The sequence below is a fragment of the Micropruina sonneratiae genome, assembly GCF_025972045.1.
GTDB lineage: Bacteria > Actinomycetota > Actinomycetes > Propionibacteriales > Propionibacteriaceae > Micropruina > Micropruina sonneratiae.
Genome location: NZ_JAPDHX010000004.1, coordinates 346,028 through 401,634 on the forward strand (window position 1 = coordinate 346,028; position 55,607 = coordinate 401,634).

Consider the following 55,607-nt stretch of genomic DNA (forward strand, 5'->3'; position numbering starts at 1 on the left):
GGACGCCGCCCCCGCGCCGGACGACGACCGCTCGGCCTCCCCCGCCGGCCTGCACTGACGCCCGGCGCTCAAGCGGTCAGCGTGCCGCCGTTGCTGGCGATCAGGTCGCGGTACCAGCCAAACGACTTCTTGCGGTAACGCCGCAAGGTGCCGCTGCCGTCATCGTTGCGGTCGACGTAGATGAAGCCGTACCGTTTCGACAGCTGCGCGGTCGACGCGCTGACCACATCGATCGGCCCCCACCACGTGTAGCCGAGCACCTCCACCCCGTCCGCGATCGCCTCGCCGACCTGGACCAGGTGGTCGTTGAGGTAGGCGATCCGGTAGTCGTCCTCGACGGTGGGCACACCGTCCACCTCGACCAGTTCGTCGTTGGCGCCCAGCCCGTTCTCGACGATGAAAAGCGGCTTGCCCCAGCGGTCCCAGAACTGGTTGAGGGTGATCCGCAGCCCGACCGGATCGATCTGCCAGCCCCACTCGGACGCCGGCAGCGTCGGGTTGGTGATGCCGCCGAACAGGTTGCCCTCGCCCGCCTCGCCCCCGTCGGCCGCCTCGCACACGCTCATGTAGTAGCTGAACGACACGAAGTCGACGGTGTGGGTAAGGGTTTCGCGGTCGTCGTCGGTGATGTCGAGCTCGATGCCTTTCTCGCGCAGCGTGCGCAGCAGGTAGCCCGGGTAGCGCCCGCGCACGTGCACGTCGGTGAACGCCAGGTTGGCGTGATCGGCGTGCAGCACGGCCAACACGTCGGCGGGGCTGGGGGTGAGCGGATAGGTCGGCATGGCCAGCACCATGCAGCCCACCTTCAGCCCGGGGTCGATCTCGTGCGCGATCCGGGTGGCGGACGCCGAGGCGACCAGTTCGTGATGGATCGCCTGGTACAGGTCACCTTCGGCGAGCTGCTCCTTCGGCGTCCAGATGCCACCCGACATCAGCGGCGCGTGCAGCACCGAGTTGATCTCGTTGAACGTCAACCAGTACCTGACCCGGTGCCCGAACCGTTCGAAAAGGGTGCGGGCGTAGCGCTCGTAGAAGCCGATCAACCGGCGGTCGACCCAGCCGTCGTAGGTCCGGGAAAGGTGCAGCGGGGTTTCGTAGTGGCTGATCGTGACCAGCGGTTCGATGCCGTGACGCTCCAACTCGTCGAGCAGCCGGTCGTAGAACGCAAGGCCCTCCTCGTTGGGTGTCTCCTCGTCGCCGTTGGGGAAGATCCGGCTCCAGCCGATCGAGAACCGGTAGACCGAGAACCCCAGCTCGGCGAACAGCGCGATGTCCTCGGCGTAGCGGTGGTAGTGGTCGATGCCCTCGTGCTTGAGGTTGTCGGGGGTCGGTTCGTCGGTCGGCGGGCCGACGATGCCGCGCGGCATCACGTCCTGGATGGACAGGCCCTTGCCGTCGGTCAGGTAGGCGCCCTCGAGCTGGTTCGCGGCCGTGGCCCCGCCCCACAGGAAGCCGTCGGGGAAAGCAGTCATGACGCCGATTGTCCCGTGTCCGGCGGGCCGGGCGGCAGGGCCCGGTTCAGTTCAGGGCGTTCCTGAGCGGTTCGCCGGCCAGGTAGCGGGCGATGTCGGCGGCGCCCAGTTCGGCGGCGAGCTGGGCGGACTCCTGGCTCGCCCCGGCCAGATGCGGGGTGACGATGAGCCGTTCGGTGCGCAGCAGCCGGTGCCCCTGCGGCAGCGGCTCGGCGGGCAGGACGTCTGCCGCCGCGGCCCACAGGCGTCCGGAATCGAGGGCGTCGGCCAGCGCGTCGTAGTCGAGCACCGGGGGGCGCGAGCAGTTCACCACCACCGCGCGCTCGGGCAGCAGGGCCAGCTGCTCGGCGCCGATCATGCCGCGCGTCTCATCGTTCAGCCTGGGGTGCAGGGTGAGAATGGTCGAGCGCCGCAGCAGCTCGGCGAGATCGTCGACCTTCTCGGCGTGCGGCATGTCTGCCACGTAGGGGTCGTAGCCGAGCACGTGGGCGCCCATCGCGTCCAGGGTGGACGCCACCCGCGAGCCGACCGCGCCGTAGCCGACCAGTCCGACGGTGGCGCCGCGCACCTCCATCGGCGTGTTCTCGTAGGCGTAGTAGTCGCCGCCCCAGGCACCGGCGACCAGTTCGTTGTGCCGGTCGACCAACTGCCGCACCGCCGCGAGGATCATCGCCACGCTGTGTTCGGCGGTGGAGGTCGCGTTGCGTCCGGGGGCGTTCGACACTGTGACCCCGTGCGCGGTGGCGGCGGGCACGTTGATGTTGACCGGACCCCCGCGTCCGACCGTGATCAGCTTGAGCGTGGGCGCGGCGGCGGCGATCACCTTCTCGGTGAACGGCGAGGCGTGCACGAAGGCGATCTCGCAACCCTCCAGCGCGGCGATCAGGGCGTCCTCGTCGCCCTCGGCCTCGTCGACCTCGCCGATGGAGACGAACGGCGATACCGGCCACTGCCCCTTGATGACCGTCGTGTCGGCGTCCGGCACATGCCGCTCCAGCGCTTCCAGCAGCACCTCGGGCAGGATGAACCGGTCCCCCGCCACCAGAATCTTCACCACGTCGTCTTCACTCCTCGTGACTCGCGTGCGCCTGCCGCAGCATCCTCGCCGCCGCACGTGTCCAGTCTGGCGGTTGCCGTGGTGTCACGCATCCAGACGCAGGAGCGGGTGAGATCCAGGGGCGAGCCCGGGATGACGGTGCGTCTCTCGACAGGCTCGACCGACGGGCCGGCGATCACTCCAGCCAGTCGCCTGAATCCCAACCGCCACGGAACCGTGCGGTCAGGTACTCACCCACCACCGCCGAGCCCAGATCGCCCAGGTCGGGGGCGACCACCCGTCCCCCGGCGCGCTTGGCCAGCTGGGCCAGGAACCGTTCCAGGCCGGGGTCGTCGCCCAGCCGGAAGAAGATCGGCGACGCACCGAGCCGGGACGCCTTGTCGAGTTCGACCACCGTCGCCGCAACCGTCTCCGGTGAGGTCGGCCAGTCGAACCAGGCCTCGCCTCCGCCGGTCAGGTGCGCGGTCGGTTCACCGTCGGTCACCACCAGCAGCACCGGCTGCATCGACGGGTGCTGCCGGAAGAACCTGTTGGCCAGCAGCAGCCCGTGGTGCAGGTTGGTGCCCTGCTCGCGCATCGGCGGCAGGGCGGTCAACTCGGCGATCTCGCGGGACTGCGCCCAGCGTCCGAACCCGATCAGCTGCAGCCGGTCACCCCGGAACCGGGTGCTGACCAGGTGATGCAGCGCCAGCGCCGTCCGCTTCATCGGCACCCAGCGACCCTCGATCGCCATCGAGTACGACGTGTCGACCAGCAGCGCCACCGCCGACGAGGTGCGCGCCTCGGTCTCGGTCACCTCGACGTCGCGGATGTCCAGCCGGACGCCCTGTGAGGGGTCGCCGCCCTCGGACGCGGTGCGCATGATCGCGTTGGTCAGGCTGCGGGTCACGTCCCACGGCTCGGCGTCGCCGAACGCCCACTGCCGCGACGCGCCGGTCGGCTCGCCGGCCGCCCCGGCGAGCCGGGTGTCGCGGTTGCCCTGGCGTGGTGCGAGCTGCTTGGCGGCGTCGGCGAGCAGCGCCTTGCCGAGCCGGCGCATCGCCTGCGGCGACAGCCGCAGGTCGCCGGAGCCGTCGCGCTGCAGCAGTCCACCCTCGCGCAGCGCCTTCTCCAGCTCGGCCAGCGTGCGGGCGTTCACCGCCGCGTCGTTGCCGAGCTGCCGGGCCAGGGCGTCCAGGTCGAGGTCGTCGAGCCGGGCACCGCCGTAGTTCTGGCCCAGCTGGTCGGCGAGCTGGTCGAGTTCGGCGAGGTCCTGCAGGACGCCGGTGCCCTCACCCAGCCCCATGCCCTCCTCGCCGGTGAACTGTTCGCCGCCGCCCCAGTTCTCGCCGGGTCGCAGCGCCTGCAGGTTGCCGTCGAGCCGGTCGAGTTGCGCCATCAAGCCGGGTGACCCGAACGCCTGCGCCGACAGCTGCATGAGTTCGGCCCGTTGCTCGGCCGTCATCGAGCGCATCATCCGCTGCGCGGCGGCGGCGCGTTGCGCCAGGGCGTCGATGAGTTCGTCGACGTTGCGCGGATTCTCGGGGAAGTACTGGCCGTGTTCGGCCATGAAGTCGTCGAAGTCCTCGGGGGTGTCCTCGCCACGACGGTGCTTGTCGAGCAACTCGTTGAGGTCCTCCAGCATCGCGTTGATCGCGGCGCGGTCGTCGTCGGTCGCGTTCTGCAGGGCCTGCTTCATGCCCGCGAAGCGCTGGTCGAGCAGCTCGCGCCCGAGCAGGTCCTTGATCTTCTCGTAGTCCCGCCTGGCTTCGGTGGACGCCCAGTCGTAGTCGGCCAGGTCGGTCACCGCGGCGGCTGTCGAGGAGGGCAGGTTGTCCAGTCGCAGTTCGCGGAAGGCGCGGTCGTCGTCGTCCATCATGGCGTCGCGCAGCAGCTGCTTGCGTTCCTCGGTGACGGCCCGGTCGAGCAGTTCCTTCACCTCGGCCAGGGTGCCGTCCATCCGGTAGCGCGAGAGCAGGTCGCGCCGCCTCGCGTTGACCCGGCGGGCCAGGTCGTCCAGCCCCTCGCGGTCACTCATGCCTCGGCGCAGGTACTCGCGAAGCGCCCGCTCGGGGCTGTAGCCGGCCATCACGTCGTTGCCGATCTGCTCCAGCGCCTCGCTCAGGTCGACCGGCGGCGCAAGCGGATCCGGGCCGCCGGCGTAGCGGCCGTAACGCGATGCGCGCCTGCGTGGCATGGGTCGTCCTAGCCGTAGATGGTTTCGCTGCCGTCGGAGTCCTTGGCGATCCGGCGGGCCAGGTAGAGCCCCTCCAGCGCCAGTTCGATCGCGCTCGCCCGGCGCCCGTCTGTGTCGGCGTCGAACCGCTCGGCGATCTCGTCGTAGACGTCGCCGGCGTCGGGCAGCCCGTCGAGGAACTCTGCCGCGGTCACCTGCTCGCCGGTGATGACGGTGGCCCGGCCGTCGAGCGAGTCCACCAGCGGCCCCAGGTCGATGCCGCGGAAGTGGACGCGGGCGGTGTCGGCGACGGCGGTGCGCAGCAGGTGGGTGAGGATGGCGTCCTCGCGACCCTCCTCGCCCGCCTCGAACTCGATCTTGCCGCCGAGCACCTCGACCGCCGTCTCAAGGTCGACCAGCCGGGCCACCGCGGCGTCCTCACCGCGGACGACTGCCCGATGCAGTGCGGCGGCCGCCACGGTCTCCGCGCCGGCGATGGCGAAGCGCGCCGAAACCCCCGAGCGCTGGTTGATCGCCGGCGACTCGCGCAGCGCACGGGTGTAGCGGGCCAGGATCTCGAGCAGCACCGGCGGAATCTCGGCGACCAGGTTCGCCTCCTGGGCGATCACGGCGACCTCGGCGTCCAGTTCGAGCGGGTAGTGGGTGCGGATCTCGGCGCCGAAGCGGTCCTTGAGCGGGGTGATGATGCGGCCGCGGTTGGTGTAGTCCTCGGGGTTGGCCGACGCCATGACCAGCACGTCGAGCGGCAGCCGCAGCACGTAGCCGCGGATCTGGATGTCGCGCTCCTCCATCACGTTGAGCATCGCCACCTGGATGCGCTCGGCCAGGTCGGGCAGCTCGTTGATCGCGACGATGCCACGATGGCTACGCGGAATGAGACCGAAGTGAATGGTCTCCGGGTCGCCGAGCCGGCGGCCCTCGGCAACCCGGATCGGGTCGACGTCGCCGATCAGGTCGGCCACCGAGGTGTCGGGGGTGGCCAGCTTCTCGGCGTAGCGCTCGGAGCGGTGCCGCCAGGCGACCGGCAGCTCGTCGCCCAATTCGAGGGCTCGGCGCTTCGACTCGGCAGTGATCGGCTCGTAGGGGTGCTCGGCCAGTTCCGACCCGGCGATCACCGGCGTCCACTCGTCGAGCAGGCCCTCCAGGGTGCGCAGCAGCCGGGTCTTGCCCTGCCCGCGTTCGCCCAGCAGCACCACGTCGTGGCCTGCGATCAGGGCGCGTTCGAGCTGCGGAAGCACGGTGCGGTCGAAGCCGTGCAGCCCGGGCCACGGGTTCTCGCCGGCGGAGAGCTTCGCCAGCAGGTTGTCCCGCAGCTCGTCGCGCAGCGACTTCTGCTCGTGCCCGCTGGCGCGCAGTTCGGCGAGGGTGGCGATGGTCGGACGCTGTGTCACGCCCTCACGCTAACCCTCGGCACAAGTGCGGAAACACGTCTCAGCGGGTGACCCCCGGGCGGCCGCCGTCGCATCCCCAACCCGCACGTACCGTTTTCACCAAGCGCGGATATACCGATTTTCGACGTCGATGCCGATGAAAAGGTTTACATCGGCAGAATCGGCCGTCGACGTCGAAAATCGGTATATCGGCACGGGGTGAGTTCTTGCTCGACCTCAGGAGCACACCCGTGGGCCCGGCCGCGCTCGCGCGGGCCGCCCGATTGGAGGCCTTCGGGCGCGGGTACGCTCAACGGCGTGCCGTCGCCCAAGACACTGCGGGTGCTGCTGGTCCGCCACGGACAGACCCCGACCACCGGCAAGCTGCTGCCGGGGCGTGCCCCCGGCCTGCACCTGTCGGATGCCGGCCGCGCCCAGGCCGAGACGGTGGCCGAGCGGCTCGAGCCGGTCGGGCTCGCCGCGGTTTACACCTCGCCACTTGAGCGGGCCCGCGAGACGGCCGAACCCACCGAGCGCCGCACCGGCCTGCCCGCCGTGGTTGAACCGGCCCTGCTCGAGTGCGACTTCGGCGACTGGACGGGCCAGGAGCTCACCGCCCTGTCAAGGCTCAAGCAGTGGCGCACCGTGCAGACCGCACCCTCCACCTTCCGCTTCCCCGGCGGGGAGAGCTTCGTCGAACTGCAGGTGCGGATGATCGCGCTGATGGAGCGCCTGCGTCGCGAGCACGCCGGCCACACGGTGGCCTGCTTCTCGCACGCCGACCCGATCAAAGCACTGCTCACCCACGCCGTCGGCACCCACCTCGACCACTTTCAACGCATCGATGTCGCAACCGGCTCGATCTCGGCGATCGACTGGCCCGCCCGCGGCGCCCCGGTGGTGCGCACGGTCAACTCCGTCCAGGGTCCACCCGCGTGACCTCGGCGGACGACCGCGAAGCCCTACTCAGCGAGGGCGAGATCGCGCTCGTCGGCAGGGTCGCCGACAGCAGCAACGCGACCTTCGTGGCCGAGGTGACCCGCGGCGACGACTACGCGTGGGCGATCTACAAGCCACTCTCCGGCGAACGCCCGCTGTGGGACTTCGAAGCCGGTCTCTACAAGCGCGAACGTGCCGCCTACCTCCTCGACACCGCCCTGCAATGGGACCTGGTGCCCGCCACGGTGATCCGCCGCGACGCCCCGCTGGGGGTGGGGTCGCTGCAGTGGTTCATCGAGCACGACCCGGCCGAGCACTACTTCACGCTGCTGCGCGAACACCCGGCCACCCACGACCGGCTGCGCCGGCTCGCGGTGTTCGACGTGATCGGCAACAACACCGACCGCAAGGGCGGCCACGTACTGCACGACGAGGACGGCGCGATCTGGGCGATCGACCACGGCCTGTGCTTCGCCGCCGAGTTCAAGCTGCGTACGGTCATCTGGGATTTCGCCGGCGACGCCATCGATCCCGACGTGCTGGACGCCATCGCCCCCCTCGCCGACGAGGTGCCGGACGCCGTCGCAGACCTGCTCACCCAGCGCGAGGTGCGGGCCATCAGGCGCCGCACCCAACGGCTGCTCGACTCCGGCCTCCTTCCCGCCGACGCGACCGGACGGGCTTGGCCCTGGCCGCTGGTGTGACCTGAATGGCTCCTTCCCAGGGATCTGGCACGCCTTGTATTGCGATGTAATGTTGTAATCACTGCAAGGAGGTAGTGATGGTTCCCAAGGGTTTCGGACGGCCAGGGGGTTGGCAGCAGGCCGACCTGCCGGCCGCGGACGACGCGCACGCCTGGTTCGCCGGCAGGCTGCCGGACGACTGGTTCCTCGAACTCGAGGTGTCGGTCGATCGCGAGGAGATCACGGTGATCGGCTCGATCCCCGACGAGGGTGTCGAGCCGGCCATGGCCGAGGGCCGCATCGCCCGGTTCCGGGAGGACACCCGCGAGCGCCGCATCGCCATCGCGCTGGAGGCCGAGAACCGGTACGCCCGCAAGGTGTCGTGGGGCGTCCGGCTGGGGGAGAAGTCGGCGATGTTCACCCACCTCGCGGTGCCGGTGATGACGAGGCTGCGGCAGCCTGAGCGTCAGGTACTCGACACCCTGGTGGACGCCGGCGTCGCCCGCTCGCGCTCCGAGGCGCTGGCCTGGGCGGTCAAGCTGGTCGGCCGGCACACCGAGAGTTGGTTGGCCGAGCTGCGCACCGCGATGGAAAAGGTGGACAAGCTGCGGGCCGAGGGGCCGACCGTCCAGCCCGACTGAACGCACCGGCCGGCAGGCTAGCCACGTGAACCCCTGCGACGGGGCGGCCGCGCTCCGCCGAGACAACCGAACCGGATCGCTCCGCTCCGGGATGCCCAGCGCCAAACCCGGCTGCCCCGCCCGGGGGGTATGTGCCCGCGCTGTACCGCGGTGGACCCTCCAGCCTGCCAGGCCGCTCCAAACGACTCCTGTCACCAGGAGCCGGCACCCGCCGACCCGATACGCCGGCGCGCACTGAGGTCGGTCAGCCGCCGGCGAAGGGCGGCAGCACATCCACCTGGGCGCTCGGCGCGACGAGTTCGCTCCGCTCCCGGACGGCGACACCGTCGACCAGCAGCGAGGACACCTTGAGCACCGCGGCCAGGCGCTCCCGGTCGGCGCCCAGCTGCTCGACCAGGTCGGCGGCCGTCACGCTGAAGTCGGCCTCGACGACCTCCTCGGTCACCCCGGCGGCCTCGGCGGCGCCGGCGAAGTAGCGGACCCTCATCTCATCCCCCGATCGCACTCATCGTCCGGGCCGGCTGCTCGAAGCCGGGTTCGCCGATACCGTGCGACGGCGCCTTCCGGCTCTGCGCGCCAGCCCACACCTGGGCCAGTTCCTCCTCGGACGCGCCGGCCCGCAACGGCGTCCGCAGATCGGTTTCGGTGCGCGAGAACAGGCAGGTGCGGATCTGCCCGTCGGCGGTGATCCGGGTGCGATCGCAGGCGCCGCAGAACGGTGCGGTGACGCTGGGGATGACCCCGATCAGCCCGCCGGGCTGGGTGTCGTCGGCGGCGACCCGCCACAGTTCGGCCGGTGCCGACCCGCGCTGTTCGGACGCCGGCGCGAGCCGGTACCGCTGCCCCAGCAGGGCCAGCAACTCGGCCTGGGTGACCATCTTCGACCGGTCCCATTCGTGCCGCGGTCCCAGCGGCATCTGTTCGATGTAGCGCAACTGGTAGCCGCGTTCGAGGCAGAACTGGGCGAGCGGCACCACGTCCGGTTCGTTGACCCCACGCATCACCACGCTGTTGACCTTCACCGGCAGCAGGCCGGCGGCCTCGGCGGCTGCCAGGCCGGCCAGCACGGCGTCCAGCCGGTCGCGGCGGGCCAGGGCGGCGTACCGGTCGCGATCCAGCGAATCGAGCGAGACGTTGACCCTGTCCAACCCCGCCTCGGCCAGGGCGTGAACGCGCTTGTCGAGGCCGATCCCGTTGGTGGTGAGCGACAGTTCGGGCGTCCCGCCGGTGCGGGTGCGCAGTCGCTTGGTGCCGGCCACGATGCGCTCCAGTGACCTGCGCAGCAGCGGCTCACCGCCGGTGAACCGGACCTTGGTGACCCCGAGCTGCTCGACGGCGACCCGCAGCACCCGGAGCACCTCGTCGTCGGTCAGCACCTCCTCGGTCGGGAACCACTCCAGACCGTCCGCGGGCATGCAGTAGGTGCAGCGCAGGTTGCAGCGGTCGGTCAGCGACACCCGTAGGTCGGTCGCGACCCGGCCGTGGGCATCGGCCAGCACCAACGGCGTCCGCACCCCAACAGTCATGACCGACAGGCTACGCGACACCGAGGACGCCCCGGACGGCCGATCTCCGGCCCTGGACCGACCCCACCCCCTCCCACCGCTCGCCTAACTACCGAGCGCTGGGAGGGGGTGGCGGCCTAGATCCCGATGTCCTCGAGCAGGTCGGTGACCAAGGCGGCGATCGGCGAGCGCTCCGAGCGGGTCAGCGTGACGTGGGCGAACAGCGGATGCCCCTTCAGCTTCTCGACCACGGCGACGACGCCGTCGTGGCGGCCGACCCGCAGGTTGTCGCGCTGGGCAACGTCGTGGGTGAGCACGACCCGGGAGTTCTGGCCGATGCGCGAGAGCACGGTGAGCAGCACGTTGCGTTCCAGCGACTGCGCCTCGTCGACGATCACGAACGCGTCGTGCAGCGACCGGCCGCGGATGTGGGTCAGCGGCAGCACCTCAAGCATGTCCCGGGCGATCACCTCGTCGATCACGTTGCGGTTGGTCACCGAGCCGAGGGTGTCGAAGACCGCCTGCGCCCACGGCGACATCTTCTCGCCCTCGGTGCCGGGCAGGTAGCCGAGCTCCTGGCCGCCGACCGCGTACAGCGGTCGGAACACGATCACCTTGGAGTGCTGCTGCCGCTCGAGCACCGATTCGAGCCCGGCGCACAGCGCCAGCGCCGACTTGCCGGTGCCCGCCCTGCCGCCCAGCGACACGATGCCGACGGTCGGGTCGAGCAGCAGGTCGAGCGCCACCCGCTGTTCCGCCGAACGGCCATGGATGCCGAAACAGTCCCGGTCACCGCGGACCAGCTTCACCGAGCCGTCCGGGAGCACACGGCCGAGCGCCGTCGAGTTCGCGCCGTGCAGCACCACACCGCTGTGGCAGGGCAGGTCGACGGCCTCGGGCACCACGGCCGTGCCGGCCGCGTACAGCGCCTCGATGCCGGCCTTCGCGACCTCGACCTCGGCCATCCCGGTCCAGCCGGTGTCCGAGGGCAGTTCGTACCGGTACTCCTCCGCCGCGAGTCCGACCGCGGACGCCTTCACCCGCAGCGGCACGTCCTTGCTGACGAGCACCACGTCGCGGCCCTCGGCGGAGTAGTTCAACGCGACGGCGAGGATGCGGGAGTCGTTGTCGCCCAGCCGGAAACCGTGCGGCAGCACGGTCTGATCGGAGTGGTTGAGTTCCACGTGCAGGGTGCCGCCGGCGTCGTTGACCGCGATCGGCAGGTCGAGGCGTCCGTTCGCGATCCGCAACTCGTCGAGGTACCGCAGCGCCGTGCGCGCGAAGTAGCCGAGCTCGGGATGGTTGCGTTTCGCCTCGAGTTCGGTGACCACGACGATCGGCACGATCACCTCGTGCTCGTCGAAGTTGCGCAGGGCGTGCGGATCGCTGAGCAGCACGGAGGTGTCGATCACGTAGCTGCGCACGGCGGTGGCGGCTGCGGTCTCGGCGACCCGGGGAGAACTGCTGGCTGTACGGGGCACGAGCTGTCCTGTCCTGAGGCCGCACGCTGCACCGACGCCGGCCTCACGCGATGTGATCAGCCGGGAAGTGCTGGCCCTGGTGCAGGCCCGCGGGTTCGACCCGTGAGAGCCAAACGACGCATTCGTTCCTCCTGGACGGCCAGGTCGATGGCCGTGTCTGCACTGTAAGCCTGAGCCCGAGCCGAACCCCGGCCGCGGACCCGCGCGTGTCGCCCTTCGTCACGCAACGTTCACCCGCCGGGGTGGGACGCCCCGGCGGATCGGCGGCGGGGCTGAACCCGTCCTGGGTGACGATGACCGGCATGGCTGCGCATCCCTGAAGATCGCGACCGCGGTGGCCGGCCTGGTCGGCTGCGCCGCCTGCGCGCACGCTGAGCGGTCAGACCGCGACCCTCGCCACCGACGGCAAACAGCGCTGGTTCGGGCCGGGCTGGTACCGGCTCGGCAGGTGCGACATGACCAGGCTGTAGCCGGCGGCGAAGAGCGAGACGGACGCCCCGCGCCGGCCACCTGTCGTCGGCAACCTCCCTAGACTGCGGCGCATGACGCTTCCGGAACGCCTGATCCTGCCCACCACTCCTCTGGCTCCCGAACGGTCCCAGGTGCGCGGCGAGACGTACCGGATCACGGTGCTGACCGACTCGCTGTTCCGGTTGGAGTACTCCTCGACCGGCCAGTTCGAGGACCGTGCCACCCAGACCGTCATCAACCGCGCGTTCGAGCCGGTGCCGTTCACGGTGAACACCACCAAGCACGGCATCGAGATCGTCACCGACACCGTCCAGCTCAGCTACGACGAGGCGCCGTTCAGCCCCGGCGGCCTGTACGCGCATCTGGTCGGCGGCACCGGACACCGGCGCACCTGGCGCTACGGCGAGCGCCAGCAGCTGTGGGGTGGCGGCGACTCGAACTTGGGCGGCACGGCGCGCACCCTCGACGAGGTGGACGGCCCGACCGACCTCGAGGACGGTGTCCTGGGCCTGCTGGGCTCGGCGGTGCTGGACGACAGCACGACGATGGCCCTGGACTCCGACGGCTGGGTGGCGGCGCGGGTGCCGGGCAACACCGACGTCTACCTGTTCGCCCACGGCGAGCGGTACATCGACGCCCTGAACGACTTCCACCGCCTGACCGGGCCGCAGCCGCTGCTGCCCCGGTGGGCGCTGGGCAACTGGTGGAGCCGCTACCACCCCTACACCGCCGCCGAGTACCAGGCGCTGATCGAACGGTTCGAGGCGGAGCGGATCCCGTTCAGCGTTGCCGTGCTCGACATGGACTGGCACCTGGTCGACGTCCCGCCCGAATACGGCACCGGCTGGACCGGCTACACGTGGAACCGCGAGCTGTTCCCCGACCCGGAGGGGTTCACCAGCTGGCTGCACGAGCACGGCCTGAAGGTGTCGCTCAACGTGCACCCGGCCGACGGCGTCCGGGCCTTCGAGGAGCCGTACCGGCGGATGGCGCAGGCGATGGGCATCGACCCGGCCACCGAGCAACCGGTCGACTTCGACATCGCCGACCCGGACTTCCTGGTCAACTACCTCGAGCAGGTGCACCACCCGCTGGAGGACGCCGGGGTCGACTTCTGGTGGCTAGACTGGCAGCAGGGCACCCACACCGCGGTGGCCGGCCTCGACCCGTTGTGGCTGCTGAACCACTTCCACTACCTCGACAGCGCGCGCAAGGGCCGCCGTCCGATCACGTTCTCGCGCTACGCCGGGCCGGGGTCGCACCGCTACCCGGTCGGGTTCTCCGGCGACACGATCAACTCGTGGGCCAGCCTGGACTTCCAGCCGCGGTTCACCAACACCGCCGCCAACATCGGCTTCGGCTGGTGGAGCCACGACATCGGCGGCCACATGTTCGGCCACCGTAACAACGAACTCGTCACCCGCTGGTACCAGTACGGCGCGTTCGCCCCGATCAACCGGCTGCACTCCACGCTGAGCCCGTTCATGGGCAAGGAGCCGTGGAACTTCCCCGCCGAGCACGCCGCGGTGATGGTCGACTACCTGCGGTTGCGGCACCGGCTGCTGCCCTACCTGTACACGATGAACGAGCACACCCACCGGACGAACGAGTCGCTGTGCCGTCCGCTGTACCACGCCGACCCGGCCGGCGACCTGTACTCGCAGCGCGGCTACGGCTACCGCAACACCTACCTGTTCGGGACCGAGCTGTTGGTCGCGCCGATCACCTCGCCCGCCGATCGTGGGACGGGGCTGGCCGCGGTGACCACGTGGCTGCCCGCCGGCGGCTGGACCGACTTCTTCACCGGGTTGCGCTACACCGGCGAAGGGATCGTCCACCTGCACCGGCGGCTGGGCGACTACCCCGTCCTCGCCCGCGACGGGGCGATCGTGCCGCTGAGCGCCGACGGCGAGTTCGGCATCGGCAACCCGACCGCGTTCGAGGTGCACGTGTTCCCGGGTGCCGACGGCGCGTTCACCCTGTACGAGGACGACGACGCGGCCGAGCCGCGCGCCGTGCGGACGCCGTTGAGCTGGGACGACGCCGCGGCCACGTTCACCATCGGCGCGGCACAGGGAGCGGCCGAGGTGGTGCCGGCGCAGCGCAGCTGGACGCTGGTGCTGCACGGCGTGGACGGCGCCGCCGCGGAGGGCGCGACGATCCGGCCGGGCTCCACGGGGGTGCGGGTCGAGCTGGGCGACGTCGCCACGGCGTCCGGTGTGGTGGCGCGGGTGACCGGCCTGACCCGCGGCGGGCCGACGAAGCGGGAACGGGCCTTCGAGCTGCTGCGCGGCGTGCAGGGCGAGTACATGCTCACCGAACGGATCTGGCACTCGATCGAGCGTCCGGGCGACGTGACCGAGGTGATCCGCCGCCTGGAGGGCCTCGACTTCCCCGACCCGCTGCGCGCTGCCCTGTACGAGATCCTGCTCGCTGAGGACTGAGATCCCGCGGCAAACCCGTGACGACGGGGATTCGTCATCCCGGCGGACGCCGGGATCCCGGGGCGAGGGCGTCCGGCTAGCGGCCGAAGCGGCGCTCGCGCTGGGCGTAGGAGCGCAGGGCGCGGAAGAAGTCGACCCGACGGAAGTCGGGCCACAACGCCTCGTGGAAGTAGAACTCGCTGTGCGCCGACTGCCAGATCAGGAAGCCGGAGAGGCGCTGCTCTCCCGAGGTGCGGATGACCAGGTCGGGGTCGGGCTGGCCGGCGGTGTAGAGGTGATCGGCGATCTGGTCGATCTCGAGGGTGCGGGAGAGCTCGTCCAGGCTGGTGCCCTTGGCCGCCTCGGCGGCCAGCAGCGAGCGGAAGGCGTCCCGCAGCTCGTGGCGTCCGCCGTAGGAGACGGCCACATTGACCTGCATGCCCTCGCGGCCCTCGGTCTGGGCGGACGCCTCACGCAGCCGGTCCGCCATCGCGGCCGGCAGCAGGTCGAGGTCACCCAGGATGCGGACCCGCCAGCGCCCGTCCGTGGCTAGGTCGACGACGAGGTCCTCGATCGCCTGCAGCAGCGGCGCGAACTCGTGATCGCCGGAGCGGTCCAGGTTCTCGGTCGACAGCACCCAAAGGGTGACCGTCGGGATGCCCACCTCCTCGCACCAGGTGACGAACTCCTTGAGCTTGCCCGCGCCGGCGTCGTAACCGACGGCGACCGGCTCGGAGGGTGCGTTGCGGCGGGCCCAGCGGCGGTTGCCGTCCGCCATGACCGCGACGTGCCGGGGCAGCCGTTCGGGGGTGAGCTGGGAGCGCAGCCGTCGCTCGTAGGTGCGGTAGAGCAGCCCGGTGGGGTCGAGGGCACCGAGCGCTCTGGCGATGCGGGTGCCCCACTCCATGGGGGTCACAATAGCGGGGCGGAGAGGCTCACCTGGGCGCCAGGTTGCGCAGTTTCTCGCCGGCCAGCAGCCGCTGCAGGTTGTCGGTGATGAACTCCTTGGTGTGCAGCGGGCGGCCACCGGCGTTGTGCGGCGTGAGGATGGTGTGCGGCGCGTCCCACAACCGCGAATCGGCGGGCAGCGGCTCGATCTGCATGACGTCCAGCGCCGCACCGCCGAGGGTGCCGGCCTCGAGCGCGTCGACCAGGGCGTCCTCGTCGATCGCGACGCCGCGGCCGACGTTGACCACCCACGCGTAGTCGGGCAGCAGTGCGAGTCGCTCGGCGTTGACCACGTTGGTGGTCTCCGGGCTCTTGGGCAGCACCAGCACCAGCACGTCGGTCTGCGGCAGCAGCTCGTCCACCTGATCGGTGGCCACCACCGGGAAGCCGCCGCGCTCGCCGGCGCTGCGCGCCACCCCGGTGACGGACGCCCCGAAGGCCGCGAACCGGGTGGCGCAGGTCTGTCCGATCGAACCGAAGCCCCAGATGGTCACCCGCGAGCCGATCAGGGTGGTCAGCGTCACGCCGTCGTGCAGCGGCTTGAAACCGCTCAGTTCGGACGCCCAGCGATGCTCCCGCTGGGCGGCGGCGGCCTCGGGCAGCTGCCGCAGCCCGGCCAGGGTGAGCGCGATGGTGTGCTCGGCGACCGTCTCGTCGTGGAATCCGCGGCCCGTGGTGACCTGGACCGAGGTGGGGAAGCCGGCGGCCAGCACCGGGTCGGGGCCGGCGGTCAGGGTCTGGATCCAGCGCAGGTTCGGGGCGGCGAGCAGTTGCTCGATGATCGGCGACGCGAACCCCCACACCACGGCGGCGTCCGCGGCCAGGTGGGCGTCGGTGAGGTCGGCGTCCGGGTCGTAGGAGAGGACGTCCACCCCCTCTACCGGATCGAGTTCGAAGGGGGCGTCGGTGGGAACGATGAGCAACATGCCCCCCACTGTGGCACTCAGCCGAGGGTGACCAGCGCGATCGCCACGAAATGGCAGATCGCGGCGACGATCGTGCAGGCGTGGAAGATCTCGTGGTAGCCGAAGTAGCGCGGCGACGGGTCGGGCTTCTTGAGCGCGTAGACCACGGCGCCGCCGCTGTAGACGAAGCCGCCCAGCGCGATCAGCACGAACACCGGCAGTGACGCGTTGGCCCAGAACTCGCCGATCCAGCCCAGCGCGGCCCAGCCCATCAGCAGGTACAGCGCGGTGTGCAGCCAGCGCGGTGAGTGGATCCAGACCAGGTTGAAGAAGACGCCGGCCGCGGCGGTCGCCCAGACCAGGACCAGCAGCAGGGTGCGGCTGCCGGGGCTGAGCAGCATCAGCGCCAGCGGGGTGTACGAGGCGGCGATGAACACGAAGATGTTGGCGTGGTCGAGCCGGCGCAGCATCAGCTGGGTGCGTTCGCCCCAGGTGCCGCGGTGGTAGGTGGCGCTGACCCCGAACAGTTCGACCGCGGCGAGCAGCCACACCGCGCCACCGATCCGGCCGGTCACGGTGGGGGCCAGCACGATCAGCACCAGCCCGGCCAGGAAGGCGATCGGGGTCATCGCCAGGTGCAGCCAGCCCCGCATCAGCGGCTTGAGCGGGAGCGGGACGTCGGTGTGCTCCATCGGTCGTCCTAGGGTCGAAGTCACATACCTACGGTAACGTAACTTACGGTTGCGTATCAAACTTCGGGGCTGTCAACCCCCTGTGCATCCCATCCCGTCATGGCCGCCTGCGAGGTGGGTCCAGATCAGGCACCGAACTCGGTGCCCGATGTGGACGGACCTCTCCGGCCCTGAATCAGAGCCGCTGCCACAACGCCTTGCGGAGCGCCTTCACCTCGGTGGCGGGCTCGAAACAGACCGTGCCACGGCACACGTAGGCCGTGGTGGCGCCATCGCGGGCCTCGCGATCGTCGAAGTGGTGGGCGAAGCCGCCGGTGCCGACCGGTCCGGCCAGCAGCGCCGTGCCCGCGGGAGCCATCCTGGCCGCCGCCGAAGCGAGTTCCTCGATGGGGCTCGGGTCGTCGGGGGTGACCAGCACGGCAACGGCCGGTGCCAGCCGGTTCGCGGCCTGGTCGGCGATCAGGATGTCGGCGAACGCCCAGCCGGCGAACCGGGGCGCGGCCTCGACCATGCCGTGCAGGGTCGCGGCGGCGGCGTCCGCCCGTGCGCCGAAGTCGGCCCGGTCGGCCAGCAGCCCGACCAGTCGCAGCGCCGCCACCAGGCACGCCGTGCCCGACGGGGTCGGGTTGTCGGAGGTGTCGCGGGCGCGGGCGAAGGGCTGCGGACCCTGCGCCTCACCGCCGTCGACGGCAGCCGCCGGTTCGTCGGGAGCGTCGAAGAAGCCGCCGTCGGGGGCGGTGAACAGCTCCAGTGCCCGCTCCAACAGCAGCACCGCCCGGTCGAGCCAGCGCGCGTCCCCGGTCGCGCCGGCCAGCCGCGCGAAGCCGAGCGCCAGGGCCCCGTGGTCCTCGGCCATGGCGGGCGAGTCGCCGACGTGCCCGTCCAGGCTCGTGCGGCGCAGCCGGTCAGCGCTCCACTGCCCCCAGGACGCCTCGGCCGCCGCGCGGGCCAGATCGAGCCAGGCCGGCTCGCCGAACACCAGCGCCGCATTGACCAGCGAGTCGATCGCGAAGCCGTTCCAGGCCGCGACCAGCTTGTCGTCGCGGGCCGGCACGAAGCGGGTGGAGCGGGCGGCGCGCAGCCGCTCGATCACGCCGTCCAGCCGGCCCCGATCGGGCGTCCCGCGCAGCTGCAGGGTGGACAGGCCGTGTTCGAAGGTGCCGCGTTCGGTGACGTGGAACACGCCGCAGGCCCAGTCGGCGTCCGCCTCACCGAGCGCGTCGGCGAGCAGGGCCGGCGACCACGCGTAGTAGATGCCCTCGTGCACCGTGCCGGTGATGTCGGCGGAGTCGGCGTCCAGGCTGGCGGCGAACCCGCCGCCGTCGAGCTGCAGGTCGTCGGCCAGGAAGCCGACGATGCCGCGCGCTGCCCGCTCGAACAGTTGCCGCAGGCCCTGGTCGTGGTCGGCGGTGCGGCACCAGCCGCGGGTGTAGCTGCCCAGCAGCAGCGCGTTGTCGTACAGCATCTTCTCGAAGTGCGGCACCACCCAGCCGGCGTCGACGCTGTAGCGGTGAAAGCCGCCGCCGAGCTGGTCGTGGATGCCGCCGCGGGCCATCGCCTCCAGGGTGCGCTGGGCGAGGTCGAGCGAGGCGGGCTCGCCGGTGACGAGCAGGGCGTCCAGCACGCCCGGCGTGGGGAACTTGGGCGCCCGGCCGAATCCGCCGTGCACCGCGTCGAAGTCGGCCGACAGCTTCTCGTGCAGGGCGGCCAGATCGATGCGCTCGGGGGCGGGCAGGGCGCCGAACTCGTTGCTGACGTGGGCGACGATGGCGTCCGCGCTGGTCAGCACCTCGTCGCGGCGCGTCGTCCAGGCCTCGGCCAGGGCGGTGACGACCTGGGTGAACGACGGCATGCCACCGGCCGGCTGCGGCGGGTAGTAGGTGCCGGCGAAGAACGGCCGCCCGTCCGGGGTGAGGAAGACCGTCATCGGCCAGCCGCCCTGGCCGGTGAGCGCCTGGGTTGCCTTCATGTAGACGGCGTCGACGTCGGGACGTTCCTCGCGGTCGACCTTGATCGCGACGAAATGCTCGTTGACCAGGGCCGCGGCCGCGGCGTCCTCAAAGGACTCGTGGGCCATCACGTGACACCAGTGGCAGGCGGCGTAGCCGACGCTCAACAGCACCGGGACGTCGCGGCGCCGGGCCTCGTCGAACGCCTCGGCGCTCCACGGCCACCAGTCGACCGGGTTGTCGGCATGCTGCCGCAGATAGGGGCTGGACGCCCCGTCGAGTCGGTTCGTCACCGGTCGGCGGACTCGTCGGCGCCCGGGCGGGCATCGCGCGGCGGTACCGAGATCTTGCGGATCTCGCGGCGCATGCTCAGGTACAGGCAGAACATCACCACACCGATCCCGAACACCATCACCAGGGGGAACCAGCTCGCTTCGGCCAGGTCGAACAGCACCATGCTCGGAGCCTACCCGCAGCGCCCGGGACGCCGGTGTCAGATCGAGTACGCCCAGGCGTCCGCCACGACGGGCTCGCGGGTGTCGATGCCGGCGAACAGGTCGTCCTCGGGCAGGGTCACCGGCACCATCGACTTGGCGAGTTGGTAGTCCTCGGTGGGCCAGCCGGCCTGCTGGATTGCCATCGGCACGGCGAACCAGAACCCGTCGGGATCGATCTGGGTGGCGTGGGCGCGCAGGGCGTGGTCGCGCAGCGGGAAGTACTCCGCGCACGGCACGAAGGTGGTCAGCCGGTCCTCCACCTCGTCGCGGTCCCAGTTCTGCAGCCACTCCGCGTACGGGCTCTCCAGCCCGTGTGCGTGCATCAGCTCGTCCAGCTTCGCCAGCCGGCCGCGGTGGAAGTTCATGTGGTAGTAGACCTTCAGCACCTGCCACGCCGCGCCGTGCTCGGGCCAGGCCGCCGGGTCGGCCGCGGCCTCGACCGCCGCCATCGTGATCCGGTGGCACATGATGTGGTCGGGGTGCGGGTAGCCGCCGTTCTCGTCGTAGGTGGTGACCACGTGCGGCCGGAACTCCCGGATCACCTTCACCAGGGCGCCGGCCGCCACGTCGACGTCCTGCAGGGCGAAGCAACCCTCAGGCAGCGGCGGCAGCGGGTCGCCCTCGGGCAGGCCGGAATCGACGAAGCCCAGCCAGGTCTGCTCGATGCCGAGGATCACCTTGGCCCGCGCCATCTCCTGGGTGCGCAGTTCGGCCATCCGCGCCCAGTTCTCGGGACTCTCCATCCTCGGGTTCAGGATCGAGCCCCGCTCGCCGCCGGTGCAGGTCGCCACCAGCACCTGGACGCCCTGTGCCACGTACTTGGCGGTGGTGGCCGCACCCTTGGACGACTCGTCGTCGGGATGCGCGTGGACGTGCAGCAGCCGGAGCGGCTCGCCGGCGGCGTCCACCCTGATCGTGGTGGTCGACATGGCCGCCATTGTGCCAGCGCCGGAACCGCCGGCACGCGCACCAGTCAGCCGACGGACACCGTCCGGCCCGGGCAGAATAGCCGGGTGACGATCACCGACAGCGACCAGGAACGCATCCGGCGGCGCTACCCGCCGCAGCGCCTCTCCCCCGCGGCCATGGTGGTGCTCGGGTTCGTGGTGTTCGCCCTGATCAGCTACGTGGTGTGGGTGGCCTCGCACCGAGCGAACCCGCCCGTCACCGCGCGCATCGACTCCTTCCAGGTGGTCTCCGACAACGAGATGCGGGCCACGCTGGCGGTCGACCGGCCCGACCCCACCGTCGCCGCGTCGTGCTTCGTCATCGTCCAGGCGGTCAGCTACGACCGGGTGGGCGAGCGCTGGGTCGAGATCCCTCCGGGGACCGACCCGCTCACCCGCCTCGACGTGAGCCTGCGGACGTTCAAGCGGGGCACGGCGATCAGCGTGGAGAGCTGCACAGTCACCTGAGCCCCCATCACCGCTCGCCCAACTACCGAGCGGCCGAGGTGGGGACACCCGGCGGGCCGTGCTCAACCCCTTGATGGGTGTTGGTAGGCTCTCCCGATGGCTGACGAGCAGGTTGACACGATCTGGCTGACCCAGGAGGCGTTCGACGCCGCCACCGCGGAACTTGAGCACCTCAAGGGAAACGGGCGCGCAGAGGTCCGTGCCAAGATCGCGCGGGCCCGCGATGAGGGGGACCTGAGTGAGAACGCGGGCTACCACGCCGCCCGCGAGGAACAGGGACAGCAGGAGCTCCGCATCCGGCAATTGGAGTCGATGTTGCGGCACGCCCAGGTGGGCGAAGCGCCCGCCGGGGCGTCCGACGAGGTGGCGCCGGGCAACCAGGTGACCATCTACTACGACGACGACCCCGACGACACCGACACCTTCCTGCTCGGCTCACGCGAACTCATGGCGCTGGACGATTCGACCGACATCGAGGTGTTCTCGCCGCAGTCCCCACTGGGCACGGCGATCATCGGCCGAAAGGTCGGCGAGAAGGTCAGCTACGAGGCGCCGAATGGCAAGCCGATCGAGGTGACCATCCTCGAGGTCCACCCCTACCAGGGCTGATCCTCTACGAGGCGTTCGAGCCTTCGAGCGCCTGACAGACCTCGACCGCCCGCAGGCCGTCCGCAAGGGTGACCGCGGGCGGTCTCTCATCGCGTAGGACCGTCAGGATGTCGCGCCACTGGTTGGTGTGGCCGACCTGCCCGATCGCCGCCGGGTCGGACGCCCCCGCTGCGATGGCCGTTGCCGCCGGCGGTGGCGGCACGTCGCCGAAGGACCAGGTGACGGTCTCGGACTGGGGTCTCGGACTCGGTCGCCATCGCCGGCTCGCCCCCCGGCCGCTACACGACACCGGTGGGCGGTGAGGTGGAGCTGCGCGCCGACGGCCGGCTCCACGTCGCCGGCACGCCGTACCTGGCGGGAGCGGCCCTGCCGCTGGCCGCAGCGCTCGGCACGCTGGCGCGCGCCGGGTTCTCCCGGGCGGAGGTGGTGCGGCTGGTGCTGACCAACCCGGCCACCATCGCCGGCATCGAGGTCGGCCTCGAACCCGGGGCTCGGGCGGTGTTCTGCCAGGCGTCGGCCGCCGGCTGACCCGCCCTGACACTGACCCCCTCCCCGCGCTCGCCTAACTACCGAGCGCTCGCGAAGCTTCGCGAGCGCTCGGTAGTAGGCGAGCAGTACGACGGGGTCAGCCCCGGCGGGCCAGCAGGGCGGCCGCCTGGTCGGGGGCCAGGGTTCCGGCCGCCACCTGAGCGAGCACCTGCTCACGTGAGCCGGGCGTGGGGGGGTCCGGCTCGCCGGCGAGGCCGAGCTTCACCAGCAGGTCGGTGAACCGGGCCCGCGCGGTCGGGTACGAGACCCCCAGATGCTTCTCGACCTCGCGCAGATTCCCCCGCGAGGACAGGAACACCTCGAGCAACTCGAGCTCCTTGGCGTCCAGCGCGCAGAACGAGCACCGGGCGAAGTGACCCGACAACTCGGTGCCACAGCCGGGGCAGCCGAGCCGGCTGGTGACCAGTTCGTCGCCGCACACCGGGCAGTCCACCGGCGGACGGACACCGCTCGTGGCCGTTCGCACGGTCATCGCAGGTCCGCCTTGATGGTCGCCCAGCCCATCACCACGCCGACGTCGAGCCGGGCGGCGCCGTTGCCGAGCACCACCTCGTCGACGCTGTCGTTGTCGGCGCCGGCCCAGCTGACCTTGCCCAGCTGCACCTCGCTGCGCACAGTGACGTTCGACCGCTCGCCCAGGGTGATGTCGAGCGAACCCGACTCGCACCGGATCCGCGAGCGGCCCGTCGCCAGGTCGCCGCGGATCGTGGCCGAGCCGGCCTGCACCAGCACGTCGTTTGCCTCGGCGACCCTGTCGAGGGTCGCCCCGCCGGCGGTCACCCGCACCTTGCCCAAGTAGGGCACGCCCTCGGTGGTGAGCGTGCCACCGGTAACCTCGGCGTCCACCGTGATGCCGGGGTTGACCCGCACCAGCAGTTCCTTGCCCAGGCCGAGCGCGCGCAGGTCGTCGAAGCTGCGCGGCGGGCGCAGGATGAAGCCGTCCAGGCTCGGGCCCTGGTCGCCGTCGCTGGTCACCTCGAGGACCGAGCCGGTCCGGCGCAGCACGTGCGGGCCGTCCACCGACGCGGTGGCGACCGCGCCGTCCGCTACCACCCGGACGCGCCGGCCCACGGCCCGCACGCTGATCCGGTCCACACCCTTGGTGCCGGACGCCTGCCGGGCCCGCGGCGGCGGCGTCTCGTCCACGAACGGCGGCTGGCTGAAGACACCGGCGGAATGCTGAGGGCCGTCGGCGGCGACCTCGTCGGCCACCTCGGCGTCGGAGGGTTCGCCCGACCGCGCCGCAGCGGCCTCCGCCGCCGCCTTCGCCTCGTCGATCCGGCGGGCCGCCTCGGCGGCGTCGATCCGTCCGGCTGCGAGGTCTTCGAGAATGGTGGTGAGATCCGGTTCAGCTGCCATGCAGCAAATCTAAACCCGAGTTTCGAGAATATAAAGCTCCAGGGCTCAGTGGTTTCCCTTAGCGTCTGCCGACACCGGCCCGTGCATCCCCCGCAGCGAGCGGATGAACGCCGCCCCGAACGCCATCACCGGAATCGCGACCAGGGCACCGACGATGCCGCCCAGCTGGGCGCCGATCGCGATGCCGAGCAGAACGGCCAACGGGTGCAGCGAGGCCGCCCGGCCCAGCAGCAGCGGCTGCAGCAGGTGCGACTCCAGCCACATCACCGCGATCGTGCCGCCCAGCATGATCAGCGCCGCCACCCAGCCGTGGGTGATCAGCGCCAGCGACGTGGCGACCGTGCCGGCGATCACGGCACCGACGACGGGGATGAAGCAGACGACGAAGGTGAGCGCGAACAGCGCCAGCGCCATCGGGACGCCGATGAACGCCGCGATGATCGCGACACCGGCGGCGTCCACGGCGGAGACGATGACCTGCGCGCGCATGTAGCTGACCAGGGACGCCCAGCCGCGCTCGGCCGCGGTGTGGGCGTCGCCCTGGTAGCGCTCGGGCAGCAGGCCGCGGAACCCCTGCCACAGGTGCTGCCCCTCGGCCAGGAAGAAGAAGGTCGCGATCAGCGCGATGGCCAGGCCGGCGAAGAAGTGGCCGACCGACGTCCCGACCTTGGCCGCGTAGCCGGCCAGCAGATCGCGCGAGTCACTGATCCAGGTGGTCAGCGAGTTCATCCACTGGTCGATCTGAGCCTGGTCGATGCCCAGCGGCCCCTCCCCCAGCCACTGCACCAACTGGTTGAAGCCGGCCACCGACTGGTCGACCAGCTCGGGCGCCTGCTTCGCCGCGGTCGCGCCGATGCCCCAGCCGATACCCGCGACGATCAACGCCAGGACGAGCAGGCAGGCCGCGGCGGACAGCAACGGATGCCAGTTCCACTGCTTGAGCCGGTGCGCCAGCGGCGCCATCAGCGCGGTCAGCAGGAAGGCGATGGCGAGCGGGACGCTGACCTCGGAGAACTCGCCGAGAAGCCAGCCGACCCCCCAGATGACGGCGGCGAACAGCAGCCCCCGCCATGCCCAGCCGGCGGCGGTGCGGACACCCTGCGGGATGACTTCTTCCGCCGCGGCCGGTTGCTCGACGAGCACGACCTGGGGCTCGGGGCTGGTCACCTGGGTCGAGACGCGCCGGCGGGATCGACGAAACAGGCTGAACGACACGGGGGTGTCCTTTCGTGAGGTCGGCGCCCACCCTACTGTGGACGAGGTACCAATCCAGGGCACCGGTCGGCTCCGAATGCAGCGTGACCGAAGGAGGCGCGATGCCCACCGAGAGAACTCCAGGGACGTCGCAGGGCCCTGTCGTCGGCGTGCTGGCCACCATCACCGGCCTGGCCGCCGGGCATCTGATCGCCGGACTGGTCTCGCCCGTCTCGTCGCCGGCGGTCGCCGTGGCCGGCCGGATGATCGACCTGGCGCCGACCCCCGTGAAGGAGTGGGCGGTCTCCACCCTGGGCACCAACGACAAGCCCGTACTGGTCGGCGGCGTCATCGTCGTCGTGCTCGCCCTGGGTGCCCTGATCGGTGCGCTCGCCGTGCGCCGGACCTGGCTGGTCTGGGCCGGGCCGGCGGTGCTCAGCCTGATCGCCGCCGTGGCTGCCGTGACGGCACCGTCGTCCGGTTCGCTGGCCCTGCTGCCCGCGGCGGTGACGTTCGGCGTGGGGACGGCCGTGTTGTGGTGGTTGTTGCCCCGGCGTCCGGTCGACGAGCCGCAGGGCGCACCGCGTGCCCTGCCCCGGCGCGCCTTCCTGACCGGCACCGCGGCGGCCGGCGTCGGCAGCGCCGCGGCGGTGATCGGCGGGCAGTGGTTCGCCAACCGCACGACCGCCGCGACCGATGTCGTACTGCCCCGGGCCGGCGAGACGCTCGCGCCGCTCAGTGAGGGGCTGTCCGTGGACGGGTTGTCGCCGTGGACGACCCCGAACGCCGACTTCTACCGGGTCGACATCAGCCTGCTGGTGCCCTCGGTGTCGGTGGACGACTGGCGGTTGAGCATCGACGGCCTCGTCGACCACCCGTTCAGCCTCACCTGGCAGGAGCTGACCGCGTTGCCGCTGATCGAGCGCGACGTCACCCTGAACTGCGTCAGCAACGAGGTCGGCGGGCCCTACATCGGCGGTGCGCGCTGGCTGGGCGTGCGCACCCGCGACCTGCTCGAGCGGGCCGGCGTCCAGGCCGGCGCCGATCAGGTGCTGAGCCGCTCCACCGACGGGTTCACCGTCAGCACCCCGATCCAGGCGCTGACCGACGACCGGGACGCCCTGGTGGCGATCGGCATGAACGGCAGGCCGCTGCCGGCCGAGCACGGCTTCCCGGCGCGGCTGATCACGCCCGGGCTGTACGGCTACGTCGGGGCGACCAAGTGGCTCACCCAGCTCACCCTCACCACCTACGCCCAGCAGGCCTCGTATTGGACGCAGCGCGGGTGGGCCGAGCAGGGACCGGTCAAGCCGTCCAGCCGGATCGACGTGCCGCGTCCGTTGGCCCGGATCCAGCCCGGTGAGGTGATCGTGGCCGGCGTCGCCTGGGCCCAGCACATCGGCGTCGCCCGGGTCCAGGTGCGCATCGACGGCGGCGAATGGCGCGAGGCGACGATGGGCCCGGACGCCGGCATCGACTTCTGGCGCCAGTGGAAGTACGTCTGGCAGGCCGACTCCGGCCAGCACACCCTGGAGTGCCGCGTCATCGACGACAACGGCAGCCCCCAGACAGAGCAGCGGGCCACACCCTTCCCCGATGGCGCCTCCGGCCTGCAGAGCGTCGTGCTGAACGTCGACTGACCCCGGACCGGCGGAACCGTCCCCAACAGATCACGATCCGCACCAATCCGGACGCCGGGGCGCTCCGAATCCCTTCTGACAGTGAGGTACACCACCGCCGGATCCTCCCGGCAGAAGGAGACACCATCATGCGCACCTCGATCAGGATCGCCGGGCTCAGCGCCGCTCTGCTGCTTCCGCTGGCCGCGTGCAGCACCACCGCCACCCCGATGTCCAGCGGGTCCGAACCCATGACGTCGTCATCGAGCATGCCGATGACCTCGTCGTCGAGCATGCCGATGTCGCCGTCGATGGGGGCGTCCGACACCGCAATGGCCCAGTTCGGCCCGGGCTGCGCGTCGGTGCCCACGAGTGGCGCCGGCTCGTTCGAAGGCATGGCCAAGGACCCGGTCGCGACCGCGGCGAGCAACAACCCGGCGTTGTCCACCCTGGTGACGGCCGTGAAGAAGGCCGGTCTGGTGGACACCCTCAACAACGCGTCCGACATCACCGTCTTCGCCCCGGTCGACGACGCCTTCGCCAAGCTCCCCAAGAAGGACCTGGACGCGGCGCTGAAGGACAAGAAGATGCTGACCAAGATCCTCACCAACCACGTGGTCGAGGGACGGCTCTCGCCCGACCAGTTGGCGGGCGAACACAAGACGCTCGCCGGGGGCACCATCACCGTGACCGGCTCCGGCGAGGACTTCATGGTCGGTGAAGCCACCGTCGTGTGCGGCAACGTCCAGACCGCGAATGCGACGGTCTACCTCATCGACGGCGTCCTGATGCCGTCGATGTGACCCGATCGCGGCTTCGGGGGGAGCCGCGAGCGTGGGGCGTGGTGGCTGCCTCAACGGGTCGAGACGCCACGCCCCGCCTCAAAAGGGGAGGACGCCGGCGACAGCGACGCGTAGGGTCGCCGCCAGGAGGGAGGTGGAGGCCGTCGACGAGCCACGTGGGAGTGATCCGGTCGGGCACGCGCTGCTGGCGTGCGCCGCCGGCGAACAGTCCGCGATGGCCACGCTCTACGACCTCACCGCCGCGAAGGTGTACGGGCTCGCGCTGCGGGTGCTGCGCAATCCCGCGCTCGCCGAGGAGGTCGCGCAGGAGATCTTCGTGGAGGCGTGGCAGCGCTGCGCGGGCTACGCGCCCGACCGCGGCAGCGGCCTGGCGTGGTTGCTCACCATCACCCACCGCCGGGCGGTGGACCGGGTCCGCTCGGTCCAGGCCTCGACGGTGCGGGACTCGGCCTACGGACTGGAGGACGCGGCCGCCGGACAGCCCGACGTGGCCGAGCAGGCGGTGGCGTCGGTGGAGGCCGGACGGGTGCGCAAGGCCCTGCACGGGCTCAGCCACCTGCAACGCCAGGCGGTCGAACTGGCCTTCCTGGACGGCCTCACGCATGCCGAGGTGGCCGACGAATTGCGGGTCCCGCTCGGTACGGTGAAATCCCGGATCAGAGACGGAGTGACCCGGCTGAAGGCGGCGTTGGGGGGTGACGGTCATGACTGACGACCTGCACGACCAGGTGGCGGGCTACGCGATGGACGCGCTCACGCCCGACGAGCGTGCCGCCTTCGAGGCCCACCTGGCGCAGTGCGCCGACTGCCGGGACGAACTGGACGGCCTGCGCGAGACCCTGGCCGACTGGGGCTCCGACTTCGCCGTCGAACCTCCCGAGACGCTGCGCGCCGCGGTGCTGGACGCCGTGGCACAGTTGCCCGCGCCGAGTGCGCAGGCCGCCAAGGAGCCACCGATCACCGACACCCGGCCGGCCACCGACGACCCGCCGGCCACCGACACCCAGCCGGCCACCGTCACCGCCCTGCCCGCACGCGACCGCTCCGGCTGGGAGCGTTGGCGTGTGCTGGTCGCCGCGGCCCTGGCCGTGGTCGCAGTGATCGGGATCTCGGTGTGGCAGCCGTGGGCGCCGCGCGCGATCACCGCCGCCGACGTGCTCGCCGCACCGGACGCCGTGCGCGCCACGTCGTCCGCCCCGGGGGGCGGCAGCGCCACCCTGGTGCGGTCGAACTCGCTCGGCCGGGCCGTCCTGATCACCCAGGGCATGGCCCCCGCGCAGGCGGGCACCGTGCACCAGGCCTGGCTGATGCACCCCAGCGGCGGGCCGACCTCGGCCGGACTGATGGCGGACGCCCCCGACCAGACCATGCTGCTCGAGGGCGACGCCCGCGACGCGACCGGTGCGGGCATCAGCGTGGAGCCCCCCGGCGGCTCGACGGAGCCGACCACGGTGATCATCGAGATCGGGTTGTAGCCCGGTCCCGCGGCCCCACTATGTTGAGCCGGTGAGGTTCAGGTTGGCCAACACGCTGCCGCGCACGGTCGTGATGCTGGCGGTGTCCGCCTTCTTCGTGGCCGTCGGGTTCGGCGTGATGATCCCGGTGCTGCCGGTGTTCGCCGCGTCGTTCGGGGTGTCCAACTTCCTGATCGGGCTGGTGGTGTCGGCGTTCGCCGGCTTCCGGCTGGCGATGAGCCCGTTCGTGCGGCGCTTCTCCGACCGGATCGGCCACCGCCGCACGATCGGCATCGGCATGTGGATAGTCGGGGTCTCCTCGGCGCTGTGCGGCTTCGCCGGTAGCTACGCCGAACTGCTGGTCTGGCGCGCCGTCGGCGGCGTCGGCTCGGCGATGTTCACCATCTCGGCCACCGCGCTCCTGCTCGCCAGCGTCGGTCCCGAGCTGCGCGGCCGTGCCAGCGGTCTCTACCAGGGCGGCTTCCTGCTGGGCGGCATGACCGGCCCGGCGATCGGCGGGCTGCTCACCCACATCTCGCTGACCGCCCCGTTCTTCTTCTACGCCGGCACGCTGGTGATCTCGGGCACCATCGCGTTCACCCAGTTGCACGACCCGCCCGGGATGGCCGAGGCCGCCGCCGCGCCCCCCACCCGGACGCTGCGCGAGGTCACCGCCGACAGCCGGTTCCGGGCCGCCTGCCTGATGAGCTTCGGGCAGGGCTGGCAGAGCTTCGGCGTCCGTTCGTCTCTGGTGCCGATCCTGGTGGTCACCGGGCTGGGCGCCGACCCGTCCTGGACCGGAATCGCGTTCGCGATCGCCGCCGTCGCCCAGACCGCCGCGCTGCCCGCGGCCGGTCGCGCCACCGACGTGATGGGACGCCGTCCGGTGATGGTGGTCGGCGGGCTGCTCGCGGCCCTGTCGACGCTAGCGATTCCGTTCGCCGGCAACCTGCAGGTGCTGATCGTGCTGCTCTGCGTCTACGGAGTCGGCGCCGCCGCCCTCGGCACCGCCCCGACCGCCGCGCTGGGCGATGCGACCAAGGGGGCCGGCAGCCAGCCCGTGGCGATCTACTCGATGGTCGGGGACATCGGGGCGATCCTCGGCCCGCTGGTGGCGGGCGTGCTGGCCGACCAGCTGGGCATGCCGGCCGCGTTCAGCGTCGGGACGGCGATCCTGCTCGCCGGCACCGTCGCCGCCGCCCTCATCCCGGCCCGACTCGACAAGCGGAGGCCCGATGCCGAAACCGTTGCCTGACCTGGTGGCCGCCGACTGGGCGGAGGCGCTGCAACCAGTGGCGCCGCGGATCGCCGCGATGGGCGACTTCCTGCGCGGCGAGCTCGCCGCCGGCCGCGGCTACTTCCCGGCCGGGCAGAACGTGCTGCGGGCGTTCAGCCGGCCGCTGGCCGGCGTCCGGGTGCTGGTGGTGGGCCAGGACCCCTACCCGACCCCTGGACACGCGGTCGGGCTGTCGTTCTCGGTGGCGGCACAGGTGCGGCCGCTGCCGCGTTCGCTGGTGAACATCTACACCGAACTGCGCGACGACCTGGGCGTCGCGCCGGCCCCGCACGGCGACCTTTCGGCCTGGTTCGACCAGGGGGTGCTGCTGCTGAACAGGGTGCTCACCGTTCGGCCGGGCGCTCCCGGATCGCACCGCGGCAAGGGGTGGGAGGAGGTCACCCAGTGCGCCATCGAGGCCCTCGTCGCGCGGGGCGGTGCGCTGGTGGCGATCCTGTGGGGGCGCGACGCCCAGGGTCTGCGGCCCATGCTGGGCGACGTTCCGGTGATCGCCTCGGCGCACCCCTCGCCGCTGTCGGCCCGTTCGGGCTTCTTCGGTTCGCGGCCGTTCAGCCGGACCAACGCCGCGCTGGCCACCCAAGGCGCCGAGCCCATCGACTGGGCGCTCCCGGCCGCGGCCTGACACCGCGACGCGGGCCGCACAGCCGCCCCACAGTTCTCAGCAAAGTCTCAAGGTGGCTGGTTTCGGCCGAACGCCTATGTAAGGGTGACCACACACATCACCCCCCGATGGAGATTGCGATGACCCCCCTGCGCCGCGCTGCCCTGATCCCGCTGACCGCCCTGTGCAGTGTGAGTCTGCTGCTGGTTCCCGCCCCCGCCTCGGCCATCCCCGGCGGCACGGCCGTCCCGACGGCGACGGACGCCGCGCTGGCCGGCAAGCTCGGCACGGTGATGGCCGACTCACGCGTGAAGAAGGCCACCGTGGGCGCCGTCGTCGTCGATGCGGCGACCAACCGCACCCAGTACCGGACGTCACCGAACACGGCGATCACCCCGGCGTCCAACATGAAACTGGTGGTCGCGGCGGCGGCGCTCGACATTCTGGGGGCGGACCGCACCTTTTCGACGGGGGTCTATGCGGCGTCCGAACCCTCCAGCAGCGGCACCGTGAAGCGGCTCTACCTGCGCGGCTTCGGCGACCCGACCCTGCAACGCTCCGACCTCGTCGCGCTGGCGAAGCAGGTCAAGGCGGCCGGGGTGAAGACCGTCACCGGCTCGGTGGTCGGCGACGGCACCTTCTACGACAACGACCGCTACAACGACTACTGGGATTCCCGCGACTACAACTGGTCCTACGCCCCGCAGATCTCGGCGCTCACGATGGCCCCGTCGTCGGCCCTGAAGGTCGGCACCATCCTGGTCAACTACGGGCCCGGATCGGCCAAGGGCAAGAAGGCCTCGTTGAGCGTCACCCCCGCCCTGGCCGACAGCTTCGTGAAACTGGTCAACAAGACCACCACCGGCAAGGCGGGCAGCAGTTCGTGGATCAGCGTGCGGCGCACCTCCGGCACCAACACGCTCACCGTCACCGGGTCGATCGCACTCAAGCGCAGCAAGGGCAGCACCACGGTGACGATCAACAACCCGGCCGCCTACGTCGCCCACGTGTTCACCCGGGAACTGCGAGCACTGGGCGTCGCCGTCAAGGGTTCGCCGATCACCGGTGCGACGCCGTCCAAGCGGGTCAAGCTGGCCGGCGACACCTCGGCGCCGCTGAGCACCGTGGTGAAGTACCTGCTGAAGCCGTCGAACAACGGCATCGCCGAGCACCTGATCAAGTGGCTCGGACGCCGGGAGGGGACTGCGGGCACCTGGAAGGCCGGCGCCTCCCGGGTGCTGCGCTGGCTGAAGGGCACCCAGTCCGTGCCCGGTTCGGTGACGATCGTGGACGGCTCCGGGCTGGCGCACCGCAACAAGCTGACGGCGCGGGTCGTCGTGCGGTTGCTGCAGTACGCCCGCGAACAGGTCTGGTTCGGCACCTTCTACAACGCGTTGCCGGTGGCCGGCAACGCCGACCCGGCCGTCGGCGGCACCCTGACCGACCGCATGGTCGGCACCGCCGCGCAGAACAACCTGCGCGCCAAGACCGGCACCCTGTCGGGGGTCACCGCTCTCAGCGGCTACGTGACCGGCCGCAACGGACGCCTGTACATCTTTTCGCTGCTGGGTCGGTACTCGGGCAGCACCCCGCGTCCGGTGTTCGACAAGTTCGGCGCCACGTTGGCGGCCTGGAAGGGCTGACCCGGGGGCGGCCCGGCGCCGCTCGCGGAATGCGGCAGCGGCACCCGTGGTTGCACAGCTCAGGAGGCAACATGCTGTTCACCAAACCGACCATGGTCGATCCCCGGGTGGCCCTGCGCGGCCGCGAGACACCGGTGCTGAGCCACCCGTTCTTCCATCGGGTCTTCGGCCACCCCGTCGACCGGGTGCCCGAGGGGGCCGAGGTGGCCTACCTCGGTCTCGGCTGCTTCTGGGGCGCCGAGAAGCTGTACTGGAACACCCCCGGCGTGCTGAACACGGCGGTGGGCTACGCCGGCGGCTACACGCCGAACCCCAGCTATGAGGAGGCCTGCTCGGGGCGCACCGGGCACGCCGAGGTCGTGAAGGTCGTCTACGACCCGAAGAAGCTGTCCTACGAGGACGTCCTGGCGGTGTTCTTCGAGAACCACGACCCGACCCAGGGCTTCCGGCAGGGCAACGACCGCGGCACCCAGTACCGGTCGGGCATCTACACCCTCGACGACGACCAGGCGCAGCGGGCGGTCGCCGTCCGTGACGCCGTGCAACCGCGGTTCACCCAGGCCGGGTACGGGCCGATCACCACCGAGATCGCGCCGCTGGGCGAGTTCTACTACGCCGAGGACTACCACCAGCAGTACCTGGAGGCGAATCCGCGCGGGTACTGCCCGATCCACGCCACGGGCGTGACCTGCAACCCGGGCGCCTGACGGGTCTCCCCCGCTCTGATGAGGGTGCGCAGCGACGTCGGTCGCTGCGCACCCTCGTCTGCGCTCGTCACTGTCGCGTTGCAACCGAAAGGCATCGACCTGACCCCCGTCACGACTCCCGAGATCCCGTGCGGACCGGTGCGGCGGGCGGATACTCGGCGCATGACCCTGTCGCGCCGTGCCCTGCTGGCGGGTGCGGCGCTGGCCGGGTTGGCGCAGGCCGGCTGTGCGGCGTCCGAGCAGTGGCGTGAGGTGCACCTGGACGCCGAACCGCAGGCCCTCACGACCCTGGCCGGCGGGCTGCTGGTCGGCACGGCCGGCCTCGGTCTGCAGGCCCCGGACGGTCCGATCGGGGTGCGCCCGGTCACCGGCTACGGACGCGAGGCGGGCTGGCTGTCGCTCGCGGCGTGGGGCGACCGGCTGGCCGCCGTCGGGGTGACCCGGGGCGGGGCACACGGGAATGCCCGCTGGTCGGTGTTCGGCGGCGACCGCAGCGGCGGCGTCGAGGAGTGGGAACAGCCGTTCGACGTCTTCCACGGCTGGGGCGCCGGGCAGCTGATTGGAGTCGCCTTCGCCGGTGACCGGCCGACGATCGTCGGGTCGTGGCAGAGCGAAGCCGCCGGCAACGATCCGAGCATCTGGCTGCTGGACAGGCAGCGCTGGCGGCGGCGCTCCTCGACCGGCACCGCACTGGCGTCGACGCGTGTCGCGATGGGCCAGGCCCACGCCGTGGCGGGCGGGGACCGGTTGATGGTCGTCGGCCAGCTCATCGACCTGGAACCGCTACGCACCCGGGCCGTGGCCTGGACGGCGACCGACCCGGCCGCCGACTGGTCACGCATCGACCTGCCCGCGGCCGGCTCGACCGTCACCGCGCAATCGGTGGCCGCCTTCGAGGGGGGCTGGCTGGTCGGCGGCGTGGACGACGACCGGGTGATCGCATGGACGATCGGCCCCGACCTTGCCGTCTCGACCCTCGACCTGCCGGGCTCTCTCGCCTCGCGTCCGGCCGATGGCCGGCCCGTCGAGCAGGTGCGGGTGGCGGCGTCCGCCGGCGGGTTGCTGCTGGGCGCCGGCGACGGCGAGACGGTGCGCACCGGGTCCGGTCGGGCGGGTTCTTGGCGCGAGAGGACCGCGCCCGGCACCGATCCGGTCACCGCGGCGTGGGCGGCCACGCCGGCGCTGATCACGGCCGGTTCGGGGCAGCGGCTGTTCCAACTATCCTGACCGGCATGATCGACGCCGACCTCGCCACCCGGTTGCGCACCGCCGGCCTGCCCTGGCGTCCGAGCGATGGGGACCGGTTCACCATCCCCGGCGGCGAGCTGGCCGAGGACGTGTTCGTCGTGGCCGAGATGGTCATTCAGGTGCAGGAGGTGCCGGGCGGGGCGAGCGTGTTCAAGTTCAACGGCACCACCGAGTGGGCGCTGGACTCGATCGACTCGCGCCGGGTGCTGTGGCTGCCCCGCGAGGAGCAGCTGCGCGAGGCCCTCGGCGAGCGGTTCGACGCGCTGGCCGCCGTGCCGGGCGGCTACGCGGTGACGTTGACCGACGGCAGCCGACATCTCGACATCGACGCCGAGCGGGCCTACGCGCGGGCCGTGCTGCACACCCTGGAGGCGACGTGACGGTGATGATCGGGCACCGCTTCCGCGGCCCCGACACCTCCGGCAACGGCGGCTACAGCGCCGGTGCGGTCGCGGCCGCGCTGGGATCGCCGTGCGGGCCGACCGAGGTCACCCTGCTCAGCCCCCCGCCACTGGACGTCGCACTGGCTGTCGCCCGCGACGGTGACGCGATCACCGTGAGCCACGGTGCCACGACGGTTGCGACCGCCAGGCCGGCGTCGCTGCGGATGGCCGTCCCCGAGCCGCCGTCGTTCGCGCAAGCCGAGCGGGCGGCGTCCGGCTGCCCCTGGCTGGTGGATCACCCCTACCCGCAGTGCTTCGTATGCGGCACCGAACGCCCGGACGGCCTGCACATCTTTCCCGGGCCGGTGGCCGGACGCCGCCTCGCCGCGGCGCCCTGGGTGCCGGACGCCACGGTCTGCCACGACGGCGTGGTTCGATCGGAGATCGTGTGGGCCAGCGTCGACTGTCCCTCGCTGTTCGGCTACGGCTGCTTCGCCAGCTGGGACGGCCTGATGCTGCTGGGCCGCTTCACCGCGCAGGTCCACCGAGCACCCGACCAGGGCGAGCGCTGTGTGCTGACCGGCTGGTCGTTCGGACGCGACGGCCGCAAGTACGACACCGCCGCGGCGCTGCACACCGCCGACGGCGAGCTGCTGGCGCTCAGCCGGGCGCTCTGGATCACCCTGAAGAAGTAGCTGGACCCTGACGCCCGACTAGGGTGGCCGGATGACCACCGACCACACCGCCACCAGGCTCGAATGGCAGCAGCAGGACGTCATCGACCACTTCCTCGACGAGGCCCGGACGTGGGCGGTGGTGGGGCTGTCCGGCGATCCCGAGCGCACCGCCTACACCATCGCCGAACTGCTGCAGAGCCGGGGCAAGCGCATCGTGCCGATCCACCCACGGGCGCCCCAGGTGCTCGGTGAGCAGGGCTACGCGAGCCTGGCCGACGTGCCGTTCCACATCGACGTCGTCGACGTGTTCCGTCGCTCGGACGCCGCGGGGCGCTACGTCGACGAGGCGATCGAGGTGGGCGCCGGTGGGGTGTGGTTCCAGCTCGGCGTCATCGACCACGACGCCTTCACCCGCGCCCGTGACGCGGGGGTGCCGATGGTGATGGACACCTGTCCCGCCATCGAGTGGCGGCGCCGCGGCTGACGATGGACGACGAGACCGCCGCCACGGTGGTGGTGTTCCACACCGCGGTGACGATGTCCGAGGTTGCCGTCGACGGTCAGCGGCCGGCCACGACCGGTTCCGGCTGCGCGCCACCGGCCGTCCGCACTGCGGGCTGTGCGAACACGAGCGAGCGTTGCACCTGGTAGCTGGCCAGGAACAGGGCAACCTCGACCAGAAGCTTGGCCACGACCAGCGCCACACCGGCCGCGGTCAAGACCGACAACAGCCCGTAGTTGGCCAGCAGCAGCACCGCCGCCAGGGCGTAGTACCGCCCCAGCGACCGTCGCAGACCACCGCGGGAACGGAACACCATTCGCCGGTTGGCCATGAAGTTCACCAGCGAGCTGAGGGCCCGGGCGCCGACCACCGCGACCAGCAGGCTGCCGGTCAGCGCGTTGATCAGCAGCAGCGCCACCACGTCGATGCCGAAGGCGATCAGCGACGACGCCGAAAAGGCCAGCAACGGCAGGTAGATTCGCACCGAGTCGGCGACCGGCCGGAAATGCGAGGACGCGTTGCCGGCCAGGTACACGGTCTCGATCGGCACCTCCTCGACCGTCCAGCCGGCACCCCTGGCCCGAAGCAGCAGGTTCAGCTCGTACTCGAACCGGTCGCCGGGCACGCCCGCCAGCCAGTCCAGGGCCGCGGCCGGGTAGCCGCGCAGCCCGGTCTGGGTGTCGCTCACCCGCACTCCGGTGGCCGCCCGGAACGCCCAGCGGGTGATGGCGTTGCCAACCCGGCTGCGCACCGGCACCGGGCCGGCGAAGGCGCGGACGCCGAGCACCATCGCACCCGGCCGGATGGCGCGGGCCACCGCCAGGATGTCGTCGGGGCGGTGCTGGCCGTCGGAGTCGGCGCACACCACGTCGGCGTCCGGGTAGTGGTCGGCGACGTGTACGAAGCCGTACTTGAGGGCGGCGCCCTTGCCGCGGTTGCGGGTGAAACCGATCACGTCCGCGCCCATCGCGGACGCTTCGGCGAAGATCGGCGCGTAGTCGGCGCCGCTGCCGTCGTCGACCACCACCACGTCGAGTTCGGGGGCCCGCTCAGCGAGGTCGCGCAGCAATAGCAGCAGCGTGCGGTTCGGCTGGTAGGCGGGAATCAGGACGACCATTGCTCAGCCCGCCACGTAGAGGATGTCGGAGGTGCCGCGTTCCCTGCCCCGGCCGAGCGGGTCGTTGACCAGTTCGTCGTTGAAGACCATCGCCGACGACCCGCCGCCGTCGAGGTTGTAGGCGACGGTCGCGTGCCGGTCGAGGAACACCTGGGCGAGTTCCGGCATGGTCATGCCGCGGCTGTAGCCGGTGCTGCGGCCGTCGACGACGATCCACAGGTAGTGACCGGCTTCGACCATGCCGACGGCGGTGCGCGGCTGGGTGCCCTGAATGGAGTGGTTGCCGAAGTTGGTGTCGATCTCGATCGAGTCGATGCCGTCGATCACCTCGCCGTCGCGGATCAGGCCCGGCCCGAACGACAAGGTCTGCCAGGCACCGGCGTCGATCAGTTCCTGGGCGGTGGTGGTGGTCTCGTCGTAGAGCCGCATCGAGCCGTCCCGGGAGAGCACCAGGCCCTGCCGGGCCCCCTCGTCGCGGTAGGCGACGCCGTTGCGGATCACGATCCCGGTGTCGCGGAAACCGTAGTAGTCACCGTTGACGGCGAGCACGGCGTGCTTGCCGGCGGCGATGTCGGAGGGGTTCTCGATGATGTTGGTCCCGAAGGAGTCCTTGGCGAACGCCGACCGGATCAGCGAGCTGTCGCTGGTGGTGATGTCGGCCACGAAGTAGGTGATGGCGTCCGACCCCGACCTGGTGGAGACCTTCTCGATGGTCAGCGAGGTGGCGGCACTCGTGTAGGACTCGTCGGTGAAGGTCCCGGTCGGTTCGGCCGTTGCGGTGTCGCCGGTGACGGTCTGGTCGACGTGCTCGATCACGTACCGGTTGAGCGCCCAGGCGGTCGTGCCGCTCAGGCCGGCCAGGCCGGCGGCGCCACCGAGCAGCAACCGTCGACTGACCCTGGACGTCAGCCCCGCATCGTTCATGCCTTCCGTTGTACGGCTCGGATCTGTGGGCCTTCTATGACCTCGTTGGGTCGCCGCTGGGCATCGCTGCGGCGACCGCCCCGACCCCCGGGCGCCGGCTGGCGGTCGTGGCAGGCCGGACGCCGCGGCGTAGGGTGTGCGCCATGTGCCGCAACATTCGCCCCCTGAACAACTTCGAGCCGCCGGCCAGCAGTGACGAGGTCCGCGCCGCCGCCCTGCAGTACGTCCGCAAGGTGTCGGGCACGACCAAGCCGTCCAAGGCCAACGAACAGTACTTCTACGAAGCGGTCGACGAGATCGCCCACCTCACCCAGCACCTGATCGAGCACCTGACCACGACGGCCCCGCCGAAGAACCGGGAGACCGAGGCGGCCAAGGCGAAGGCCCGCTCGGCCGCCCGCTTCGCCAACGCCGGCTGACTCCTGCAGGGTGGGGCCACGCTCGACCGGTGGAGACCTCGTGGTCTCGACACGCTCCCTCGGCGGAGCCGTTCACAAGCGGCGCGGGGCCCCACCCTCAGGTGGGGCCCCGCCCGATGCCTGCGATCAGTTCGCGGCGGCGATCCTGTCCAGCGCCTGTTCCCAGTGCTGGGTGATGGCCGCGACGTCCAGTCCGTCCGGGATGTTCTCGTGCCGGATCTCCAGCACGGTGGAGTCGTCGGACTCCTTCACCAGGTGCAGGTCGACCAGCGACTTGGGCGCGTCGGAATCGGCGTGCCAGCTGAACCGGATCTGCTCCAGCGGGTGGTAGCTGCGCACCACGCCGAACGTGCCGTCGGCTGACTGCCAGCTGTCGCCCTTGTCGCCCAGAACGCCGCCCTCGCCGAGCAGCGCTTCGGAGCCGGCGGGCGTGGCGAGCAGTCGCCACACTTCCTTGACTGGCTGGGACACCGACCGCTGCACGACAACGGTGGTGTCCCGGGACGCCTCGAGCAGGTCGCTCGCGCTCTGATCTGTCATTGAAACCTCGATCCGATCGGTCCGACCCCGGTCAGCGATGACCGGATACGGCCACCATACTCGGACGCAGCGGGCCCGGTCAGCGTGTCGATCCAGACATATCGGGCTCCCAGCGATTACAAATGAAGCCACGACCGGACCGCGTATGAGGTGGTCCGGTCGAGTCGTGCCGGGGGGCGGGGTCCGCACCGTCGAGGCCCCGCCACGAGGGCGTCCGTGCTCACCCCGTCGTGTGACGTCTGGGACAGTTGGGACGAGTAAAGCCCCTTGTGACAGCGCATTCGCAGGGTTACTGCAAGACTCGGAGGTTCTTGCCGCAACCCCTTGCGCGCCCCTCGCGGAGGGAGTACAAATATCCCTACGCAGAACCCGACGAACCCCACGTCGCAAGACAGCAAGGATCGTCACCAAAGGTTCAGCGCACGGTAGGAGATCGGGATCCATTGCCCGTGGAGCAATCCACAGGCGTCCTGCAAGACGAGCAGACGGATCAGCGGACCAACCGGGTTCGGAGGTCGTCTTCCCCGAACGCTCAGGGGCCGGACCAACTCATACTTGGTCCGGCCCCGCCTTACGTTGCGGAACCATTGTCGCCCGTCGTCGGCACGGCGACGCGGCCCAGTCGCGGACTGGGACGGTAGGCCGAGACCGTTGGCTCACCGGCCAGCCAGAACCGCCACGGACGCCGCGCCGCGACCGACACCCCCACCCGCGGGCCGCTCAGCAGCTCGCCGGCCTCCCCCAGTCGGGGCAGCAGGTCGAGACCGGGCTCGCCGAGCCGGCGTCCCGAATCGGCGAGGGTGAGCCCCAACGCCTGCCCCAGACAACCGGGACCGCGGGCCAGCCGCTGGTCGGACGCCCCCGCCCGCCTGGCCCGGGCCAGCGCCCGACCCTCGATCACCTCACCTGCGCGCAGCAGCACCGCCGAGCCGCTGCCGCTCGCGCCGCACACCACGTTGGCGCAGATGTGGATGCCGTAGGAGCGGTAGCAGTACAGCGTGCCCGGACCGGCGAACAGGTCACGGGTGTGTGGGCGGGGACCGCGGAAGGCGTGGGCGGCCGGGTCGTCGACGCCGTTATAGGCCTCCACCTCGGTGATGCGCACCGTCACGACGCCGACCCGCAGCCGCATGCCGAGCAGGTCGGGGGCCACCTCCAGCACGTCACGCGTCAGGTCCACGGGCCCAGTCTGCCCGCTGCAGTAGGCTCGTCCGGTGCGCACCGCAGTCCTGACCGCCGTGGTGGTCGCGCTCGGAGTGACCGTGGGCTGCACCCAGGCGATCGGGACGACGTCGCCGTCGGCCACCCCGAGCTCGAGCCAGTTGGCGGTTGACCTGACCGCCCCGGGTCAGGCCCGGTCCATGGTGCGCAAGCTCATCGCCAAGGCGGGCACGCCCAACCTGATCCAGGTGGAGATCACCCAGGAGTGGGCCGCGATCACCGTCGTGAAGGACTCCCAGGCCCAGGCCTGGGCGTGGCGCGACAACACCGTCAAGCAGGTCGACACCGACGTCGCCTACGTGCAGCAGGCAACCTTCTCGATCGACGACTTCAACATCAACGACGTCGGCGGCCTGTTCCGGGCGGCCGCGGGCATCTCGGGCTCGGACAGCAGCCAGGAGCTGCAGATCGTGGACTCGTCGGCCGGCGAGGTGTTCATGAGCGTCTCGACCGTGCCGGAGTCACGGACGGTGTTCTTCGAGCCCGACGGCGCCATCCTGCCAACCCTGGATTTCGCCATCGAGGGTGGCGTGGAACAGGGCCTCGCCGACGTCATGGGGCAACGCACGACGGCGAACGCGGTCGGCGTCCAGTCGAGTCTCGGCGCCTGGCTCGACTACCAGGGCAGCACCACCACGACCGTGCGGCGGCTGCGCACCCCGACGGTGCCGGTCACCATCAACGAGCGTGGCCAGCGCACCGAGCTGCCCACCTTCGACGTCTCGCTGATCGACCCGAAGAAGGTCTGGCACGTGCTGGCGCTGGCCAGGTCGAGGGGCGATTTCGACGCCGAGACGCGCTGGGAGGTCACCATCGACGACCGCAACCGCACCGGCGTCCCGCGGATGTACTTCACCATCGCCGGCGCGTCGCTGGTCACCGACCTGGACGGCCGCGAGATCCAACCGTAGGCGGACAGGCGCCGGGCCGGTCCCCCGCCCGCCGTTACGAGCAGGAGTGGTGCGGGCGGGTCAGCTCGCGAAGGTGTCGCACTTGTTCGGGTCGCCGGAGTTGAAGCCGGTGGCGAGCCAGTTCTGCCGCTGCGCCGCCGAACCGTGCGTCCACGACTCCCGGTCGACGCGCCCGGTCGACGCCTCCTGGATGCGGTCGTCGCCGACGGCGCGGGCGGCGTCCGCGGCCCTCAGCACGTCGTCCTTGGTGACGGCCGCGATGGGCGAGCTGGCGTCCTTGGACGCGTTGGCCAGCCAGACGCCGGCGTAGCAGTCGGCCTGCAGCTCGAGCTTCACCTGCGGCGAGTTGGGCCCGGTCTGGTTGCCGGCCTGCTGCACCTTGTCCAGCACCCCGGTCAGGTTCGAGATGTGGTGGCCGTACTCGTGGGCGATCACGTACGCCTCGGCGGCGTCCCCGCCCTCGGCGCCGAGCTGGCCGGTGAGCTGGTCGAAGAAGCCGGTGTCGAGGTAGACGACCCGGTCGACCGGGCAGTAGAACGGTCCGACCGCCGAGGTGGCCGTGCCACAGCCGGTGCTGACCTGGCCCGTGAAGATGTGGGTGGTGGTCGGCTGATAGCCCGACATGGCCCGTCCCCAGTAGGCCTGGATCGAGTTGGTGTAGGCGACGAAGCGGCACTCGCGGTTGGTTTTGATGTCGGCCCCGGTCCTGCACTGCGCGTAGGTGTCGGTGCTCTGCTGGGGCCCTGCCCCGGAGCCGCCCAGCAACGCGTTCGGGTCGAAGCCCAGGAACATGGCCAGCAGCACGATGATGATGCCGCCGACGCCGCCGACGGCCAGCTTGCCGCCGGCCCCGCCCGAGCTGCTGGTGACCTGTGAGCTGTCCAGATTCGCCGAATCCCTGTACTGCACCCCACGCTCCTTCGCCCTCGGCCGTGCTCGGGAGTCTAGTGTGCGCACGCGCTTCGTCGGCCGGCGCCGCCCGGGGAGTCGGTTTGGATCGCTCCGGGCCCTGGTTCATCATGGGCAGATGCAGATCATCGGCGTCGCGGTCGCGGGAGGGTCCAGTGTCTTCGCCCGCCCGCTCGAACACGGCGTCGATCCGCACCGGTTGGCGTGGGAGCTCGGCTACCGCATCGTGCGGCCGCTGTCGGCCAGCGGCGTGGGCGACGAGCTGACCGTCACCGTGCAGGTGTCGGCGCACGGACGCCCGGTCTCCGAGGGGGGCGTCCAGCGTCGCCGGTCGCTGGATCGGGAACTGACCGAGGCCGATGTCGTCGACCCGCTGGTGCGGCAACGGCTGGCCGCCTACGCGATGGTGCTGAGCAGCCACGGACTGTTGGCCACCGAGTTCTCCAACCGGACGGCCGTGCCCCACTCGTGGGGGCTCCCCGGCGGCGGCATCGACCCCGGCGAGAACCCGAGCCAGGCCGTCATCCGCGAGGCCATCGAGGAGACCGGGCAGCACATCGAGATCGCGCACCTGCTCGACATCCAAACCGACCACTGGATCGGCCGCTCCCCCACCGGCGTCGTCGAGGACTTCCACGCCGTCCGGATCATCTACGCCGCCACCTGCCCCGAACCGACCACCCCGGTGGTCAACGACGTCGGCGGCACCACGGCGTCCGCCCGTTGGGTGCCGCTGCACCAGTGGTACCGGACGCACTGGGCGGCCGGCACCCGGGCACTACTCGACCGGCACCTGGCCACCATCTCGGCCCAGCTGGGCTACCGGCGACGCAGCGCCGGCTGAGCCAGGCCTCCAGACACGCACGGACGCCGCGGGCCGAAGCCCGCGGCGTCCGTTCGTGCGTGGATCAGTTCGAACGGAAGTAGGACAGCAGCCGCAGCATCTCGATGTAGAGCCAGACCAGCGTGACGGTCAGGCCGAACGCCGCGCGCCACGACTCGGTCTCGGGGGCCCGCATCGCGATGCCCTGCTCGACGTAGTCGAAGTCGAGAATGAGGTTGAACACCGCCAGTCCGACGCCGAGGGCCGAGATCAGCAGCGGCAACGCCATGTTGCCGTGACCGAACAGGAAGTTCACACCGAACAGCGACATCACGAAGTTGACCAGCAGCACCCCGGCGTAGGCGAGGGTGCCGATCATCACCATCTTGCGAAACTTGCTGGTGACCTTGATCCGGAAGAACTTGTAGGCACCGAGGGTGGCGGCGGAGGCGACCACCGTGGCCAGCACGGCAGCGGGGACGATGCCGTTCCAGGCCGACTCGTACACCTTGCTGATGGCGCCGATGAAGACGCCCTCGATGGCGGCGTAGACGAGCACCATGCCCGGGTTGATCACCCGGCGGGCCGCCACCACCATGACGGTGACGAAGCCGACGAGGGCGCTGACGATCACGGCCGGGAACAAGAACCGCGCCGGCATGAACATGAAGGTGAGGGCCGCGGTCAGGATGAGCGCACCGAGCGTGATCGCCGTCTTGGTGATCACGTCGTCGATGGTCATGACGCCCTGCGCGGTGGGAGCCGGAGCCTGCGGGTAGGGCTGGCCCGGGTAGGGCTGCTGATAGCCCTGCTGGCCGGGCTGCTGCCAGCCCTGCTGGAATCCGGCCTGGCCGGGCTGCTGATAGCCCTGCTGCGGGTAACCGGACTGATTCTGCTGCGGGGTGAAAGCGTCCGGCCTCGAGAGAACGGGGTTGGAGCTACGCATGTGTCTTTCCTTCTACTGGATGTGCCTCCAATAGTAGGCAACGCCGTAGGGGCCCGGAAGCTTCCGCCCCGCCGGACCGGGGTGGGACCGGGGTCTCCCCCACTGGACGGGCTTCAGCGGCACCTCCGCGCCGACGACTCAGACCAGCCATGAACCGAAGGGCTGTGGATGGGCAAGGGTCCTCTGGTGCCCCCGGCGGGGGTCGAACCCGCACTGTGGCGGGTTTAAGCCGCCTGCCTCTGCCATTGGGCTACGGGGGCCCGCGGCATGAGTCTACGGGCCGCGGCCGGATGCCCAGAAGGCGTCAGGACTCCAGCAGGCCCAGCACCAGGCCGTCCAGGATGTCGGACTCGCTCACCGTCAGGTCGCCCGGCACCCGGCGTCCGACCCGGTCGGCGATCAACGCGCCGGCGCAGATGACGTCGGCCCGCTTCGGGTGCATCGAGGGCAGCGCCCGGACCTGCTCGACCGTCGAGGCGAGCAGCCGCGCGGTCAGCGCGCCGAGCTGGTCGCGGGTCATCGTCGAACCGTGCACGAAGGTGCGGTCGTAGGTGGGCAGCTGCTGGTTGACCGCCGACAGCGAGGTGGCAGTCCCCCCGACGCCGATCCAGGTGGCCACCGCGCCGAAGTCGATGCCGGCCCCGTCGAGCAGCGAGTCGATGTGTGCGGACGCCTGCGCCACCTGACCGGAACTCGGCGGGTCGTCGGCCAGGAACCGCTCGCGGACGCGCACGCTGCCCACGTCGAGCGACAGGCCGTGGTCGATCCGCGGCGCAGCGCCGGCGCTGCCCACGACCAGTTCGGTCGAGCCGCCGCCGATGTCCATCACCAGCACCGGCGCGGCCACCTCCGGCAGTGCCGTGGTGGCGCCCCGGAAGGAGAGCGCGGCCTCCTCGTCGCCGCTGATGATCTCGGCCTCGACCCCGAGCACACGGCGGGCGCCGGCGAAGAACTCCTCGCGGTTGGAGGCGTCCCTGGCTGCCGACGTGGCGACCAGCCGGACGCGTTCGACACCGCGCCGCTCGATCACCTCGGCGTACTCCGCGAAGGCGATCAGGGTGCGCTCCAGCGCGTCGGGGTTGAACTGTCCGGTGGCGTCGACGCCCTGCCCCAGCCGGGTCAGGATCAGCCGCCGGTCCAGGTCCTGCAGGTAGCCGCCGGGCGTGCGCTCCGCCACCAGCAGGCGCACCGAGTTGGTGCCGCAGTCGATCGCCGCTACCTTCATCTCTCCCCCAGACACCGGCCGAACGGGAACCCGCGCAGCAGCTCGATCGTCACGTCGCCCAGCGGGTTGACCCCCGGCCCGGCGGCCAGCGCATGCCCGGCAAGGGCGTGCAGGCACTTCACCCGGGTCGGCATGCCACCGGCGCTGACCCGGTCGATCTCGGGCACCTCGCCGAGGCCGCGCCGGTCGGCCAGGTAGGCCTCGTGCGCCGCGCGGTAGCCGGCCGCCAGGTCGGCGTCCGTCTCGAGGCGAGCCGTCATCTCGGCCATCACCCCTTGTGCCTCCAGGGTTGAACACCCGGCCACCGCCAACGGGCAGGTGAGGTAATAGGTGGTCGGGAACGGGGTGCCGTCGGGCAGCCGGGGCAGCGTCATCACCACGCCGGGGTGGCCGGACGCGCACCGCCACGCCACCCGCACCAGGCCCCGCGGCGTGCGGCCGAGCTGGTCGGCGATCACCGCCAGATCGGCGGGAGCGATGGCGGACGCGGTGGGCACGGGCTCATTGTGCCGGGTGCCCGTCGGCGCTGTCGAAACCCTCAGGGGTGGGACGCCGGGCGCCGGGCTGGGCCTGCGGCGTCCGGTCGAGTCAGCGTCCGGCCTTGCGGGTGGGGCTGTCGGCGGTCTCGATCGACCCCCATAACCGGTCGAACCACATCTCCGGATGCTCACCGGGCGGCAGCTGGTTCTCCGACTCGAGCACCACTCCGGTGCCGAGCGGTTTGCCGTCCGGCCCGATCACCTGGTAGCCGGTCTCGCCGGGCAGCAGCCAGCCGAGCCGTTCCCTCGCCTGGGCCTTGACGTAGGCGGGGTCGTTCCAGCGGTTCAGCTCGTCCTCGAGCTGGCTGATCTGCGCCGTCCGCTCCTGGATCTGCTGCTGCGCGGTGGCCAACTCGGCCTGCTGCTCGAGATAGATCCGCAGCGAGTTGGCGTAGGAGAGCGCCAGCACCACCAGCACGCTCAGCACGGCCAGCGCCCGGCGGGTCAGGCCCAGCCGTTTCGGCAGCGACAACCGCCGCTTGGGCGCCTCGGCGCCGGTGGGTGTCTGCTGCTCCTCAGCGACCGCCGGGGTGGCGGCCGAGCGGGGCGCGGACGTGCGAGAGCCGGTCCGGGAACGCGTGGTGCGTCCCGGACCGGCCGGCGATGTGCGTGGTGGCCGCCTGTCGCGCGCCATCAGAGGACCTGACCGTTCATCAGGTCCAGCCTAGGCTCAGTTGGTGCTGAACCTCGGGAAGGCGGCGGCACCGGCGTAGCGTGCCGCGTCCTCCAGGTCCTGCTCGATGCGCAGCAGCTGGTTGTACTTGGCCACCCGCTCGGTGCGCGCCGGGGCGCCGGACTTGATCTGGCCACAGCCCAGCGCGACGGCCAGGTCGGCGATGGTGGTGTCCTCGGTCTCGCCGGAGCGATGGCTCATCATCGTCGTGTAGCCGGCCCGGTGCGCCATGGTGACAGCGTCGATGGTCTCGGTCAGCGAACCGATCTGGTTGACCTTGACCAGCAGCGAGTTGGCCGTCTCGGAGTCGATGCCGCGCTTGAGCCGCTCGACGTTGGTGACGAACAGGTCGTCGCCGACCAGCTGGACCTTGTGGCCGATGTCGTCGGTGATCTTCTTCCAGCCCTCCCAGTCCTCTTCGTTGAGCGGATCCTCGATGGAGACCAGCGGGTACTTGTCGACCAGACCCTCGTAGTAGCTGACCATCTCTTCGAAGGTCTTGGAGCCGCCCTCGAAGGCGTAGGTGCCGTCCTCGTTGTAGAACTCGGACGCCGCGACGTCCAGCGCCAGCGCTACGTCCTTGCCGGGTTCGTAGCCGGCGTTCTTGATCGCCTCGACGATCAGGTCGAGGGCCTCGGCGTTGCTGTCCAGGTTGGGCGCGAAGCCGCCCTCGTCACCCAGGCCGGTGGCCAGCCCGCGACCCTTCAGCACCGCCTTCAGCGCGTGGTAGACCCCGGCGCCCATCTCGAGTGCCTCGGCGAAGGTGGCGGCGCCGATCGGGGCGATCATGAACTCCTGGATGTCGACATTGGAGTCGGCGTGCGAGCCGCCGTTGAGGATGTTCATCATCGGCACCGGCAGCAGGTTGGCCGTCGGACCGCCCAGGTACTTGTACAGGGGCAGGCCGGCGGAGTCGGCGGCCGCGTGGGCGACGGCGAGCGAGACGCCAAGGATCGCGTTGGCGCCCAGCTTGGACTTGTTGGGCGTGCCGTCGAGTTCGATCATGGCCTGGTCGATGGCGCGCTGCTGGTCGGCCTCGAACACGTTGGTGATCTCGGCGGAGAGCTGCTGCTGCACGTTCTCGACCGCCTTCAGCACCCCCTTGCCGCCGTAGCGGCCCTTGTCGCCGTCGCGGAGTTCGGCGGCCTCGAAGGCGCCGGTGGAGGCGCCGGAGGGGACGGCCGCGCGGCCCTGGGAGCCGTCGTCCAGGATGACCTCTACCTCGATGGTGGGGTTGCCGCGCGAATCGAGGATCTCGCGGGCGTCGACGAATTCGATGCTTGCCACGGTGTCGTGCCTTTCGGGTGGTGGAAACGTCGACCTCACCCTATCGGTCCGTTTCCTGCTGGGAATGGGTGCCGGCCCAGAACATGCTGTCGACACGGGTTGTGGTTGGGCCTGCGGGGCGTCAGTCCGCGTTCGCCTCCCGGGCGGTGATCCGGCTCTCCAGCTCGCGGACGGCGGCGCGGGTGACCTGTTCGGCGTCCACTCCCTGGGCCTGGGCCCGGGCGACGAGGGCGAGGATCTGCCGCCCGATGTCGTCGGAGGAGTCCTCGAGCGGCAGGTCGGCTCCGGGCAGCTCGCTGCGGGCGATCACCTTGGCGGCCCGGGTCAGGGCCGAGAGTTGCCGGGGGATGCCGTCGAGCACCGACGTCCGGTTCTTCTCGGCGCGCTTGCGGCGCTCCCAGGAGCCGAGCAGATCGTCGGGGACGGGCGCGTCGGAGAACACGTAGGGGTGCCTGGCGACCAGTTTGTCGCCGATGCCGCGGGCCACGTCCTCGAGGTCGAAGCGCCCCTCGCCCGCCGCGATCTCGGCATGGAACACCACCTGCAGTAGCAAGTCGCCCAGCTCCTCGACCAGGTCGGTGTCGTCGCCCGCCTCGATCGCCTCAACCAGCTCGACGGACTCTTCGACCAGGTACGTGACGAGCGACCGATGGGTCTGCTCGGCGTCCCAGGGGCACTCGGCGCGAAGCCGGTGCATGATCTCGACGAGCCGCTCGAGCTCAGCGTGCGGCATCGGTCACGGTGCGACGCTGGGGGTGACCCATGGCTGCGACAGCTGGCCACCGTCCTGCGAGACGGCCGCCGACTCGGCCGACCACGACCCGTAGCGCGGGTTGACCTGGACCGACGCCTTCGCCATCTCGGCCAGGAACGCGGTGTCGCCGATCTTGTTCAGCACCAGCCCCGAGTCGATGACATCGTCGACGAACGACTGGGCGTCGGTGCCTTCGTACTTGGTCAGGTTGGGGTTGGCGGTCAGCATCGCGGTACGCGGCTCGCCGGTCAACGCGATGCCCTGCTGGGCGGCGATGGTGCGCGACACCTCGGCACGGATCGCGTAGGACAGCACGATGGCGTGGGCGTTGGCCAGGTCGCCGTCGGCGCCGCCGATCGCCGTCACGGGCCCCTCGACCCGCGAAACCGGAATGTCGACGCCGTTCACCGTCGCCGCGACCGATCCTCCCGGAACGCTGCAGCCGGACAGCACCAGCAGCCCCACCAACCCGGCCACCACGCCGGACAGCAGCACACGCATGCTCTTCATCCCACTCCTTCAAGCCTCGCCTGCGATCCTAACGGCTGCGCGAGGTGCGCCCCGCCACTCGGGGTCACTGCGCGACAACTCGCTGGTCGGCTCACGGCCTGGGCGAACTCTGCCCGAGTCGGGCTTGCCCGGTGGTGTCTCGTGGCCGGTCGGGCGGCCCCGTGCCGTCCGTTGGTCTTTCGGGGGCGGCCGTTCTCGCCAACGCCCACTGCTTTCGGCCTGGGTGACTACTTTCATGTTGCAACGCGAAAGTAGTCACGGATGATGAAAGTCGTCTGCGTTGGAGAGAAGCGCGGGCCCGCCGGCGCGGAAGCGAACGCCCGGACGCCTCCTCTGGTCAGAAGATCTCCTCCAGTACCTTGCTGGCCCACTCGAGCAGGGGCAGGTCGACGATCGGCTGGCCGGCGATCGGCCGGGTCATCGGACGCGGGATCAGCACGTGCCCGGCCGCCTTGCGCACCTGCGCGCCAGGGTAGAGCCGGGCCAGCCGCAGAGCCCGGGAGTCGGGCAGCTCGGCCGGCGAGAACCGGACGTCCTTGCCTGCCATGATGATCTCGGTGAGGCCCTTGGCGCGGGCGAGCAGCCGGAACCGGGCGACCGCCAGCAGCGCCTCGGCCGGTTCGGGCAGCGGGCCGTACCGGTCGACGAGTTCCTCCCGGACGGCCTCGATGCCGGCGTCGTCCGCCACCTGCGCCAGCCGCTTGTACATCTCCAGCCGCAGCCGCTCCGACTCCACGTAGTCGACCGGGAGGTGTGCCTCGACCGGCAGCTCGATCTTCATCTCGGGCTCGGGTTCGACGTCCTCGCCACGGAAATCGGCGACCGCCTCGCCGACCAGCCGGATGTACAGGTCGAAGCCGACGTCGGCGATGTGCCCGGACTGTTCACCGCCGAGCAGGTTGCCGGCGCCGCGGATCTCCAAGTCCTTCATGGCGATCGCCATGCCGGCGCCGAGGTCGGTGTGCGCCGCCATCGTGGCCAGCCGGTCGTGCGCCGTCTCGGTCAGCGGTTTCTCGGGCGGGTACAGGAAGTAGGCGTACCCCCGTTCGCGGCCACGACCCACGCGTCCGCGCAGCTGATGCAGCTGGGACAACCCCATCAGGTCGGCGCGCTCGATCAGCAGCGTGTTTGCGGTCGAGATGTCCAGGCCGGCCTCGACGATCGTGGTGCAGACCAGCACGTCCGCCCGTCGCTCCCAGAAGTCGACCATCACCTGTTCGAGGGTGTGCTCGTTCATCTGGCCGTGCGCCACCGCGACCCGCGCCTCGGGCACCGCCTCGGCGATCTGCCGGGCCGTCTTCTCGATCGAACTGACCCGGTTGTGGATGTAGAACACCTGACCCTCCCGGGCCAGTTCGCGCCGGATCGCGGCTCGCACCTGGCCGGCGTCCCACTCGCCGGCGAAGGTGAGCACCGGATGCCGCTCTTCGGGCGGGGTCGCGATCACGCTCATCTCGCGGATGCCGGTGATCGCCATCTCGAGGGTGCGCGGAATCGGCGTGGCGCTCATCGCGAGCACGTCGACGTTGAGCCGCAGCTTCTTCAGCGCCTCCTTGTGCTCGACGCCGAAGCGCTGCTCCTCGTCGATGATCACCAGGCCGAGATCCTTGAAGGCGACTTCGTCGGACAGCAGCCGGTGGGTGCCGACCACGACGTCCACGCTGCCGTCGGCGATGCCCTCGCGGGTCTTCTTCGCCTCGGCGGCGGTCTGGAACCGGCTCAGCGGCGCCACGGTCACCGGGAAGCCCGCGTACCGGTCGGCGAAGGTGGCGTGGTGCTGCTGCACCAGCAGGGTGGTGGGCACCAGCACCGCGACCTGCTTGCCGTCCATCACCGCCTTGAACGCGGCCCGGACGGCGATCTCGGTCTTGCCGTAGCCGACGTCGCCACAGATCAGCCGGTCCATCGGGATGATCTGCTCCATGTCGGCCTTGACCTCGGTGATCGCGGCCAGCTGGTCGGGGGTCTCGACGTAGCTGAAGGCGTCCTCGAGCTCACGCTGCCAGACGGTGTCCGGACCGAACGCGTAACCCTTGGACGCCTGCCGCGCCGCGTACAGCTTGATCAGTTCTGCCGCGATCTCGCGGACCGCGCGCCGGGCCCGCGACTTGCGCTTGTTCCAGTCGGCGCCGCCCATCTTGTCCAGGGTCGGGGCCTCGCCGCCGACGTAGCGGGTGATCAGGTGCAGCTGGTCCATCGGCACGAACAGCCGGTCGCCCGGCTGGCCGCGCTTGGACGGCGCGTACTCCAACACCAGGTACTCGCGGGTGGCGCCCTGCACGGTGCGCTGCACCATTTCGAGGTAGCGGCCGACGCCGTGCGTCTCGTGCACGACCGGGTCGCCCGCCTCGAGCTCGAGCGGGTCGATGGTGTTCTTGCGCCGGGCCGGCATCTTGCGCGCCGACTTGTCGACCTCGCGCTGGCCGGAGAGGTCGGCGGCGGTGAACACCGTCAGGTCGACGGCGGGCAGCGTGAACCCGTGCCGGAACTCGGCGATGGTGACCGTCGCCGTGCCCGGTTCGGGGGGTGCGACCAGATCGACGGCACCCCGGACGCCGACGCCTGCCTCGGTCAGCACCTCGCCCATCCGGGTCGCCAGGCCCGGACTGTCGGCCACCAGCAGCACCCGCTGCCCGGCCTCGGTGGCGGCCTTCACCGCGGCGAGCCCGGCCTCGGCGTCCCCCCGGAACACCTCGCCCTCGCGGGCCTCGACGGTGCGCGATTCGACGCCGACCAGGTCGGCCTCGCCGACGCCCAGGTCGACCGGCTCGTCCCAGTCATCGACCGGGTCGGGTGCGGGTGCCGGTTCGGGGGACGCCGACCACGCCGACAGCGACCACCACGCCTGACCGTTGCTCAGCGCACGGGCGCGGACGTCGGCGAGCTCGCGGTAGGCGCCGGCGGCCAGGTCGATCGGCGCCTTGCCACCGGAGGCCGCGGCAGCCCATGAGGCCTGCAGGAACTCCTGGCTGGTGGTGACGAGTTCGTGGGCGCGGGCCCGGACCCGATCGGGGTCGGCGACCAGCACCAGCGTGTCGGGGGCGAGCACGTCGACGAGCAGTTCGAGGCCGTCGACCAGTGCGGCGGACAGCGCCTCCATGCCGTCGACGGCGTGGCCCTGCGAGATCCGCTCGAACATCTCCGACAGGTTGCCTTCGATGCTGCTCGTCCGGTCGGCCAGCTCGGCCGCCCGGGCCTTCACGTCGTCGGTGATCAACAGCTCGCGGCACGGTGAGGCGACCACCTCGGTGACCGGGTCGCCGAACGAGCGCTGGTCGGCGACCGCGAAGGTGCGGATCTCGTCGATCTCGTCGCCGAAGAAGTCGACCCGGACAGGGTGTTCCTCGGTGGGCGGGAACACGTCGAGGATGCCACCGCGGACGGCGAACTCGCCGCGTCGCTCGACCAGGTCGACCCGGGTGTAGGCGGCGTTGACCAGCGCCTTCGCGACGTCGGCGAGGTCGAGTTCGGCCCCGGCGCGCAGGGTCACGGGCATCAGCTGGCCGAGCCCCTTCACCTGGGGCTGCAGCGCGGAACGGACCGGGGCCACTATGACCTGCGGCGCCGGTCGCTCGTCGGTGCCGGCGAGCCGTCGCAGCACCTCGAGCCGGCGTCCGACCGTGTCGGAGCGGGGGCTCAGCCGCTCGTGCGGCAGGGTCTCCCACGCCGGGTAGTAGGCGACCTTCTCGTCGCCCAGCAGCGAGGCGAGTGCCGCGGTCGCCGCCTCCGCCTCGCGGTAGGTGGAGGTGATCAGCAGCGCCGGCCGCCCCGACCCGGACGCCAGCGCCGCCACCAGGCTGGGCCGCAGCGCCTCGGGCGCGGTCAGGTCGAGGGCGCGCAGGCGTCCGCGTCGGGCATCGTCGATGGCGGACGCGAGAGTCGGGTCGGAGGCGACGAGTTCAACCAGTCCCGTCAAAGTCACCGGGCAACCCTAGTCGTTGCACCAAGAATCTCCGACGCCGGTCCCAGCACCACGTCGGTGGCGTTGCCGGACCGCTGGACGCCTCGCCCACCAAGCCCGAATGGTCTCCGGACCTTTGAAGGCCCTGGCCACAATTTCTGAAAACTGGACCCCGAACGGGGAGGTCCCGCCGCGCCGAGCGTTGAGCCTGCCGTCGCGGGTCCAGTTTTCAGAATTGTGGCGGCTTCAACCCGGAGCGCCACCACGCGGCCCGGCATAACGCAGCGGTATCGACACGCTCGACCGCGCGGCGACCCGTGCCAGCCGTGCGCCAACTGCCCGGCGCGACCGGCCAAGACTTCGCTCGCTGGTATCACGGGAGGCAGATGACACGTCCCTGATGGGCGAGCACGTCGTCCGGATCTTGCCCCGGGAACTTGCCGGCGCAGAGTCAGCCGTTGAAGCGGTTCTGGGCGGACTCGAGGCCGTGCAGGATCAGCTCCTCGACGGCGTCCGCGGCACGGTCGACCTCGAGGGCCAGTTCCTCACGGGCCGACGTCGGGAACGACGTCAGCACGAAATCGGCGGGCGCCTGGCGTCCGGGCGGGCGTCCGATACCGAACCGCACCCGGTAGAAGTCACCGGTGCCGAGGTCAGCCCGCATCGACTTCAGTCCGTTGTGTCCGTTGTCACCGCCGCCGAACTTCAGCCTCAGCCGACCGAAGTCGAGATCCAGCTCGTCGTGCACCGCGACCACCTGGGCGGGGTCGATGCCGTAGAAGCCGGACGCCTTGCGCACCGCGGCGCCGGAGTCGTTCATGTAGGTGCGGGGTTTGAGCAGCACCACCCGCTGCGCGTCCGCCCCGACGGCGCCCATGCCGAGCGCGGTCAGCCGGCTCTCACAGGCGTCCGCACGCATCCCGCGGGGCGCGGTGAACCCGGCGCCTGCCCGGCGAGCCAGCTCGTCGACCACCATGAAGCCGACGTTGTGCCGGTGAGACGCGTAGGTCGGGCCCGGATTTCCGAGCCCGACCACAAGCCATGCAGCCATTCGCGCAGGTTACTCGCTGTCCGCCTCGGCCTCGTCCCCGGCCTGCTCGACCGGCGCGGCCGCAGCCTCGTCGTCGGCGACGTCAGCGACGGCGGCGTCCAACTCGGCGTCGATCTGCTCCTGGGTCTTGGCGGCGCTGATGCTCAGGATCAGGTCGTCGGGCTCGCCCGGGAAGACCGCACCCTCGGGCAGGTCCAGGTCCTTGGCGGCGATCGAGTCGCCGATCTCGAGCGCGGTCACGTCGATGTCGATCTGCCGCGGAATGTTGGTGGCCTCGACCTCGAGGGTGATGGTCTGCTGGTCCATCACCACAACGCGGTCGGCCCTCTCGTCGGCGCCGATCACGTTCAGCGGCACCTCGACGGTGACCTTCTCGCCGCGCTTGACGATGACCAGGTCGACGTGTTCGACGGTGCCCTTCACCGGGTTGCGCTGGACCTGCTTGGGCAGCGCCAGCTGATCGGCGTTGCCGTCGATGCTGATCGACAGCAGGGCGTTCGCGGCGCGCAGGGCCAGCAGGGTCTCGTGCCCGGGCAGCGACACGTGCACCGGATCGGTGCCGTGGCCGTACAGGACGGCGGGAACGAGGCCGTCGCGACGGGCGCGCCGGGCGGCGCCCTTACCGAACTCGGTGCGGGCCTTCGCGGAAATCTTGATCTCAGCCATGGATGGCTATTCCTCCAACTTCGTCAGCAACTCGAATCTCGGACGAGGGAGGGCGCTGGGTCGCGCACACACCTTGTCGATCACGGGCCCTGGGCCCCTCGCCGAGGCAACTGGACTAATTTAGCGCGTCGCGAGGAGTCGGGCGAATCGGACGCCGCAGCCACCCCCACCCCCGGACGCCGTCGCCGCGGCCCGGGCGGGGCCGGGCGCGGCGAGTTGTCAGATCCCTGCCAGGGTGACCGTCCCGCCCGAGACCTCGACCGGGATCGGGTCGGTGATGCCACTCACGAAGCTGCCGTCGGCGGCCTCGTTGCGGAAGGCGAGGAAGACCGGACGCCCATCGCGGTCGTGCACGATCTTGCCGACGTACAGGCTGCGGTCGGTCAGCTGCTGTGCGCCGGCGAGGTCGTAGGGCCCCAGCGGCGACTCCGCCCGGGCCAGCCACACTCCCCCGGACGCTCCGGTGGCGCGATGCCGGTGGGACAGGTCGCCGGCCAGGCAGTTGAACAGCAGATAGTTCCGGCCGTCGAGTTCGAGGGTCTGGAACACCTCCAACTGACCGAACCCCTGGCCGGGCTGGGACAGCGGCTCCTGCAGCGTCCACCGGTACAGGTCGGGAGAGGTGGCGTGCCCGACCACGCCCCGGTCGTCGAACGGACCGTGATTGGCGCGCGCGGTGATGAGCAGGTGCCAGCCGTCGCCGTCCGGATCCGGGAACACCCAGGGGTCGCGGAACGCCTCGTCGTGCCAGCCGCCGTCACCGAGCACCTCGTACCAGCGCCGATCGGCCCGCAACAGCGGGCCGGGCTGCTTGGTCCAGTCGTACAGGTCGAGGGAGGTGGCGTGGCACACCGTCTGGATGTTCGAACCGTTGGGCGCCGGGCTGGCGCCGGTGTAGAAGGTGTGCCAGGTGCCGTCCGGGCCCTGGATGGTCGAACCGGTCCAGGTGGCGAGGTCGTCGGGGCCGGGGGCGTCGGAACGCACCAGGGCGTCGGTCACCCGCGTCCAGTGGGTCAGGTCAGTCGACACCGCGTGCCCCACCGACGCCCGGTAGTGCCGGGCGTCCGGGTCCTTGAGGGCGCGCGAGGCGTACAGGAAGAACAGGTGGTGACGCCGGCCGTCGTCGGCGAGCCAGAAGTCCCAGACCCAGGCCTCGGGAAGGCTGAACACTGCGGTCTATCCCTTCACGCCCGAGGAGGCGATGGAGTTGATGAACGCCCGCTGGAAGGCGATGAACAGGACCAGCACGGGCACGGTGATCATTGACGCGTAGGCCATGATCTGGCCCCACGCGGTGCCGCTCGAGCCGCTCATCTGCTTGAAGTAGTCCATGCCCACCATGGCCGGCCGGATGGACTCCGACTGGGTGACCATCAGCGGCCACAGGTAGGAGTTCCACGCGGGCAGGAAGGTGAGGATCGCCACGGTCGCCACCGCCGGGCCGGACAGCGGCATCACGATCGACCGGTAGATGCGGAACCAGCCGGCGCCGTCCACCTTGGCCGCCTCGTCCAGCTCCTTCGGGATCGAATCGAAGTACTGGTAGAAGAGGTAGATCGAGAATGCGTTGGCGATGAACGGGATGATCTGCACCTCGTAGCTGTCCAGCCAGCCGATCGAGCCGTCGAAGTAGGGCAGCTGGTTCACCCACCACAACAGCGGTAGCGCCATCGTCTCGAACGGCACGATGAGAGTGGCGAGGATGACCCCCAGGACGATCTTCTGGCCGGCGAACTCCATCCGCGACAGCGCGAAGGCCGCCATTGAGTTGACGACCAGGCCGGCCGCAACGGTGACCACCGAGATCAGCACCGAGTTCATCATGAACGTCGCGAACGGAACCCGATCGAACACCCCGGAGTAGTTGTCGAGGGAGATGCTGCCCACCGGCAGGAACGCGTTGACGGTGCCGAGGTCGGCGA

General features: G+C 70.9%; 56 protein-coding genes and 1 tRNA gene (2 of these 57 running past the window's edge). 23 read left to right on the forward strand and 34 right to left on the reverse strand.

Going from position 1 to position 55,607, the window contains the following annotated elements; all coding sequences use genetic code 11:
* Positions 1-58 carry the final stretch of an MATE family efflux transporter gene (locus tag OIE40_RS12605; RefSeq protein WP_264702776.1) on the forward strand. The gene continues 563 nt to the left of window position 1, outside the view, so the window shows 58 of its 621 coding nt (coding positions 564-621); its start codon lies off the left edge, out of view; it ends in the stop codon at positions 56-58.
* A 10-nt stretch (positions 59-68) separates the two neighbouring features.
* Here OIE40_RS12605 and OIE40_RS12610 read toward each other — a convergent pair whose 3' ends face one another.
* From OIE40_RS12610 to OIE40_RS12625, 4 genes are all read right to left on the reverse strand, one after another.
* Entirely contained in the window at positions 69-1,472 is a 1,404-nt protein-coding gene (locus tag OIE40_RS12610) for a glycoside hydrolase family 1 protein (protein WP_264702778.1), read from the reverse strand.
* A 46-nt stretch (positions 1,473-1,518) separates the two neighbouring features.
* On the reverse strand, positions 1,519-2,529 hold the full coding sequence (locus OIE40_RS12615; protein ID WP_264702780.1) for an NAD(P)-dependent oxidoreductase: 1,011 nt from the start codon (positions 2,527-2,529) through the stop codon (positions 1,519-1,521).
* A gap of 175 nt (positions 2,530-2,704) precedes the next feature.
* Positions 2,705-4,705 (reverse strand): vWA domain-containing protein, encoded by a 2,001-nt coding sequence (locus tag OIE40_RS12620; RefSeq protein WP_264702781.1) that lies wholly within the window; start codon positions 4,703-4,705, stop codon positions 2,705-2,707.
* A gap of 8 nt (positions 4,706-4,713) precedes the next feature.
* Entirely contained in the window at positions 4,714-6,096 is a 1,383-nt protein-coding gene (locus OIE40_RS12625) for a MoxR family ATPase (RefSeq protein ID WP_264702782.1), read from the reverse strand.
* A gap of 297 nt (positions 6,097-6,393) precedes the next feature.
* Here OIE40_RS12625 and OIE40_RS12630 point away from each other — a divergent pair, with 297 nt between their 5' ends.
* From OIE40_RS12630 to OIE40_RS12640, 3 genes are all read left to right on the forward strand, one after another.
* On the forward strand, positions 6,394-7,014 hold the full coding sequence (locus OIE40_RS12630) for a histidine phosphatase family protein (protein ID WP_264702784.1): 621 nt from the start codon (positions 6,394-6,396) through the stop codon (positions 7,012-7,014).
* On the forward strand, positions 7,011-7,718 hold the full coding sequence (locus OIE40_RS12635; RefSeq protein WP_264702786.1) for an SCO1664 family protein: 708 nt from the start codon (positions 7,011-7,013) through the stop codon (positions 7,716-7,718). The genes OIE40_RS12630 and OIE40_RS12635 overlap by 4 nt, the downstream gene beginning before the upstream one ends.
* A 77-nt stretch (positions 7,719-7,795) precedes the next feature.
* The gene (locus OIE40_RS12640; protein WP_264702788.1) at positions 7,796-8,338 is read left to right on the forward strand and encodes a hypothetical protein; all 543 of its coding nucleotides are present in this window, start codon (positions 7,796-7,798) and stop codon (positions 8,336-8,338) included.
* Positions 8,339-8,582: 244 nt separating this feature from the next.
* Here OIE40_RS12640 and OIE40_RS12645 read toward each other — a convergent pair whose 3' ends face one another.
* The 3 genes from OIE40_RS12645 to phoH2 all read right to left on the reverse strand — a co-directional run bounded on the left by OIE40_RS12645 (position 8,583) and on the right by phoH2 (position 11,324).
* On the reverse strand, positions 8,583-8,825 hold the full coding sequence (locus OIE40_RS12645) for a MoaD/ThiS family protein (RefSeq protein WP_264702790.1): 243 nt from the start codon (positions 8,823-8,825) through the stop codon (positions 8,583-8,585).
* A gap of 1 nt (position 8,826) precedes the next feature.
* Positions 8,827-9,864, reverse strand: coding sequence for a GTP 3',8-cyclase MoaA (gene moaA, locus OIE40_RS12650; RefSeq protein ID WP_264702792.1), 1,038 nt, complete (start codon positions 9,862-9,864; stop codon positions 8,827-8,829).
* 116 nt (positions 9,865-9,980) lie between these two features.
* Positions 9,981-11,324 (reverse strand): RNA 5'-3' helicase PhoH2, encoded by a 1,344-nt coding sequence (phoH2, locus tag OIE40_RS12655; RefSeq protein ID WP_264702794.1) that lies wholly within the window; start codon positions 11,322-11,324, stop codon positions 9,981-9,983.
* Between the two features lie 542 nt (positions 11,325-11,866).
* Here phoH2 and OIE40_RS12660 point away from each other — a divergent pair.
* A complete protein-coding gene (locus OIE40_RS12660; protein ID WP_264702796.1) occupies positions 11,867-14,239 on the forward strand; it encodes a glycoside hydrolase family 31 protein in 2,373 nt (790 codons plus the stop codon).
* 76 nt (positions 14,240-14,315) lie between these two features.
* Here OIE40_RS12660 and OIE40_RS12665 read toward each other — a convergent pair whose 3' ends face one another.
* The 6 genes from OIE40_RS12665 to mca all read right to left on the reverse strand — a co-directional run bounded on the left by OIE40_RS12665 (position 14,316) and on the right by mca (position 20,138).
* Positions 14,316-15,125 (reverse strand): isoprenyl transferase, encoded by an 810-nt coding sequence (locus tag OIE40_RS12665; RefSeq protein WP_413774496.1) that lies wholly within the window; start codon positions 15,123-15,125, stop codon positions 14,316-14,318.
* 28 nt (positions 15,126-15,153) lie between these two features.
* Entirely contained in the window at positions 15,154-16,092 is a 939-nt protein-coding gene (locus OIE40_RS12670) for an NAD(P)-dependent oxidoreductase (RefSeq protein ID WP_264702799.1), read from the reverse strand.
* A gap of 17 nt (positions 16,093-16,109) precedes the next feature.
* A complete protein-coding gene (gene trhA / locus OIE40_RS12675; RefSeq protein WP_264702800.1) occupies positions 16,110-16,763 on the reverse strand; it encodes a PAQR family membrane homeostasis protein TrhA in 654 nt (217 codons plus the stop codon).
* 175 nt (positions 16,764-16,938) lie between these two features.
* Positions 16,939-19,005 (reverse strand): thioredoxin domain-containing protein, encoded by a 2,067-nt coding sequence (locus tag OIE40_RS12680; protein WP_264702801.1) that lies wholly within the window; start codon positions 19,003-19,005, stop codon positions 16,939-16,941.
* Positions 19,002-19,169 carry a hypothetical protein gene (locus tag OIE40_RS12685; protein ID WP_264702802.1) on the reverse strand — a complete coding sequence of 56 codons (168 nt, stop codon included), beginning with the start codon at positions 19,167-19,169 and terminating at the stop codon, positions 19,002-19,004. The genes OIE40_RS12680 and OIE40_RS12685 overlap by 4 nt, the downstream gene beginning before the upstream one ends.
* A gap of 36 nt (positions 19,170-19,205) precedes the next feature.
* Entirely contained in the window at positions 19,206-20,138 is a 933-nt protein-coding gene (gene mca, locus OIE40_RS12690) for a mycothiol conjugate amidase Mca (RefSeq protein ID WP_264702804.1), read from the reverse strand.
* Between the two features lie 84 nt (positions 20,139-20,222).
* On the opposite strand from mca, the gene OIE40_RS12695 reads away from it, so the two are divergent.
* The 3 genes from OIE40_RS12695 (at position 20,223) to OIE40_RS12705 (ending at position 21,761) form a co-directional block, all read left to right on the forward strand.
* Positions 20,223-20,624, forward strand: coding sequence for a DUF4307 domain-containing protein (locus OIE40_RS12695; RefSeq protein ID WP_264702805.1), 402 nt, complete (start codon positions 20,223-20,225; stop codon positions 20,622-20,624).
* 96 nt (positions 20,625-20,720) lie between these two features.
* Complete coding sequence (gene greA, locus OIE40_RS12700; protein ID WP_264702806.1) at positions 20,721-21,233, forward strand: transcription elongation factor GreA; 513 nt, start codon at positions 20,721-20,723, stop codon at positions 21,231-21,233.
* A gap of 291 nt (positions 21,234-21,524) precedes the next feature.
* The gene (locus OIE40_RS12705) at positions 21,525-21,761 is read left to right on the forward strand and encodes a hypothetical protein (RefSeq protein WP_264702808.1); all 237 of its coding nucleotides are present in this window, start codon (positions 21,525-21,527) and stop codon (positions 21,759-21,761) included.
* Between the two features lie 97 nt (positions 21,762-21,858).
* Here the strand turns inward: OIE40_RS12705 and OIE40_RS12710 are convergent, their stop codons facing one another.
* From OIE40_RS12710 to OIE40_RS12720, 3 genes are read right to left on the reverse strand one after another with little or no spacing between them, the layout of a single operon-like run.
* Positions 21,859-22,254, reverse strand: coding sequence for a DUF2089 domain-containing protein (locus tag OIE40_RS12710; RefSeq protein ID WP_264702810.1), 396 nt, complete (start codon positions 22,252-22,254; stop codon positions 21,859-21,861).
* A complete protein-coding gene (locus OIE40_RS12715) occupies positions 22,251-23,141 on the reverse strand; it encodes a hypothetical protein (protein ID WP_264702811.1) in 891 nt (296 codons plus the stop codon). Before OIE40_RS12715 ends, OIE40_RS12710 begins: the two co-directional genes overlap by 4 nt.
* Positions 23,142-23,186: 45 nt before the next feature.
* The gene (locus OIE40_RS12720; protein WP_264702813.1) at positions 23,187-24,356 is read right to left on the reverse strand and encodes an AI-2E family transporter; all 1,170 of its coding nucleotides are present in this window, start codon (positions 24,354-24,356) and stop codon (positions 23,187-23,189) included.
* A 101-nt stretch (positions 24,357-24,457) separates the two neighbouring features.
* On the opposite strand from OIE40_RS12720, the gene OIE40_RS12725 reads away from it, so the two are divergent.
* The 12 genes from OIE40_RS12725 to OIE40_RS12780 all read left to right on the forward strand — a co-directional run bounded on the left by OIE40_RS12725 (position 24,458) and on the right by OIE40_RS12780 (position 35,251).
* On the forward strand, positions 24,458-25,975 hold the full coding sequence (locus tag OIE40_RS12725; protein WP_264702815.1) for a molybdopterin-dependent oxidoreductase: 1,518 nt from the start codon (positions 24,458-24,460) through the stop codon (positions 25,973-25,975).
* Positions 25,976-26,103: 128 nt separating this feature from the next.
* Positions 26,104-26,757 (forward strand): fasciclin domain-containing protein, encoded by a 654-nt coding sequence (locus OIE40_RS12730; RefSeq protein WP_264702817.1) that lies wholly within the window; start codon positions 26,104-26,106, stop codon positions 26,755-26,757.
* Between the two features lie 133 nt (positions 26,758-26,890).
* On the forward strand, positions 26,891-27,469 hold the full coding sequence (sigK, locus tag OIE40_RS12735; RefSeq protein ID WP_264702819.1) for an ECF RNA polymerase sigma factor SigK: 579 nt from the start codon (positions 26,891-26,893) through the stop codon (positions 27,467-27,469).
* Positions 27,462-28,232 carry an anti-sigma factor gene (locus OIE40_RS12740; RefSeq protein WP_264702821.1) on the forward strand — a complete coding sequence of 257 codons (771 nt, stop codon included), beginning with the start codon at positions 27,462-27,464 and terminating at the stop codon, positions 28,230-28,232. Before sigK ends, OIE40_RS12740 begins: the two co-directional genes overlap by 8 nt.
* A gap of 31 nt (positions 28,233-28,263) precedes the next feature.
* Positions 28,264-29,466 (forward strand): MFS transporter, encoded by a 1,203-nt coding sequence (locus OIE40_RS12745; protein WP_264702822.1) that lies wholly within the window; start codon positions 28,264-28,266, stop codon positions 29,464-29,466.
* A complete protein-coding gene (locus OIE40_RS12750; protein WP_264702823.1) occupies positions 29,447-30,130 on the forward strand; it encodes a uracil-DNA glycosylase in 684 nt (227 codons plus the stop codon). The genes OIE40_RS12745 and OIE40_RS12750 overlap by 20 nt, the downstream gene beginning before the upstream one ends.
* A 119-nt stretch (positions 30,131-30,249) precedes the next feature.
* Positions 30,250-31,752, forward strand: a complete 1,503-nt coding sequence (dacB, locus tag OIE40_RS12755; RefSeq protein ID WP_264702825.1) for a D-alanyl-D-alanine carboxypeptidase/D-alanyl-D-alanine endopeptidase — start codon at positions 30,250-30,252, stop codon at positions 31,750-31,752.
* 71 nt (positions 31,753-31,823) lie between these two features.
* Positions 31,824-32,459 carry a peptide-methionine (S)-S-oxide reductase MsrA gene (msrA, locus tag OIE40_RS12760; RefSeq protein ID WP_264702827.1) on the forward strand — a complete coding sequence of 212 codons (636 nt, stop codon included), beginning with the start codon at positions 31,824-31,826 and terminating at the stop codon, positions 32,457-32,459.
* Positions 32,460-32,621: 162 nt separating this feature from the next.
* A complete protein-coding gene (locus OIE40_RS12765) occupies positions 32,622-33,686 on the forward strand; it encodes a hypothetical protein (protein ID WP_264702828.1) in 1,065 nt (354 codons plus the stop codon).
* Positions 33,687-33,691: 5 nt separating this feature from the next.
* The gene (locus OIE40_RS12770; RefSeq protein WP_264702829.1) at positions 33,692-34,087 is read left to right on the forward strand and encodes a pilus assembly protein CpaE; all 396 of its coding nucleotides are present in this window, start codon (positions 33,692-33,694) and stop codon (positions 34,085-34,087) included.
* Positions 34,084-34,785 (forward strand): hypothetical protein, encoded by a 702-nt coding sequence (locus OIE40_RS12775; RefSeq protein WP_264702831.1) that lies wholly within the window; start codon positions 34,084-34,086, stop codon positions 34,783-34,785. The genes OIE40_RS12770 and OIE40_RS12775 overlap by 4 nt, the downstream gene beginning before the upstream one ends.
* Before the next feature lie 31 nt (positions 34,786-34,816).
* Positions 34,817-35,251: a CoA-binding protein gene (locus OIE40_RS12780; protein ID WP_264702832.1), complete on the forward strand. Its 435-nt coding sequence runs from the start codon at positions 34,817-34,819 to the stop codon at positions 35,249-35,251.
* Positions 35,252-35,327: 76 nt separating this feature from the next.
* Here the strand turns inward: OIE40_RS12780 and OIE40_RS12785 are convergent, their stop codons facing one another.
* The gene (locus OIE40_RS12785; RefSeq protein ID WP_264702833.1) at positions 35,328-36,386 is read right to left on the reverse strand and encodes a bifunctional glycosyltransferase family 2/GtrA family protein; all 1,059 of its coding nucleotides are present in this window, start codon (positions 36,384-36,386) and stop codon (positions 35,328-35,330) included.
* A 3-nt stretch (positions 36,387-36,389) separates the two neighbouring features.
* On the reverse strand, positions 36,390-37,310 hold the full coding sequence (locus OIE40_RS12790) for a phosphodiester glycosidase family protein (protein WP_264702834.1): 921 nt from the start codon (positions 37,308-37,310) through the stop codon (positions 36,390-36,392).
* Positions 37,311-37,453: 143 nt separating this feature from the next.
* On the opposite strand from OIE40_RS12790, the gene OIE40_RS12795 reads away from it, so the two are divergent.
* Positions 37,454-37,729 (forward strand): DUF2277 domain-containing protein, encoded by a 276-nt coding sequence (locus OIE40_RS12795; protein ID WP_264702835.1) that lies wholly within the window; start codon positions 37,454-37,456, stop codon positions 37,727-37,729.
* Between the two features lie 126 nt (positions 37,730-37,855).
* On the opposite strand, the gene OIE40_RS12800 is transcribed toward OIE40_RS12795, so the two are convergent.
* Both OIE40_RS12800 and OIE40_RS12805 read right to left on the reverse strand, forming a co-directional pair.
* Entirely contained in the window at positions 37,856-38,269 is a 414-nt protein-coding gene (locus OIE40_RS12800) for an SRPBCC family protein (protein WP_264702836.1), read from the reverse strand.
* Between the two features lie 571 nt (positions 38,270-38,840).
* A complete protein-coding gene (locus OIE40_RS12805) occupies positions 38,841-39,449 on the reverse strand; it encodes a DNA-3-methyladenine glycosylase (protein WP_264702837.1) in 609 nt (202 codons plus the stop codon).
* 34 nt (positions 39,450-39,483) lie between these two features.
* On the opposite strand from OIE40_RS12805, the gene OIE40_RS12810 reads away from it, so the two are divergent.
* Positions 39,484-40,401, forward strand: a complete 918-nt coding sequence (locus OIE40_RS12810) for a hypothetical protein (RefSeq protein WP_264702839.1) — start codon at positions 39,484-39,486, stop codon at positions 40,399-40,401.
* 60 nt (positions 40,402-40,461) lie between these two features.
* Here the strand turns inward: OIE40_RS12810 and ypfJ are convergent, their stop codons facing one another.
* Positions 40,462-41,310: a KPN_02809 family neutral zinc metallopeptidase gene (gene ypfJ / locus OIE40_RS12815; RefSeq protein WP_264702841.1), complete on the reverse strand. Its 849-nt coding sequence runs from the start codon at positions 41,308-41,310 to the stop codon at positions 40,462-40,464.
* Positions 41,311-41,428: 118 nt separating this feature from the next.
* Here ypfJ and OIE40_RS12820 point away from each other — a divergent pair, with 118 nt between their 5' ends.
* A complete protein-coding gene (locus OIE40_RS12820) occupies positions 41,429-42,154 on the forward strand; it encodes an NUDIX hydrolase (RefSeq protein ID WP_264702842.1) in 726 nt (241 codons plus the stop codon).
* 64 nt (positions 42,155-42,218) lie between these two features.
* Here the strand turns inward: OIE40_RS12820 and OIE40_RS12825 are convergent, their stop codons facing one another.
* The 13 genes from OIE40_RS12825 to OIE40_RS12885 all read right to left on the reverse strand — a co-directional run.
* Entirely contained in the window at positions 42,219-43,079 is an 861-nt protein-coding gene (locus OIE40_RS12825; RefSeq protein ID WP_264702844.1) for a Bax inhibitor-1/YccA family protein, read from the reverse strand.
* A gap of 184 nt (positions 43,080-43,263) precedes the next feature.
* Positions 43,264-43,339 (reverse strand) — tRNA-Leu (locus OIE40_RS12830).
* Positions 43,340-43,383: 44 nt separating this feature from the next.
* Positions 43,384-44,304, reverse strand: coding sequence for a Ppx/GppA phosphatase family protein (locus OIE40_RS12835; protein ID WP_264702846.1), 921 nt, complete (start codon positions 44,302-44,304; stop codon positions 43,384-43,386).
* Entirely contained in the window at positions 44,301-44,801 is a 501-nt protein-coding gene (locus OIE40_RS12840; protein ID WP_264702848.1) for a DUF501 domain-containing protein, read from the reverse strand. Before OIE40_RS12840 ends, OIE40_RS12835 begins: the two co-directional genes overlap by 4 nt.
* A gap of 91 nt (positions 44,802-44,892) precedes the next feature.
* The gene (locus OIE40_RS12845; protein ID WP_264702850.1) at positions 44,893-45,477 is read right to left on the reverse strand and encodes an FtsB family cell division protein; all 585 of its coding nucleotides are present in this window, start codon (positions 45,475-45,477) and stop codon (positions 44,893-44,895) included.
* Between the two features lie 36 nt (positions 45,478-45,513).
* Positions 45,514-46,803 carry a phosphopyruvate hydratase gene (gene eno / locus OIE40_RS12850; RefSeq protein WP_264702852.1) on the reverse strand — a complete coding sequence of 430 codons (1,290 nt, stop codon included), beginning with the start codon at positions 46,801-46,803 and terminating at the stop codon, positions 45,514-45,516.
* Positions 46,804-46,924: 121 nt separating this feature from the next.
* On the reverse strand, positions 46,925-47,536 hold the full coding sequence (locus OIE40_RS12855; RefSeq protein ID WP_264702854.1) for a nucleoside triphosphate pyrophosphohydrolase: 612 nt from the start codon (positions 47,534-47,536) through the stop codon (positions 46,925-46,927).
* 3 nt (positions 47,537-47,539) lie between these two features.
* On the reverse strand, positions 47,540-48,067 hold the full coding sequence (locus tag OIE40_RS12860; RefSeq protein ID WP_264702856.1) for a hypothetical protein: 528 nt from the start codon (positions 48,065-48,067) through the stop codon (positions 47,540-47,542).
* 337 nt (positions 48,068-48,404) lie between these two features.
* Complete coding sequence (gene mfd / locus OIE40_RS12865; RefSeq protein ID WP_264702858.1) at positions 48,405-51,989, reverse strand: transcription-repair coupling factor; 3,585 nt, start codon at positions 51,987-51,989, stop codon at positions 48,405-48,407.
* 430 nt (positions 51,990-52,419) lie between these two features.
* Complete coding sequence (gene pth, locus OIE40_RS12870) at positions 52,420-53,019, reverse strand: aminoacyl-tRNA hydrolase (protein ID WP_264702860.1); 600 nt, start codon at positions 53,017-53,019, stop codon at positions 52,420-52,422.
* Between the two features lie 9 nt (positions 53,020-53,028).
* Complete coding sequence (locus OIE40_RS12875) at positions 53,029-53,685, reverse strand: 50S ribosomal protein L25/general stress protein Ctc (RefSeq protein WP_264702863.1); 657 nt, start codon at positions 53,683-53,685, stop codon at positions 53,029-53,031.
* 219 nt (positions 53,686-53,904) lie between these two features.
* A complete protein-coding gene (locus tag OIE40_RS12880; RefSeq protein WP_264702865.1) occupies positions 53,905-54,855 on the reverse strand; it encodes a glycoside hydrolase family protein in 951 nt (316 codons plus the stop codon).
* 6 nt (positions 54,856-54,861) lie between these two features.
* A protein-coding gene (locus tag OIE40_RS12885; RefSeq protein WP_264702867.1) for a carbohydrate ABC transporter permease crosses the window boundary here: on the reverse strand, positions 54,862-55,607 show its 3' portion. It continues 187 nt past the right edge of the window; 746 of the gene's 933 nt are visible here — the last part of the coding sequence; its start codon lies off the right edge, out of view — the gene reads right to left on this strand; the stop codon is at positions 54,862-54,864.

Excerpts from the sequence above, each read along its gene's own strand:
- OIE40_RS12610 (WP_264702778.1), bottom strand. The coding sequence starts at position 1,472 with ATGACTGCTTTCCCCGACGGCTTCCTGTGGGGCGGGGCCACGGCCGCG.
- OIE40_RS12620 (WP_264702781.1), bottom strand. The coding sequence starts at position 4,705 with ATGCCACGCAGGCGCGCATCGCGTTACGGCCGCTACGCCGGCGGCCCG.
- OIE40_RS12640 (WP_264702788.1), top strand. The coding sequence starts at position 7,796 with ATGGTTCCCAAGGGTTTCGGACGGCCAGGGGGTTGGCAGCAGGCCGAC.
- OIE40_RS12645 (WP_264702790.1), bottom strand. The coding sequence starts at position 8,825 with ATGAGGGTCCGCTACTTCGCCGGCGCCGCCGAGGCCGCCGGGGTGACC.
- moaA (WP_264702792.1), bottom strand. The coding sequence starts at position 9,864 with ATGACTGTTGGGGTGCGGACGCCGTTGGTGCTGGCCGATGCCCACGGC.
- OIE40_RS12660 (WP_264702796.1), top strand. The coding sequence starts at position 11,867 with ATGACGCTTCCGGAACGCCTGATCCTGCCCACCACTCCTCTGGCTCCC.
- OIE40_RS12665 (WP_413774496.1), bottom strand. The coding sequence starts at position 15,125 with ATGGAGTGGGGCACCCGCATCGCCAGAGCGCTCGGTGCCCTCGACCCC.
- OIE40_RS12670 (WP_264702799.1), bottom strand. The coding sequence starts at position 16,092 with ATGTTGCTCATCGTTCCCACCGACGCCCCCTTCGAACTCGATCCGGTA.
- trhA (WP_264702800.1), bottom strand. The coding sequence starts at position 16,763 with ATGGAGCACACCGACGTCCCGCTCCCGCTCAAGCCGCTGATGCGGGGC.
- OIE40_RS12685 (WP_264702802.1), bottom strand. The coding sequence starts at position 19,169 with ATGGTGCTGTTCGACCTGGCCGAAGCGAGCTGGTTCCCCCTGGTGATG.
- mca (WP_264702804.1), bottom strand. The coding sequence starts at position 20,138 with ATGTCGACCACCACGATCAGGGTGGACGCCGCCGGCGAGCCGCTCCGG.
- greA (WP_264702806.1), top strand. The coding sequence starts at position 20,721 with ATGGCTGACGAGCAGGTTGACACGATCTGGCTGACCCAGGAGGCGTTC.
- OIE40_RS12710 (WP_264702810.1), bottom strand. The coding sequence starts at position 22,254 with ATGACCGTGCGAACGGCCACGAGCGGTGTCCGTCCGCCGGTGGACTGC.
- OIE40_RS12715 (WP_264702811.1), bottom strand. The coding sequence starts at position 23,141 with ATGGCAGCTGAACCGGATCTCACCACCATTCTCGAAGACCTCGCAGCC.
- OIE40_RS12725 (WP_264702815.1), top strand. The coding sequence starts at position 24,458 with ATGCCCACCGAGAGAACTCCAGGGACGTCGCAGGGCCCTGTCGTCGGC.
- OIE40_RS12730 (WP_264702817.1), top strand. The coding sequence starts at position 26,104 with ATGCGCACCTCGATCAGGATCGCCGGGCTCAGCGCCGCTCTGCTGCTT.
- OIE40_RS12740 (WP_264702821.1), top strand. The coding sequence starts at position 27,462 with ATGACTGACGACCTGCACGACCAGGTGGCGGGCTACGCGATGGACGCG.
- OIE40_RS12750 (WP_264702823.1), top strand. The coding sequence starts at position 29,447 with ATGCCGAAACCGTTGCCTGACCTGGTGGCCGCCGACTGGGCGGAGGCG.
- dacB (WP_264702825.1), top strand. The coding sequence starts at position 30,250 with ATGACCCCCCTGCGCCGCGCTGCCCTGATCCCGCTGACCGCCCTGTGC.
- msrA (WP_264702827.1), top strand. The coding sequence starts at position 31,824 with ATGCTGTTCACCAAACCGACCATGGTCGATCCCCGGGTGGCCCTGCGC.
- OIE40_RS12765 (WP_264702828.1), top strand. The coding sequence starts at position 32,622 with ATGACCCTGTCGCGCCGTGCCCTGCTGGCGGGTGCGGCGCTGGCCGGG.
- OIE40_RS12770 (WP_264702829.1), top strand. The coding sequence starts at position 33,692 with ATGATCGACGCCGACCTCGCCACCCGGTTGCGCACCGCCGGCCTGCCC.
- OIE40_RS12780 (WP_264702832.1), top strand. The coding sequence starts at position 34,817 with ATGACCACCGACCACACCGCCACCAGGCTCGAATGGCAGCAGCAGGAC.
- OIE40_RS12785 (WP_264702833.1), bottom strand. The coding sequence starts at position 36,386 with ATGGTCGTCCTGATTCCCGCCTACCAGCCGAACCGCACGCTGCTGCTA.
- OIE40_RS12790 (WP_264702834.1), bottom strand. The coding sequence starts at position 37,310 with ATGAACGATGCGGGGCTGACGTCCAGGGTCAGTCGACGGTTGCTGCTC.
- OIE40_RS12795 (WP_264702835.1), top strand. The coding sequence starts at position 37,454 with ATGTGCCGCAACATTCGCCCCCTGAACAACTTCGAGCCGCCGGCCAGC.
- OIE40_RS12800 (WP_264702836.1), bottom strand. The coding sequence starts at position 38,269 with ATGACAGATCAGAGCGCGAGCGACCTGCTCGAGGCGTCCCGGGACACC.
- OIE40_RS12820 (WP_264702842.1), top strand. The coding sequence starts at position 41,429 with ATGCAGATCATCGGCGTCGCGGTCGCGGGAGGGTCCAGTGTCTTCGCC.
- OIE40_RS12825 (WP_264702844.1), bottom strand. The coding sequence starts at position 43,079 with ATGCGTAGCTCCAACCCCGTTCTCTCGAGGCCGGACGCTTTCACCCCG.
- OIE40_RS12835 (WP_264702846.1), bottom strand. The coding sequence starts at position 44,304 with ATGAAGGTAGCGGCGATCGACTGCGGCACCAACTCGGTGCGCCTGCTG.
- OIE40_RS12845 (WP_264702850.1), bottom strand. The coding sequence starts at position 45,477 with ATGGCGCGCGACAGGCGGCCACCACGCACATCGCCGGCCGGTCCGGGA.
- OIE40_RS12855 (WP_264702854.1), bottom strand. The coding sequence starts at position 47,536 with ATGCCGCACGCTGAGCTCGAGCGGCTCGTCGAGATCATGCACCGGCTT.
- OIE40_RS12860 (WP_264702856.1), bottom strand. The coding sequence starts at position 48,067 with ATGAAGAGCATGCGTGTGCTGCTGTCCGGCGTGGTGGCCGGGTTGGTG.
- pth (WP_264702860.1), bottom strand. The coding sequence starts at position 53,019 with ATGGCTGCATGGCTTGTGGTCGGGCTCGGAAATCCGGGCCCGACCTAC.
- OIE40_RS12875 (WP_264702863.1), bottom strand. The coding sequence starts at position 53,685 with ATGGCTGAGATCAAGATTTCCGCGAAGGCCCGCACCGAGTTCGGTAAG.